Source organism: Flavobacterium sp. NG2, from assembly GCF_034119845.1.
Lineage (GTDB): Bacteria > Bacteroidota > Bacteroidia > Flavobacteriales > Flavobacteriaceae > Flavobacterium.
In genome coordinates this window covers 2289185-2346855 of the sequence record NZ_CP139420.1, presented here as the reverse complement: position 1 = coordinate 2346855, position 57671 = coordinate 2289185, and the positions used below count along the sequence as shown (strand labels likewise).

48 protein-coding genes (2 of these 48 running past the window's edge) are annotated in these 57671 nt (G+C 32.9%); 26 read left to right on the top strand and 22 right to left on the bottom strand.

Features of this window, described 5'->3' with window-relative positions; all coding sequences use genetic code 11:
• Positions 1–322, bottom strand: partial view of a tetratricopeptide repeat protein gene (locus SLW70_RS09640; protein ID WP_320888112.1) — the start only. It extends 2693 nt beyond the left edge of the window; 322 of the gene's 3015 nt are visible here — the first part of the coding sequence; the start codon lies at positions 320–322; its stop codon lies off the left edge, out of view.
• A gap of 276 nt (positions 323–598) precedes the next feature.
• On the opposite strand from SLW70_RS09640, the gene SLW70_RS09635 reads away from it, so the two are divergent.
• Positions 599–1282 (top strand): cell division ATP-binding protein FtsE, encoded by a 684-nt coding sequence (locus SLW70_RS09635; RefSeq protein ID WP_320888111.1) that lies wholly within the window; start codon positions 599–601, stop codon positions 1280–1282.
• Positions 1283–1292: 10 nt separating this feature from the next.
• Here the strand turns inward: SLW70_RS09635 and SLW70_RS09630 are convergent, their stop codons facing one another.
• A complete protein-coding gene (locus SLW70_RS09630) occupies positions 1293–2105 on the bottom strand; it encodes a 2OG-Fe(II) oxygenase (RefSeq protein WP_320888109.1) in 813 nt (270 codons plus the stop codon).
• Between the two features lie 93 nt (positions 2106–2198).
• Here SLW70_RS09630 and SLW70_RS09625 point away from each other — a divergent pair, with 93 nt between their 5' ends.
• Positions 2199–3092 carry a glycosyltransferase family 2 protein gene (locus SLW70_RS09625; protein ID WP_320888108.1) on the top strand — a complete coding sequence of 298 codons (894 nt, stop codon included), beginning with the start codon at positions 2199–2201 and terminating at the stop codon, positions 3090–3092.
• The gene (locus SLW70_RS09620) at positions 3085–3816 is read left to right on the top strand and encodes a class I SAM-dependent methyltransferase (RefSeq protein WP_320888107.1); all 732 of its coding nucleotides are present in this window, start codon (positions 3085–3087) and stop codon (positions 3814–3816) included. The genes SLW70_RS09625 and SLW70_RS09620 overlap by 8 nt, the downstream gene beginning before the upstream one ends.
• A gap of 287 nt (positions 3817–4103) precedes the next feature.
• On the opposite strand, the gene SLW70_RS09615 is transcribed toward SLW70_RS09620, so the two are convergent.
• The 5 genes from SLW70_RS09615 to SLW70_RS09595 all read right to left on the bottom strand — a co-directional run bounded on the left by SLW70_RS09615 (position 4104) and on the right by SLW70_RS09595 (position 8731).
• Positions 4104–5123 carry a P63C domain-containing protein gene (locus SLW70_RS09615; protein ID WP_320888106.1) on the bottom strand — a complete coding sequence of 340 codons (1020 nt, stop codon included), beginning with the start codon at positions 5121–5123 and terminating at the stop codon, positions 4104–4106.
• Positions 5123–6037: an IS1595 family transposase gene (locus SLW70_RS09610; RefSeq protein ID WP_320888105.1), complete on the bottom strand. Its 915-nt coding sequence runs from the start codon at positions 6035–6037 to the stop codon at positions 5123–5125. The genes SLW70_RS09615 and SLW70_RS09610 overlap by 1 nt, the downstream gene beginning before the upstream one ends.
• Before the next feature lie 94 nt (positions 6038–6131).
• Complete coding sequence (locus SLW70_RS09605; RefSeq protein WP_320888103.1) at positions 6132–7226, bottom strand: glycosyltransferase; 1095 nt, start codon at positions 7224–7226, stop codon at positions 6132–6134.
• Positions 7223–7615, bottom strand: a complete 393-nt coding sequence (locus tag SLW70_RS09600; protein ID WP_320888102.1) for an FdtA/QdtA family cupin domain-containing protein — start codon at positions 7613–7615, stop codon at positions 7223–7225. Before SLW70_RS09600 ends, SLW70_RS09605 begins: the two co-directional genes overlap by 4 nt.
• A 9-nt stretch (positions 7616–7624) precedes the next feature.
• A complete protein-coding gene (locus SLW70_RS09595; RefSeq protein WP_320888101.1) occupies positions 7625–8731 on the bottom strand; it encodes a glycosyltransferase in 1107 nt (368 codons plus the stop codon).
• 52 nt (positions 8732–8783) lie between these two features.
• Here SLW70_RS09595 and SLW70_RS09590 point away from each other — a divergent pair, with 52 nt between their 5' ends.
• From SLW70_RS09590 to SLW70_RS09580, 3 genes are all read left to right on the top strand, one after another.
• Positions 8784–9689, top strand: coding sequence for a glycosyltransferase (locus tag SLW70_RS09590; protein ID WP_320888100.1), 906 nt, complete (start codon positions 8784–8786; stop codon positions 9687–9689).
• A gap of 71 nt (positions 9690–9760) precedes the next feature.
• Positions 9761–10471, top strand: a complete 711-nt coding sequence (locus SLW70_RS09585; RefSeq protein ID WP_320888099.1) for a glycosyltransferase family 2 protein — start codon at positions 9761–9763, stop codon at positions 10469–10471.
• The gene (locus SLW70_RS09580; RefSeq protein WP_320888098.1) at positions 10468–12009 is read left to right on the top strand and encodes a hypothetical protein; all 1542 of its coding nucleotides are present in this window, start codon (positions 10468–10470) and stop codon (positions 12007–12009) included. The genes SLW70_RS09585 and SLW70_RS09580 overlap by 4 nt, the downstream gene beginning before the upstream one ends.
• A gap of 63 nt (positions 12010–12072) precedes the next feature.
• On the opposite strand, the gene SLW70_RS09575 is transcribed toward SLW70_RS09580, so the two are convergent.
• The 5 genes from SLW70_RS09575 to SLW70_RS09555 form a co-directional block, all read right to left on the bottom strand.
• Positions 12073–13497 (bottom strand): lipopolysaccharide biosynthesis protein, encoded by a 1425-nt coding sequence (locus tag SLW70_RS09575; RefSeq protein WP_320888097.1) that lies wholly within the window; start codon positions 13495–13497, stop codon positions 12073–12075.
• A 146-nt stretch (positions 13498–13643) separates the two neighbouring features.
• Positions 13644–15011 (bottom strand): bifunctional cytidylyltransferase/SDR family oxidoreductase, encoded by a 1368-nt coding sequence (locus tag SLW70_RS09570; RefSeq protein ID WP_320888096.1) that lies wholly within the window; start codon positions 15009–15011, stop codon positions 13644–13646.
• A gap of 46 nt (positions 15012–15057) precedes the next feature.
• Complete coding sequence (locus tag SLW70_RS09565; protein ID WP_320891779.1) at positions 15058–16371, bottom strand: CDP-glycerol glycerophosphotransferase family protein; 1314 nt, start codon at positions 16369–16371, stop codon at positions 15058–15060.
• Positions 16372–16375: 4 nt separating this feature from the next.
• Positions 16376–17476, bottom strand: coding sequence for a DegT/DnrJ/EryC1/StrS family aminotransferase (locus tag SLW70_RS09560; RefSeq protein ID WP_320891778.1), 1101 nt, complete (start codon positions 17474–17476; stop codon positions 16376–16378).
• Positions 17476–18453: a GNAT family N-acetyltransferase gene (locus SLW70_RS09555; RefSeq protein ID WP_320888095.1), complete on the bottom strand. Its 978-nt coding sequence runs from the start codon at positions 18451–18453 to the stop codon at positions 17476–17478. The genes SLW70_RS09560 and SLW70_RS09555 overlap by 1 nt, the downstream gene beginning before the upstream one ends.
• A 106-nt stretch (positions 18454–18559) precedes the next feature.
• On the opposite strand from SLW70_RS09555, the gene SLW70_RS09550 reads away from it, so the two are divergent.
• The 6 genes from SLW70_RS09550 to nudK all read left to right on the top strand — a co-directional run bounded on the left by SLW70_RS09550 (position 18560) and on the right by nudK (position 26155).
• Positions 18560–20362: a gliding motility-associated C-terminal domain-containing protein gene (locus SLW70_RS09550; RefSeq protein ID WP_320888094.1), complete on the top strand. Its 1803-nt coding sequence runs from the start codon at positions 18560–18562 to the stop codon at positions 20360–20362.
• Between the two features lie 71 nt (positions 20363–20433).
• Complete coding sequence (locus SLW70_RS09545) at positions 20434–21219, top strand: RNA methyltransferase (RefSeq protein ID WP_320888093.1); 786 nt, start codon at positions 20434–20436, stop codon at positions 21217–21219.
• Between the two features lie 119 nt (positions 21220–21338).
• On the top strand, positions 21339–23558 hold the full coding sequence (locus SLW70_RS09540) for a RelA/SpoT family protein (RefSeq protein WP_320888092.1): 2220 nt from the start codon (positions 21339–21341) through the stop codon (positions 23556–23558).
• Positions 23559–23669: 111 nt separating this feature from the next.
• Positions 23670–24167 (top strand): transcriptional repressor, encoded by a 498-nt coding sequence (locus SLW70_RS09535; protein WP_320888090.1) that lies wholly within the window; start codon positions 23670–23672, stop codon positions 24165–24167.
• A gap of 82 nt (positions 24168–24249) precedes the next feature.
• Positions 24250–25521, top strand: coding sequence for an adenylosuccinate synthase (locus tag SLW70_RS09530; RefSeq protein WP_320888089.1), 1272 nt, complete (start codon positions 24250–24252; stop codon positions 25519–25521).
• Positions 25522–25573: 52 nt separating this feature from the next.
• Positions 25574–26155, top strand: coding sequence for a GDP-mannose pyrophosphatase NudK (gene nudK, locus SLW70_RS09525; RefSeq protein WP_320888088.1), 582 nt, complete (start codon positions 25574–25576; stop codon positions 26153–26155).
• A 91-nt stretch (positions 26156–26246) separates the two neighbouring features.
• Here nudK and SLW70_RS09520 read toward each other — a convergent pair whose 3' ends face one another.
• Together SLW70_RS09520 and SLW70_RS09515 are read right to left on the bottom strand one after the other, a co-directional pair.
• Positions 26247–26885: a peroxiredoxin gene (locus SLW70_RS09520; protein ID WP_320888087.1), complete on the bottom strand. Its 639-nt coding sequence runs from the start codon at positions 26883–26885 to the stop codon at positions 26247–26249.
• A gap of 98 nt (positions 26886–26983) precedes the next feature.
• The gene (locus SLW70_RS09515; protein WP_320888086.1) at positions 26984–27898 is read right to left on the bottom strand and encodes an AEC family transporter; all 915 of its coding nucleotides are present in this window, start codon (positions 27896–27898) and stop codon (positions 26984–26986) included.
• A 146-nt stretch (positions 27899–28044) separates the two neighbouring features.
• Here SLW70_RS09515 and SLW70_RS09510 point away from each other — a divergent pair, with 146 nt between their 5' ends.
• Complete coding sequence (locus SLW70_RS09510; protein ID WP_320888084.1) at positions 28045–28998, top strand: sugar phosphate isomerase/epimerase family protein; 954 nt, start codon at positions 28045–28047, stop codon at positions 28996–28998.
• Positions 28999–29277: 279 nt separating this feature from the next.
• Here the strand turns inward: SLW70_RS09510 and SLW70_RS09505 are convergent, their stop codons facing one another.
• Complete coding sequence (locus tag SLW70_RS09505; protein ID WP_320888083.1) at positions 29278–30297, bottom strand: quinone-dependent dihydroorotate dehydrogenase; 1020 nt, start codon at positions 30295–30297, stop codon at positions 29278–29280.
• 518 nt (positions 30298–30815) lie between these two features.
• Here SLW70_RS09505 and pepT point away from each other — a divergent pair.
• Positions 30816–32084: a peptidase T gene (pepT, locus tag SLW70_RS09500; protein WP_320888082.1), complete on the top strand. Its 1269-nt coding sequence runs from the start codon at positions 30816–30818 to the stop codon at positions 32082–32084.
• Between the two features lie 155 nt (positions 32085–32239).
• Here pepT and yajC read toward each other — a convergent pair whose 3' ends face one another.
• Both yajC and nusB read right to left on the bottom strand, forming a co-directional pair.
• Positions 32240–32512, bottom strand: a complete 273-nt coding sequence (gene yajC, locus SLW70_RS09495; protein WP_320888080.1) for a preprotein translocase subunit YajC — start codon at positions 32510–32512, stop codon at positions 32240–32242.
• 28 nt (positions 32513–32540) lie between these two features.
• Entirely contained in the window at positions 32541–33452 is a 912-nt protein-coding gene (nusB, locus tag SLW70_RS09490) for a transcription antitermination factor NusB (protein WP_320891777.1), read from the bottom strand.
• Positions 33453–34037: 585 nt separating this feature from the next.
• Between nusB and SLW70_RS09485 the strand changes: the two genes are divergently transcribed.
• The 4 genes from SLW70_RS09485 to SLW70_RS09470 all read left to right on the top strand — a co-directional run bounded on the left by SLW70_RS09485 (position 34038) and on the right by SLW70_RS09470 (position 37994).
• A complete protein-coding gene (locus tag SLW70_RS09485) occupies positions 34038–35798 on the top strand; it encodes an ABC transporter ATP-binding protein (protein WP_320888079.1) in 1761 nt (586 codons plus the stop codon).
• A gap of 71 nt (positions 35799–35869) precedes the next feature.
• On the top strand, positions 35870–36256 hold the full coding sequence (locus SLW70_RS09480; protein WP_320891776.1) for a PUR family DNA/RNA-binding protein: 387 nt from the start codon (positions 35870–35872) through the stop codon (positions 36254–36256).
• A 306-nt stretch (positions 36257–36562) separates the two neighbouring features.
• Complete coding sequence (locus SLW70_RS09475; RefSeq protein WP_320888077.1) at positions 36563–37480, top strand: mechanosensitive ion channel family protein; 918 nt, start codon at positions 36563–36565, stop codon at positions 37478–37480.
• A 274-nt stretch (positions 37481–37754) separates the two neighbouring features.
• Positions 37755–37994, top strand: a complete 240-nt coding sequence (locus SLW70_RS09470; RefSeq protein ID WP_320888075.1) for a hypothetical protein — start codon at positions 37755–37757, stop codon at positions 37992–37994.
• On the opposite strand, the gene SLW70_RS09465 is transcribed toward SLW70_RS09470, so the two are convergent.
• Positions 37956–38309, bottom strand: coding sequence for a hypothetical protein (locus tag SLW70_RS09465; protein ID WP_320888074.1), 354 nt, complete (start codon positions 38307–38309; stop codon positions 37956–37958). The genes SLW70_RS09470 and SLW70_RS09465 overlap by 39 nt on opposite strands.
• Before the next feature lie 245 nt (positions 38310–38554).
• Between SLW70_RS09465 and SLW70_RS09460 the strand changes: the two genes are divergently transcribed.
• From SLW70_RS09460 to aroE, 5 genes are all read left to right on the top strand, one after another.
• Positions 38555–39358 (top strand): ion channel, encoded by an 804-nt coding sequence (locus SLW70_RS09460; protein ID WP_320888073.1) that lies wholly within the window; start codon positions 38555–38557, stop codon positions 39356–39358.
• A 690-nt stretch (positions 39359–40048) separates the two neighbouring features.
• The gene (locus SLW70_RS09455) at positions 40049–41680 is read left to right on the top strand and encodes an OstA-like protein (RefSeq protein ID WP_320888072.1); all 1632 of its coding nucleotides are present in this window, start codon (positions 40049–40051) and stop codon (positions 41678–41680) included.
• Between the two features lie 113 nt (positions 41681–41793).
• Positions 41794–42993, top strand: a complete 1200-nt coding sequence (locus SLW70_RS09450) for an aspartate aminotransferase family protein (RefSeq protein ID WP_320888071.1) — start codon at positions 41794–41796, stop codon at positions 42991–42993.
• 131 nt (positions 42994–43124) lie between these two features.
• On the top strand, positions 43125–44522 hold the full coding sequence (locus tag SLW70_RS09445) for a tetratricopeptide repeat protein (RefSeq protein WP_320888070.1): 1398 nt from the start codon (positions 43125–43127) through the stop codon (positions 44520–44522).
• The gene (aroE, locus tag SLW70_RS09440) at positions 44522–45274 is read left to right on the top strand and encodes a shikimate dehydrogenase (protein WP_320888069.1); all 753 of its coding nucleotides are present in this window, start codon (positions 44522–44524) and stop codon (positions 45272–45274) included. Before SLW70_RS09445 ends, aroE begins: the two co-directional genes overlap by 1 nt.
• Before the next feature lie 77 nt (positions 45275–45351).
• Here the strand turns inward: aroE and SLW70_RS09435 are convergent, their stop codons facing one another.
• Together SLW70_RS09435 and gyrA are read right to left on the bottom strand one after the other, a co-directional pair.
• The gene (locus SLW70_RS09435; RefSeq protein ID WP_320888068.1) at positions 45352–46626 is read right to left on the bottom strand and encodes a tetratricopeptide repeat protein; all 1275 of its coding nucleotides are present in this window, start codon (positions 46624–46626) and stop codon (positions 45352–45354) included.
• 46 nt (positions 46627–46672) lie between these two features.
• The gene (gene gyrA / locus SLW70_RS09430; RefSeq protein ID WP_320888067.1) at positions 46673–49321 is read right to left on the bottom strand and encodes a DNA gyrase subunit A; all 2649 of its coding nucleotides are present in this window, start codon (positions 49319–49321) and stop codon (positions 46673–46675) included.
• A 256-nt stretch (positions 49322–49577) separates the two neighbouring features.
• On the opposite strand from gyrA, the gene SLW70_RS09425 reads away from it, so the two are divergent.
• The gene (locus tag SLW70_RS09425; RefSeq protein ID WP_320888065.1) at positions 49578–52124 is read left to right on the top strand and encodes an ATP-dependent Clp protease ATP-binding subunit; all 2547 of its coding nucleotides are present in this window, start codon (positions 49578–49580) and stop codon (positions 52122–52124) included.
• A gap of 146 nt (positions 52125–52270) precedes the next feature.
• The gene (gene rimK, locus SLW70_RS09420; protein ID WP_320888064.1) at positions 52271–53644 is read left to right on the top strand and encodes a 30S ribosomal protein S6--L-glutamate ligase; all 1374 of its coding nucleotides are present in this window, start codon (positions 52271–52273) and stop codon (positions 53642–53644) included.
• Between the two features lie 200 nt (positions 53645–53844).
• Here the strand turns inward: rimK and SLW70_RS09415 are convergent, their stop codons facing one another.
• Both SLW70_RS09415 and SLW70_RS09410 read right to left on the bottom strand, forming a co-directional pair.
• Complete coding sequence (locus tag SLW70_RS09415; RefSeq protein WP_320888063.1) at positions 53845–55197, bottom strand: inorganic phosphate transporter; 1353 nt, start codon at positions 55195–55197, stop codon at positions 53845–53847.
• A 36-nt stretch (positions 55198–55233) separates the two neighbouring features.
• Complete coding sequence (locus SLW70_RS09410) at positions 55234–55878, bottom strand: DUF47 domain-containing protein (protein ID WP_320888062.1); 645 nt, start codon at positions 55876–55878, stop codon at positions 55234–55236.
• A gap of 367 nt (positions 55879–56245) precedes the next feature.
• Here SLW70_RS09410 and thrA point away from each other — a divergent pair, with 367 nt between their 5' ends.
• Positions 56246–57671 carry the 5' portion of a bifunctional aspartate kinase/homoserine dehydrogenase I gene (gene thrA / locus SLW70_RS09405; protein ID WP_320888061.1) on the top strand. 1022 nt of this gene lie beyond the right edge of the window, so only the first 1426 of its 2448 coding nucleotides appear in the window; it begins with the start codon at positions 56246–56248; its stop codon lies beyond the right edge, outside the window.

Below are 57671 nucleotides of genomic sequence, written 5' to 3'. Positions count from 1 at the left end.
CAATATTAGCTTGATTACTTTTGGCACTTGTTGGGTATTCTGTTAGAAAACGATCTATCAAATCACCAGCGTTACCACGGTCCAAATGAATAGCAGCACTGGCCTGATAATAAGAACAATCTGATTTAACTTCTTGGTCTTTAGACTCTATGTACACTTGCTCAAAAAGGGTTAATGAGGACGCATATTGACCATCTCTATACAAGGATACCGCCTTGTCAAAATTCTTTAATTCGTGTGTATATACTGCTGATTTTTGGGCAGAAAGATTGCCAACACTAGAAAAAACCAACAAAATGAAGAACCGTGAAAATTTATGCATTTTATTTTTTTTTATATTCAAATGTATCATATTCTAACGTTTATAACGAACTGAAATTAACTTTTATTATAACATTGTTTTCAACAACCAATAATAATGCCAATAAAAACAGAGTGAAGCAATAAATAAAATCACACAAATAAATTAAAGTGAGTAACTTTAACTACCCAAACAAAAATGCTTCAATTTATAGAATGACTTTAATTTCTATTTAATGAAATTTATTTTGAATACAACCGTTATCTTATTACTTTTACCCAATAAATTAAATCTATCATGTCACAACCTATACTTTCTTTAAAAAACGTAACTATTTCTCAAGAAGATAAAACCATTTTATCTAATATAACGCTTGAAGTAAATCGAGGTGAATTTATATACATCATTGGAAAAACAGGTTCAGGAAAGAGTAGTTTAATGAAAACTCTATATGCTGATTTACCCTTGAACGAAGGTGAAGGACATATTGTAGACTTTGATTTAGTAGGCTTAAAAGAAAATGACATTCCGTATTTAAGAAGAAAAATAGGGATTGTTTTCCAAGATTTCAAACTACTTCCTGACCGTAGTATCAAAGACAATATGATATTCGTCTTAAAAGCTACTGGATGGACAGTAAAAGAAGAGATGGACCAAAAAATTGACGAAGTACTCGACAAAGTGGGTATGAAACAGTATATAAACAAAATGCCTCATCAGATTTCAGGAGGAGAGCAACAACGTGTTGCAATTGCAAGAGCATTATTGAACGATCCAGAGCTTATTCTAGCCGATGAACCTACTGGAAACCTAGACCCACAAACTAGTGCTGAAGTACTAGATGTACTGCGAAAAATTAATCAAAACGGTAAAACCATCATCATGGCTACCCACGATTATGCGTTGCTAATGAAATTCCCTGCCAAAACATTAAAATGTGAAGACGCTAAGATTTTTGAGGTTGTTCAAAGGACGGTTTAATTAAACTTTGCTACTTTTTATATACGTGTGGATTTTCTTTAATTCCTTTTTTAAATAATTTACGAATTAACATTCTAGTCCAAGTATCAAGCTGTAAAACTGCATCAATCAGTTTTTGTTCTGGACGACCTCGAAAAGAGGTTACATGAAATGTATCTGTTGATAACAAAGGTACTTTTGAAAAATAATAATTTGACACACAACATCTGAAACCTTCATAAACTACTGGAGACACCGAGTGTAATGACTTGTTATGAGTAGCCATTACTATTAATCTATTGAATCTACTATGAATTGTAACTGGCTGACCTGATAATCCTTCTGGCCATAATTCAAGATTACCACCATAATTTTCTTCCCAATTTGGAGTAACATAAAATAATAAATTCAAAACCCTCCATCTATCCCGATCCTTATCATGAGAATTATCTAAATGCGGATTTAGAAATTGACCTTTTCCCATCATTGAAATTCCACCAGCATAAAGAAACTCATCTGGAATCGCTTCTTTTATTTGACAAATTTCCCCAATTAAAGCTACCACCTTTTCATCCTGAAATGCATATATTATCTCTTCAAGAAGAGGGTGATATTTATTCATTTGAGCAGCAACATATTTATTTTCTCTAATGCTTTTTTTAAGAACCATTTGGTCTGAATTAGGAAAAACTTCATATATCCTACTTACAATTTCCTGAGGCAATAGGTCATCAATAAAAAAGTAACCTATTTTTGAACCTGAATCTGCAAACATTGCCTTAGCTACTTCACTTTTATCAACTATCTTATTGATAATAATTTTAGATATATCTTCTCTATCCACAATACCTTTTTTAACAAAAATAAGCAAAAATAAATTACAATAACTCTAAATTAAATTCTATAAAACTCTAAATTTGGAATTCAAAATCAAACTATGCTATCTATTTTAATACCAACATACAACTACAATGTATACCCACTCGTTTTAGAACTTAAAAAACAAGCTGATAGTTTAGATTTGAAATATGAGATACTTGTTCAAGACGATAATAGCACCGAAACTTACGAAAACAGCACAATCAATTCACTAACTAATTGTAACTTCTCAGTTAACCAAGTAAATTTAGGAAGAGGTAAAAACATCAATCTTTTATGTACTAAATCAAAATATGATTATGTTTTAATAATGGAAGCTGATTCACTACCTGAGAACAAATTATACCTCAAAAACTTCGTTGATTCAATAACAAATTCAACTACCATCATTTTTGGAGGGGTTAAATACCCTGACAATAAACCAACTAAAGAAAAAATGCTTCGTTGGAAATACGGCAAAAAACGCGAAACTAAATCTTTAAAGCACAGACAAAAATTTAATTACGATTTTGTTTTTACATGGAATTTAGTATTAAGGAAAGAAATCCTTTTAAAATATCCTTTTCCAGAATACATAACTGAATATGGATATGAAGATGTTATTTTTATAAAGACTTTACAATCAAATGCTATTTCAATAAATCATATTGAAAATTTCCTAATTCATCATAACGACGAATTTAGTATTGATTTTATAAAAAAAAAACAAAGCTCCGTTACTAACTTGCATTCACTAATAACACATAATAAGATTGAATACAAAGACATTAATTTAAGTGCAGTTTATCTTTTTCTCAAAAAACTTCGTATTATTGGAATTGTAAAACTTATTTACTTAAAAATAAGACCTAAAATCATTGTGAATTTAACATCAGAGAATCCAAATCTATATTTATTAGATTTTTACAAATTAGGATATTATTGCACCATACAAGACTCAAAAAATGTATAACAATTTAAAAAAAATAATTCATTCGGTTTTATCTAAAAAAAACATATTTAAGATAGAACCTTATTTAAGAAGAGGCTGGTCAGTCTTCTATTTAGGATCAAAACACCAATGTACTATTTGTAAAACAAAATTCAAAAATTGGATTAGTTTACCTAATCAAGATAATGTTTGTCCAAGATGCGGAAGCCTTTCTAGAGATAGAAGATTATGGCAACTGATAGAACAAAATTATTTAAAACCCCATAGTAACGTATTAGATTTCTCACCTTCCAGAAGTTTATTTAGAATTTGGAAAAAACAGCATACATATTATACTGCAACAGACTTATCAGGTGATTTCATTTCAGATAATCAATATGATATTACCGCTATCCCTGAAGATGAAAACACATTTGACTTAATTATTTGTTATCATGTTCTAGAACATGTCATTGAAGACAGAAAAGCGATGAATGAGCTTTATCGAATTCTAAAACCTACAGGAACACTACTGGTTCAAACACCATTCAAGGAAGGTGATATCTATGAAGACTATAGCATAACGACAAAAGAAGAAAGATTAAAACATTTTGAACAAGAAGATCACGTTAGAATATATTCGGTTGAAGGTCTAAAAAACAGATTGACAAAATCTGGTTTTAAGGTTGAAATTAAGCCATTTAAAAAAGACACTTTTTATGGTTTAACAGATAACGAAATTATATTTGTTTTGAAAAAAAATTAAGGTAACTATATATTACTTTACAGTATTTAGCTAAAACCAAATGTAATAAAAAAGACAAAGCCTATCTGAAAAGATAGGCAATGTTCTTGAAACAAGAATAAATAATAACTAAGTTTGACTTAATTATTTTTTGGCAGCGCATACGATTAAGTACACGAATGCTAAAGCAATAATTGTTTCCATGATTCCCATCATTAAAAGTTAAACTTAGGATTATCCCAGTCGGCAGGATGCCAAAAAAAACCGTTTGCACTAACAAACGGGTTTTTAAATATAGTTTTTATTTTTTATTTATCTTCTTTAGGATTAAAGTCTAATCCTTTTTTTAAATTTTGGTTAAATTCTGATAATTTGACTTTTGGTTTTTCTACAACTTCTACTGTGTGTCCTTTATCATCAAAATCAAATGGTATTTCCAATTGACCGTTTTGTCTAGCTTTAAGTTTATTGAATTGATCCCACATGTGCTTCATATTATCTGATAACTGAAACAATGTTACAATTTGGTTTATTTGAGCCGTTAAATGCGGACTACCTGTATCTTCGGTTAAGAATTGATGAAAACGAGCTGTTTTGTTTCCTTGGGTACTTTTAGGTACATTTTTTTCTAATTCTGACAATACACCCATAGGTAATTCTTCGTATATAAGTTTCTTTGTCCAAGTACCTATAACTCCGGGTCTTTTCTTTATTCCATTAACTGTAAAGTCCCAACCATTTAATCGGAATAATTCTTTATAAAAAATATCTGGGAATGTTTTTTGCCAAGGCAAAAGCTGTTCACTTATGTATTGCTTTAATATTTTTTGTAATTCATCTTTTTCTCGGTCGTACTGGTAACCAGTAGCTTCATCAACTAAAGCAGTTATACCTATATTTGCAAAGCCTTTAAAAATAACATAAGCGTTTTCTGCTGCTATCTTAGCGTTTTCTCTATTGTTTAAAGCGCCTTTTTTGTCTGCTTGTTGCCAAATATCACAAATATCTATTAAACCTGTGGCAGGAACACCTTCGTAAGTTTCTCCATCTTCATCAACATAAACAACTGGTTTTGATAGCTTTTCAAATGTTTCTTCACTTATAAAAGGTGTTAGGTAATTAGCTGAAATATATTCTGGAAGTACAGCGCCTTTTTGTTCTTTCTTCTTTTGCCAATATGCTCCGCTTCCTTTAATTCCTAAAGCATTCGCTAGGCTTCTATCGACTAAAATTCTTTCTCCGTTATCTAAAACAGCACATGATATTTTAAAGTCTCCAATTTCTATCTGTCCTTTGTATTTTACTTTAGGTAAGTTTGTCTTTGCCATTATCCAATTAGTTCTTTATAAGTTATACGATTTTCCATATTTGACAATAGTAAGTCAAATCTATTTGAAGAAGTACTGGTTCTAGTATTGTATCTAAAAACAAATTCGTCAACATACATTTGCAAGTGCTTTTTAGATGTAAAATGATAGATTCCAAATATACCTCTTTTTAGTAAAGACCAAAAACCTTCAATTGTATTGGTGTGAATTCTACCATTTACATATTGTCCTTGATTATGTCTTACTATTGAATGGTCGTAAATTTTAGAAACACCTTTATAGCCTAACCATTCATCTGTGTACAAAGAAGCGCTTTGTTTTACGTTTGCAACTATTTCACGAGTTAAAGTAGCAGAGCCAACATTTTCAACAACATTTGCGTTTAATTTTCCATTACGTTCAACTGTTCCTACAACTGGTGTTTTGTCTTTGGCGCTTCTACCTTGTGATGCAATAGCTTTTTTATGGTTGTGACGGTTTTTATTTTTACCACCTACATAAGTTTCATCTGCTTCAACTTCGTTGTCAAGTTCGTTGTCGTTTTCAATACCGAAACACTTTCTAATACGTTGTAGCATAAACCAAGCGCTCTTTTGGGTAATATCTAAGTCACGACCTAATTGCAGGGAGGATATGCCTTTCTTGTGCGATGTAACTATCCATATAGCTAAAAACCATTTTTGCAACTCTAGTTTAGTGTTGTCAAAAATGGTATTAGTTTTTACATTGAAATATTTACCCGTGTTCTTACATTGGTATTTATTACCTTTACAAACATAAACCTTTGAAGTAGAATCAAAAGGACTGACTACGCTGTCATTCCATCTTATTTCAGTCAAATGGTCAATACATGACTGTTCTGTAGGGAATGCTTTTACAAGGTCTAAAACTGATTTAATTTCTTTGTTGAACATAATATTTGATTTATTACGCAACAAAGACAAGTAGTTAGTTACAGTAAAACAAATTTATTAACTGTAAAATAGTATATAATTACCAAAATTAATTTCAATCATTTACTACATTTACAAAGAGTTTTTCCCATTCTTGCATTATAACTTCAATGGTATATTTATGAACACTTTTTTTGGCGTCAATACCTATTTTAATCCTTAAATCTTCATCTTCGATAATGTTAAGTACTTTTTCAACATAATCATCAACATTTCCATCTTCTATTAAAAATCCGTTTATCCCATCATCTATTACAGCACCCGGTCCACAGGGACAATCATATGCCACACAAGGTAAACCCACGGCCATACTTTCTATAAGTACCATTCCAAAAGCTTCATATCTTGAAGTCATCAAAAAAACAGATGCTTGTAAATAACTATCATAAATGGCTGTAGTTGGAGGTAAAAAATTTATATTTTGCTCAATTTTGAGCAATTTAGCTTTATTGATATATTCAATATTAGTTGTCCAATGACCATATACGTCAAGAATCCAATCTGGATGTTTTAAAATAATCTTTTTCCAAATAGTAAATAATCGATCCAATCCTTTTACATAGGGATTCATACAAACTGCCATGGCTTTTTTATTAATCAAACTAGCCTGTTCATTTACCAAAAAACTTGCTGGATTAGCAATGACTTTACTGTTTTCTACACCCCATTCTTTACTCCCTTGAATCGTTTCAAAAACAGCAACCTTAAATAAATTTATAGTTTTTTTTCTCCAAGAAACTATTAATTTATTTCGTATTCTTCTGTATAAACTCGTATATCCTTTTTTTTGAAAACGAATAGAAAAATGGGTTTCAAAAATTAGAGGGATTTTAGTTTTTAAAAACCAAGGAACAAATAACCATAATACTGCGTCACATACAACAATTACATCTGGCTTATCAATTACAATTGTCTTGTTTATATAACGAATGTATTTAATTAAAAATAAAATTTTATTATTGGAAGGTGCGATAGTGTACCATTTAGTCTTTTGATTAAAATCATAAAAAACATTAGGGTATGTATTTGTGACTGACAACAAAGAAACCTGGTAATTTAAGTTCTCTACTAAATAATTAGTTTTCAAAGAAATCACTCTTGCAATTCCACCTGAATCCGTTATATCAGGGACAATATATAAGATTTTCATTTTTTTGATTCTAAAAATTCATCAAAATCTCGAATATAATCTTCTTCTTCAAATACCGTAGATGCTAAAACTAGACATACTGCTCCTGATGAAAAATTTTCCAGTTCACGCCACATATTGTTTTTAATCAATAAACCTTTATCAGGTTTATTGAGTGATACTGTCTCTATTGATTTTCCATCTTTAAGTACAACATCAAAACTTCCTGAAATAGCAATTAAAACTTGTTGTAGTTTTTTATGCGAATGCCCTCCTCTTACAGCCGAACTTGGAATGTCATACAAATAATAAACCCTTTGCACATCAAATGGAATGGTATCATTTTCAACAACAGCAATATTTCCGTGTCTATTTATTATTTTAGGAATATCAATTATCTGTATATCCATATTTATATTTCAATTTTTTCGAATATAATTAATTTTCATCAAATCTAACCATTGCATTCCTATATTTAATAAAGAAAAATGCTGAATACTTTCTAATGCATTTTTTTTACAATAGTTATATAATTCCTCATCTTCAAAAAATAAGTTCATTGCCTGAGTTAGTTTATCTATACTTTGATTTTCGACTAAAAGCCCATTTACTTTATCCTTGATTATAATACTTGGCCCACAAAGACAATCAAAAGCTACAACAGGAGTTTGACAAGCTAAAGACTCTACTAGAACATTTGCAAAACCTTCATTTTTACTACTAAGTACTAAAAACTTAGCTTTTTTTAAATATTTAAAAGGATTATCTTGAAAGCCCAACAAATGAATAAACGTTTCTACTTTATTGTCTAAAGCTACTTTAGTTAAAAAATCTTTATCACCATTTCCTAATATTACCAAATGAATATTATTATGAGGTAAATTTGAATTTGCATAACTTAAAATCAATTTATCAAACTGCTTGATATTATCCCTATATTGACCTATTGCGATAATATACTCAAAATCAACTACTAAGTCTTCCTTAGTTTTGTCGTTAATTTCATCTAAATTAACAGGATTAAAAATGGTCTTAACATTGTTTAATTGATATTTATGCTCAACTAATTCTTTTATTTGATCTACTATTGTTACTGTTGCATAAGCTTTACCATAAATTAATCTTGTTAACCAAAAGTTTTCAGGCATATAATAGTTTATTAAAAAACTATGCACCGTAAAAATTGTTTTAGCATTATAAACGAATCTTGCTGTAATCAATTCCTGAATAGGATTCATTTTAGGTCGAAAGTCAATGATAAAATCAAATTTATTCTTTTTTAAATATTGATTTAGAAAAATTAATCTTTTAAGTTTATTTATAACCCCGTTCGTTCGATCTTTAAGCAATCCTAAATTAACAAGTTCGCCTCCAAAGGGATATGTCACACCATCCAAAACTATTATGTTGTGAACTTCAATCCCTACACTATCAAAAAAGAGAGATAAGTTTGCCATTACTTTTTCCCCACCCCCTTCGGTCAAACGATAACCTATCAAAGCAATCTTATATGTTTTTTTAGGCATTATCATTTTCTATTTATTATTTTAGCTTCAAATATAAACATTTATAGAAATAATGCCCAACCATCCGCTAGTAACCGTTATCTGTTTATGCTATAACCACGAAGACTTTGTTATAGAAAGTTTAAATTCAGTTATCAACCAAACATATCCGAATATTGAACTTATAATAGTCGATGATTGTAGTACTGACAATTCCAAACTGAAAATAAAAAAATGGTTAACTAGCTATCCTAAAGCAATCTTTATTGAAAACCAAACAAATATTGAAAACACAAAATCTTTCAACAAGGGATTAAAACAAGCCAAAGGTGAATATATAATTGATTTAGCTGCTGACGATGTACTTTTACCAAACTGTGTCACTGCACAAGTAAATGCTTTTTCAACTAGCATGTACAAAAATGTTGGTGTAGTTTATGGAAACGCAGAGTTAATTTCGGAAAACGGTAAATTTGAGTCTTATTATTTCCCTACTAATTCTGACAGAAAAGTAATTCAAAAAAGAAAAACGGGTGATATTTATGAAAATGTAATTTCTGATTTTTATTGCATGTGTTCCGTTTCAGCAATGATTAAAAAAAGTGTATTTAACCATTTAGGAGGATATGATGAAGCACTTGCTTATGAAGATTTAGATTTTTGGATTAGAGCATCAAGATATTATGATTTTGATTTTATCGATGAGCCAATTATGCAAAAACGAATTCTACCCAACTCACTAGGAACAAATTTTTCAAAATCAAAAAATTCTCGTACAAGGAAATTTGATCAAACCACTTATTTAATTTTAAAAAAAGGAATAAAATTAAATCGTACTAAGGAAGAAGACTTAGGAATACAAAAAAGAGTACATCATGGTATTGTACAATGCTTAAAAAATAAAAATTACTTTTTAATGCTTAAAAATATACAATTAAGACTTATTTTGGCTTGGAGAAAAAATTTCAAAAAATACTAATATTTTACGAAACCCCTCTCATTTTTATTACAAAGAAAAAATATCCTTTTTTTACCCTCAATAATTAAAAAATGCCATTACTCTCCATAATCATCCCTGCATTTAACGAAGAAAAAACAATACACTTGATACTCCATAAGATTAACAACATCAATCTTATGGAGGGCATTGACAAAGAGGTGGTATTAATCAATGACTGTTCAACGGATTGTACTGAAGATGCCGTGAAAAATTTTATGCATAATAATCCAAACCTTACCATTTCTTACACAAATCATGATATAAATCAAGGTAAAGGAGCTGCGATTCATACCGGTATAAAAAAAGCAAATGGCGACTTTATTATCATTCAAGATGCAGATTTAGAATACGATCCAAATGAGTACAACATTTTACTTAAGCCTATTTTAAATGGACATGCTGACGTTGTTTATGGTTCTCGTTTTATTGGTGGAAAACCTCATCGGATTTTGTTTTTTTGGCATACAATTGGCAATAAATTCTTGACCTTTTTATCCAATATGTTTACCAATCTTAATCTAACGGATATGGAAACCTGTTATAAATTGTTCCGACGCGAGATTATCCAAAATATCCAATTAAAGGAAAAAAGATTTGGATTTGAACCAGAGGTAACTGCTAAAATAAGTAAAATAAAAAACATACGTATCTATGAAGTAGGAATTTCATATTATGGACGCACTTATGATGAGGGAAAAAAAATAGGCTGGAAAGATGGTGTTTGGGCGATATATTGCATTATAAAATATGGATTATTATGAAAGTAAAAATCCCAAAATATACTATCTTTTTTTCACTCTTATTTTTAGTTAGTGCATTCAAACTTACCTTAATCAATAAAGGAGCATATACTTTTGATGATGAAATGCGTTATTTAACATCAGGTGAAATACTTAAACAATCAGCCCAATTTAACTTTCAAAAATCAATTGAGCTTATATTTACCGTTCAAGGAAGACCCGGAGATGCTATTGTAAAAATCATCCCTAATATTCTACAATATGTTACATCAGTTATATTTGAATATAGACAATTTGAATCTCGAAATTCATTCCCTTTATTTATTTTTAACAATATAGTTTTTACCTTAATCTTAATAATACATTATCGGTTTTCTTTACTTTTCTTAAAAAATAAGTCTTTAAGTGTTTTTAGTGTTTTTCTTCTAGCAGCTTTGGTTGCTTCATATATTTCCTTGAGGCATGCAGATCCTTATGACCTAAGCCTACTAATTTTGTATTACATTTTCTACAAGGTGTTGAGTAAAAAAGACTTTAACATCCCTTATTTAAAAGACTTCTTTTATTATGGGGTAATCGCTTTCTTTGGATATTGTTGTTATCCTGGCTATATCATGCTTTTTCTTGCCATCCCACTAAGCTATATATTAGTCAATTTAAATTACAGTAACTACATTTTAATCATAAAACAATTAACTAGCTTTACCATCGGAAGTCTTTTTTGCTTACTTTTTTTTGAACTCCTTGCTCAAAGTGTAAACAAATCATATATAGAGGAATCTATAGTATTATCCAAGACTATACTTCAAGGTTCATTTGAAGAATCTTTCACTTTTATATTCAAATATTTAATCGAAGTTGAAGGAGTCACTGGGGTATTCGTAATTATTGGACTTGGACTATTTACCATACAATTAATAATGACCTTTGTGAATTCTAAAAAATTGAATGAAATACAAAAAGTCTTTATAACTTTATTTCTAATATTCATTACTTACTCTACATTAGGATTTTATTTCCATAAAGTAGTTTGGTATGGTCGATTACTAAAACAATTTATTCCTTTTTTAATTCTATTCACCGTCTTTAGCTTACAATCTTTTTTTTCCTTTTATAACACTAAAAACCACTATAAAACAATCATTTGTTACAGTTTTAGTATCCTCTTTTTAATTAATTTTTTCAACACAATTTTAGAATATAAAATGTATTATTATCCTAAAGATTTGATTTGGAAATTATACAACTCAAATGAAAATGTGCAATTTCATTTTATAAACGAATACAAACAAAAAAGTAACAATTTATTCCCCGAAAAATTATTTTCTAAAGGTGATTCGCTAATTTCAAAAAAATACATTTGTACAATTGGATCCATCAGCCCATTTGACAACCTCAACGATTTTCACCCATACAAATCAAATAAAACTGAAAAATTAGTCTTTTCAAAACCTAGCTTTTGCAATTTTAAAGCCTACCAATATGAAGGTTTAGGAATTAAAGGAAGAACCAATTTAGATAAACTTACTATTTACGTTAAAGTATTTGAAAAGGAATAATATGTTTAACCGATTTAGATAAGAGGTATAATAAAAACATCCTAACTTTTTATAAAAATGGTTTTAGCTTTTTAATTTTACAAAACACTTCAATAATAGTCCCCCAATTTCTTTTAATTCTTCTAATTTAAGTATCCAACAAAAAAACAAAAAACTTACCATTCCAAAACTTCCGCCTAAAAGCAATTGCAATACTAAACTATCAATAAAATAAGTTAAAACAAACACGGTAATTGCCATACCTATGGTAGCAACTACAATTGGTATCATATCTTTTAATTGTTGTATTGGACCATAACCATAAAACTTTCCTGGAAGATAGGCGTTTATCATAAACGAAATGGCAGAAGTTACAACATGACCTATTATAATGGCTTTTACACCTAGCGGGATAGTAATAACCATTGCTAAAATGGTTAATGGTAACTTAGACAAATCTACTTTCAAAAATAAATCTGATCGACCAATAGCATTCAATAAATCTAAATTAACAGCGCTCATTGGGAGAAAAATACGTGCAAAAACCATCCATTGTAAAAGTGGTATTAAGAAAACCCACTTCTCAGTAAGCAACAGTACAACAATCGGTTTCGCCAACAAACAAATCAGTGTCATTATCGGGATAATAAAAAAAGCCGACATCCGAATCATTCTGCTATAAATGGAGACTAATTTAACTTTATCATCTTGAACCGAAGTGAGAATTGGAAAAGTGACTTGTTGTAAAATACTCGCAATTGTTCCAGCAGAAATATCCGAAAAACTTTTTGCTTTAGTATAATAACCTAAGGAAGCTGCTGGGTAAAACTTTCCAAGAAATAGATTGTATACATTGTTTATTGTTTGAGCGTATAAACCTGCAATTAACAGCTTTGAACCATAATTAAATAATTTCTGAAATGAATTTCTAGAAAAAATGACAGAAGGTGTCCATTTACTCAAGAACCATAATGACACACAGGAAGCCAATGACCCAACTATAATTTGTATTACTAATGACCATACTCCATAATTGTATTTTGCCGCTATTATTCCGCATACACCTCCCACAATCATCCCTATTAGATTACTCTTAGCAATGACTTTGAAATTTAGAGTAATAGCCAATTTAGTTCGTTGCACTATTGCAAGTGCATTTACAATTAAGTTTAAACTTAATACCCGTATTAAGTCTGTTAATTGTGGTTGCTTAAAGAAATTTGAAATAAAAGGAGCAGAAAAAAAAAGTAATAAATAAAAAAAACTACTTACTGTCAAATTAAATACAAATAAGGTTGAAAAATCAACATCTGTTCTATCCTGACGCTGAATTAATGCAATACCTAAACCACTCTCAATAAAAGTTTGTGACAGTGCAATAAAAATTGCCAACATACCTACTAAACCAAAATCTTCAGGAATCAAAATCCTAGCAAGTACAATACCCACAATGAATTGTCCCAGTTGAACAGCAATTTTATCAATAGCTGACCACACAATCCCTATCATTGCAGTACTTTTTAGTGAGCTTATATGCATTTAAAAAAAATAAAACTTATTATTCGTACAAACCTTTAAAAACAAAACAAACATAGAATAAAAGGCTGATAATACTTAATTTAAACCAATAATATTATCGTGACAGAAAAACGTTTTTAGTTCTCATCATGAAGTCGGACATCGATAACCTGACCTGTATTGTTAGATAACAAGGTTTGAAAACATCTTATAGCAACAGTTTCGGGTTTTAGCAAAGTGTTTTCTGGTTCATTTCCAAAATTCTTAATTCTCATTGGCGTTTGTGTTCGCTCGGGATTAATACAATTTACTTTAATTCCAAACGACTCCCATTCTTGTGAAATAGCTTGAACAAAATTGACAGTAGCTGCTTTTATCGAAGAATAAATACTATAAAAAGCTCTACCTCTGGTATATGAACTAGAAGCAAAAAACAATAAATGTCCTTTTGATTGTTTCAAATAGGGCAAAGAGGCCAAACTAATATTCACCATACCATAATAGTTAGTATTAATGGAATCACAAATTGTCTGATAATCCATATTAACCAATGGCTCTTTATGTAAGACACCAGCAGTATTGACAACAAAATCAATTTTATTTTCTTTTTGAAATACTGTTTGTAATGCCTTTTCAACATCTTTAATACTAGACACATCAACATTATTTTCAGTACGCGAAAAACTATAAACACGTACACCATTTGAAATACCTAATTCAACTACACTTTTACCAATTCCGTAGCCTCCTCCAAAAACAACCATAACTTTTCCCAATAATAATTGATTAGGTAATGCTATCTTTTGAATCTCAACTGAGCGCAATTGAAACAATTTATCAAGTATATATGTATCTTCAAGATATGTTAATTTCATATTCACCTCTTCTCCATCCACTACGTATATGTCTTCTTCTGGCAAATACTTTTTTACAATTCCACAATCATCAGTTGCCTTAAAATTACCATCTAGAAGCGCTAATTCATAGGCTTTGGCAATTACACTTTGTTTAAATCCTTGAGGAGTTTGACCTCTTCGCATTTTGGCTCTCTCTGGAATTTCAGTTATTATATTATCTTTTACTTCAATAATGGTATCTGCAGAATTAATTGCAACATCAATTGCATTATATTCCTTCAAGGAGTTTACAACATCATTAATTATTCTTTGACTAATTAAAGGACGAGCAGCATCATGAAAAATTAAATTAGAATTTTTGAAATTATGATAAGCATTAATTGCTGCTAGACTAGATTGATAACGTTCTTCTCCTCCTGATAAAACACGTTTCACTTTTTGCCAATTATTTTTTATAATCATATCCTCTACCATAAAAATATAATGACTATTAATCACAATAGCAATTTCATCTATTAAATCATTTTTTTCAAATGCATCAACAGCGTGCTCAATGACCATCTTTCCTGCAACTTTAAAAAACTGCTTTGGCAAAGACATTCCCAATCTACTCCCTACTCCCCCTGCTAAAATAACAGCTATGTTCATCTAATCTATTTTAAGTAAATTATAATTTCTTTAAAAATATTTATAATTATTGAAAAAATTGCCTCTCTAAATAATTCAAAATTGTTTCAGATGCTGTTACATTATTCTTTTGTAATAATACATTCTCAACAAAATCAGTTCTAACTTCTTTCATCAAATCATTTTCACCAATCACAGTATTCTCAATAAAATCTATTAATTCCTGTTTATTTCTTGATTGATAATGTACCGCAACCGCTTTTTCACCAAACTCACTCCATTCGTTCATTATTGATTCATTTCTAACCATAAAAAGAGAAGGCTTCCCTGTAATAAGATACTCTGACATAAACGAACCACAATCATGAATCATAGCATCTGATGTCAAAAAAAGATCAGTATATTCAGCGTTTTCAAACTGCCCATTTGTCAAATTCATCCATTTACCATAATAAACATCTGTTTTTTCTTTTCCCCAATTAGGGTCTTTCTCTAATTTGACTCTCAACAAAGGATGAGGCTTAAATGCAATTTGAATTTTATCCTCATATTTAACTGCTAACTCTAAAAACAAATCACAATATTCTAAGAAATTTGACACTTTATTTAACTCATTCATTAAATGATGTGGTGCCCAAATAATTTTTTTCAAATTGGGGTTACTATTTTTCCAAACCTTACTATTTGGTTTCTTATTGATTAGCAGTTGGTCAAATCCAGGGTAGCCCGTTACAATATTATTTTCTCCTTTATTATTCTGTTTTTCAATCGCAATCTTTTTATGAATTGGTGTCTCTGAAAAAATTCTCCATACTAGGTTGTGAAAATCTAAATTATAAAACGACTCATAATTTGTAGTCATCACTGCATAGGGTACATAGCAAGTTAAAACATCTGAAAATTGATCAATGTAATACTTTGAATCAATCAACCCATGATATGGATTGGTATAGAATATAACATCTGGAGAAAATGTATTTTTTATATCTAAATATGCTCCTGTTTCCTCATCATAAGTTTTTATAACATTATACCCTTTTTTTTTAAAGGACTCATAAGACTTATTCATTTCAAATAACATATTCGCCTTACCATAGTTTACAACTGGGCATACAAATATTTGAGGTTCAAATCTAGGATGTTTTAACATCAAATTAAAAAGCAAATCGTATTTCCAAACCGATTCATGTATTAAAAAAAAAGCAACTTTAACATTATCTTTTCCATTAACAATTTCAAGGGTTTTAAGGTGTCTTTTGGGACTTGTTTTAATTAAATACAAGATATAAATACGATTGGTAAACAACAATACATATAACTCCACAAGGGTTTTCCAAATTCTTGTAGGCAGATATTTCTTGATTAATTCTTTCAACCACATCAATCTAAAATGAATTTAAATTTTCTATCACAAATCTCACTTCTTCATCAGTCATTGCTGGACTAATTGGCAAACTCAAAACTTCCTTGTGTATTTTTTCAGTTACTGGTAATGACAATTGACTCCATTGTTTCAATGCTTTTTGTTTATGTGGCGGAATAGGATAATGAATCACCGTTTGTATTCCTTTATCCAACAAAAATTGCTGCAATTCTGCTCGCTCTTTTGTTCGAATAACAAACAAATGAAATACATGATTATTTGAAAAATCCCAAAATGGCAATTTGATCTTAGCATTTTTTATTTTACCCAAATACTGTTTAGCTATTGTCATACGTCGTTCATTCTCTTGCTTTAAAGAAGGCAGCTTAACATTCAAAAAAGCTGCTTGTAACTCATCTAATCTTGAGTTAACCCCTATAACTTCATTTTCATACTTAACTTTTGAGCCATAATTACGTATCGAGTACAAAACATTAGACAAAGCTTCGTCGTTGGTTACTATAGCCCCAGCGTCTCCCAATGCGCCTAAATTTTTTCCTGGATAAAAACTAAAAGCAGCAGCATGGGATAAATCCCCTGCTCTTTTCTGATTAATAAATTCTGCACCATGCGCCTGTGCCGCATCTTCAATCACCAATAAATCATTTGCTTGTGCAATGGCATTAATGCTATCCATTTCGGCCAGTTGTCCGTAGAGATGAACCGCTAAAATAGCTTTGGTTTTTGCTGTAATTTTATCAGCAATCAAATCTGGATTTATATTGTAAGTTGCTAATCTTGGCTCTACCAAAACAGGAACTAAATCAGCCTCTACTATTGACAAAACACTCGCAATAAAAGTATTGGCAGGCACAATTACTTCATCTCCCTTTTTTAATTTCCCTAAAGCAATATAGCCTTTAAAAATTAGAGTAATAGCGTCAAAACCATTTCCTACTCCTATACAATGGTTCGTACCACAATAAGTCGCAAATGATTTCTCAAATTCGTTGACTTCATTCCCTAAAATATACCAACCCTTCTCTAAAACAACTTTCAACTTTTCTTGAAAAGCAGCATCATAGGGACTATTTACTTTTTTTAAATCTAAAAAAGGAATCATCATAGCGCTACATTTTCTAGTAAATAAAATTTCGAAGTTTCTACTTCGTAAAAATCATGGACAATTGTACTGGCTCCAAAGCTTTCTTTCCAATAGGACAAGCCTTCATTCAATTTCCGACCTTGTTTTTCATTTGAGATTCCAAAATCAAAAAAACGTTTAGAATTGAATCTTTCACGAATTAAAAAATTATATAAAAAATCTAAGCTCCCCAAATTCCCTTCTTTTTCTAACTTAGAAATGTATTGACAATGCACTGAACTCTCCGTTTCAAAAACAGTAGTTCCTGCCACAATTTGATTATCACTATAGACATTAAACTGATGAATATTCTTGGGAAACAACCTTTTTAATTGAGATATTTCTTCTACAGAATGTACAGGCTTCGTTTGATGCTTACTCTCTAAATTAGGAATTAATACACTATTCCAAAAAGAAGCAAAATCCATTTCTTCTTTTATCACTAATTTATTCTTTATCGCTTTTTGAATTCCTCTTTTTCTGATTTTTGAAAAAGAATAATTTTGAGTCAAATCAATAACCGACATACTATCTCTTCGTATCAATTGAGCTTCAACCAAAAACAAAGCATAATTCAACTCCTCCGCTGGCTTAAGGTGATAAATAGAAGGAAGTAGTTTTATATTGCATTTAAAAATCGATTTTTCGTTCAAATACAATAATAAAGTTCGAAATACATTAATTACCGAACTTAACATTAAATCCTCTCCATAAACCAATCCCCCATAAGTCAATCCCTGATGCGAATGTACAACAGCACCTACTCTATTCGCAGGCATAACCGCAACTAGTTTTTCTTTATCAAAAACCAATAAGGAAAAATCTTCAAATCGATCTTGATGATACTCCATAAAGTCTCTATGAAACAAAAAAGTAGCGTTTTTGGCTTGACTAATAAAGTCATTCCATAGCTTATAATCTTCTTTTTGATATTGCTTTACTTTGTATTGATTCAATTTTGTTGCATTTATGAGCCGTGAAAATAAGACTTTTTATCGATTCTGTAAATTAAAATAGAAAACCTTTGTAACTTTGGAATAACAATACGTTATATGCCCCAAAATGAAACAACACTTTCAAAATATACTATTGGTTATTTTTTTGTTTTTTTCCAACGCTATTTTGGGGCAAGATATTTCGTTAATTCAACAATTTAATGGCCGATATGATTTTGTGTTTTTTGGTAACACCCTAAATCCTGAAGAAAATTCATTTCAATTTTTTCCATATATCTTCACTTCGTCTTCCGCAACATTAAATCTAAATCCTAATGATGAGATTGAAAAAGCATATCTATATTGGGCAGGTTGCGGTACGGGAGATTTTGATGTTAAATTAAATGGTGAAACCATAAATCCCGACAGAACTTTTAATCATCAAAGATCCTCTTTCAATTTAACATACAATTACTTCAGTGCTTTTAAAGATGTAACATCCCAAATTCAAACAACTGGAAACGGAATTTATACTTTATCCGATTTTGATGTAAGTCCGTTTATCAATCTTCATTTTACAAATCGTACTAATTTTGCAGGCTGGGCCATTATTGTTATTTACAAAAATCCCAATCTCCCCCTCAACCAACTCAATATATACGATGGGCTTCAGGCGGTTCCTGATGAAATCAACATTACCTTAAACAACCTAAATGTTATCGATAATCAAGATGCTAAAATTGGATTTCTAGCCTGGGAAGGAGATGTTGGCATAGCCGTAAATGAACAATTAACAATCAACGGAAATCCTATTAGCAATCCTCCACTAAATCCAGTAGACAACGCTTTTAATGGAACCAATAGCTTTACTAACTCCAACACTTTATACAATATGGATTTAGATAGCTACCCCATTCAGAACAACATCAAAATTGGTGATACCTCTGCACAAATAAGACTTACCTCCGGTCAGGACTTTGTGATGATTAATGCTATCGTAACCAAATTTAACATTCAATTACCCGACGCAACCATTACCATTAATGATGTCAAATCAGAATGTGATTCGAAAATAATAACGGTAGACTATACCGTTTCCAATCTAAATTCTACAAGCAGTCTACCATCAAACACTTCTGTTTCTATTTATATAAATAAAATCCTTTATCAAACCATTTACACCCAATCCAATATCCCAATCAATGGAAATGAGACCTCGCAAATAATTATAACGATTCCTCCTATCACTACAAATACTTTCGATTTAAAATTTATGGTGGATGATATTGGTAATGGAACTGGAATTGTGCCTGAAAATTTTGAAAACAACAATGAATACGAACTAACCATTAGCTTACCTACCTCTCCTTTATTCAACACATTAACAAATAAAGAAGCCTGTAATGAAGGATTAACAAAAGGAACTTTTGATTTTTCGGATTTTGAATCATTAGTAAAGGTAAACTCAACAGATGTTGTTCGCTTTTATGAAACACTTAAAGATGCTGAAAACAATACCAATGCTATTATTAATACTACTCAATATCAAGCTCAATCGACTCCTAAAACAATCTATATTCGCTTAGAAAATGACTTTTGCTACAGTACAACTTCGTTCCTACTTACAACTTACAACTGTCCTCCTACAATTTACAATTTTGTTTCAGCTAATTCCGATGGCGCAAATGACAGTTTTCATATTAAAGGATTAAAAGATGTTTTCGAAAATTATAAGATTGAGATTTACAATCGTTGGGGAACATTAGTTTGGACAGGAAATAAAACTACAAAGGAGTGGGATGGCTTCGCTAACCAAGGAGTACTAATTGATAATAAACGAATTCCGTCTGGTACTTACTATTACATTATTTACTTAAATGACCCTGATTATACACAACCTTTGGTAGGTTATTTATTTTTGACACAATAGTCTTTTATAAAACCCATCACATCAATTACTATTATTATATTTGTCCTTTAATTTTTTGAAAAACTACTATTTTGAAACAAATCACTTCCGTTCAAAATCCTTTTATAAAATCATTGGTTCTATTGCAAGAGAAAGCCAAAAACCGCAAACAAACAGGCACTTTTATCATTGAAGGAAAAAGAGAAATTGAAATTGCAATAAAAGGAGGCTACCAAATCCAAACGGTTTTATTTTATCCTGATATTTGTTCGGAAACCGAAGCTAAAAAAATCACTAAAGTTTCAGATTTCATCGAAATTAATAAAGAGGTTTTTCAAAAATTGGCTTATAGAGATACTACCGAAGGAATTTTGGCTGTAGCCAAAACAAAATCGATGCAATTAGATGATTTAAAATTATCAGACAATCCACTAATCCTAATAGCTGAAGCCCCAGAAAAACCTGGAAACATTGGTGCTTTACTACGCACTGCCGATGCAGCAAAACTCGATGCGGTAATTATCGCCAATCCAAAAAGTGATTTATACAATCCCAATATTGTACGTTCAAGCGTAGGATGTTTATTCACTAACCAAATTGCCACGGGAACCACTGAAGAAATTATTAGTTTCCTAAAAGAAAAAAAAATCAACTTTTATTGTGCTACACTGCAAAACTCGACCTCGTATCATACTCAAGACTATACTACTCCCACCGCTTTAGTGGTAGGAACTGAAGCCACCGGATTGACTCAAGAATGGCGTGAGGCGGCAACTCAAAATATTATTATACCCATGCAAGGCGAAATAGACAGTATGAATGTTTCAGTAGCTGCAGCAATTTTAATTTTTGAAGCCAAAAGACAAAGAGGATTTTAATCTTAGTCTACTATTTTTTCAACGATTAATCCCCTTTAAAAATAACACCAATACGGATTATCTATAGCTTGCATATATGCTAACTTATCCTTATTTTTAAAAATTGAACACTTCAAGTTATGATAGAAATTGATATTGAAAAAGAGAACAAAGCAATAGCGCAAGAATATAAAGAATTACTTCGCATCAGCTACCAAACCTTAACGAATGATGACAAGAAATTGATTCGTAAAGCCTTTGATGTAGCTGTTGATGCTCATAAAGATCAACGCCGAAAATCAGGCGAAGCTTATATTTTTCATCCTATAGCTGTTGCTAAAATTGTTGCATCTGAAATTGGTTTAGGTGCCAATTCAATTGCTGCTGCATTAATGCATGATGTGGTCGAAGACACTCCAATTACAGTCGAAGATATTGAAAAATTATTTACTCCAAAAATTGCGCAACTTGTCGAAGGTTTGACTAAAATTTCTTTGGTTCAAAAAGACACAAAGGTTTCAATGCAAGCGGAAAATTTCCGCAAAATGATTCTTACGCTAAACGATGATGTTCGTGTAATCTTAATTAAACTAGCCGATAGACTCCACAATATGCAAACGATGGACTCTATGGATGATTACAAGCAAGAAAAAATAGCCTCAGAAACCTTATACATTTATGCACCTTTAGCGCATCGTTTGGGACTTTATAATATCAAAACGAAACTAGAAGATTTAGGTTTAAAATATACCGAACCAGTAATTTACAATGAAATTGCAAGTAAAATAAAGGAAACCAAAGAGCAACAAGACGCCTACATCAGAGACATCTCGGAAGTACTAAAAAAAACACTCAACGAGGAAAATATTGACTATATCATAAAAGGTCGTCCCAAATCGATATACTCTATTCATAAAAAAATGAAAAGTCAAAATGTTTCTTTTGACGAGGTATACGATAAGTTTGCTTTACGTATTGTCTATAAATCAAATCCGCATGATGAAAAATTTCTAGCTTGGAAAATCTATTCTATCGTAACAGATCATTACAGACCAAGTCCAAGCCGTTTGCGCGACTGGATTTCCTCCCCTAAATCAACCGGTTACGAAGCCCTGCACATCACCGTAATGGGACCAAAAGGGCGCTGGGTTGAAATACAAGTGCGAAGTGAACGAATGGACGAAATTGCCGAAAAAGGGTATGCAGCGCATTATAAATATAAAAATGGGGATACTGAAGAGCACGGCTTAGATGTATGGCTAAATTTATTACGTGAGGCAATCGAGAATTCAGAATCCAATGCGGTTGATTTTGTCGAAGATTTCAAAATGAATTTATATTCTAAAGAAATATACATCTTTACACCAAAAGGAGACATCAAATCATTACCTAAAGGAGCTACTTCATTAGATTTTGCTTTTGCAATACATTCTGAAATTGGGATAAAAACGAGAGGAACTCGAGTAAATGGTAAATTAGTTCCTTTAAATTACGAATTAAAAAGTGGTGATCAGGTCGAAATAATTACGTCTCCAAACCAAAAACCAACGGTTAACTGGCTTGATTACGTAACGACTTCAAGAGCTAAAAACAAAATACGAAACGTATTAAACGAAAATACCAAAAAAATTGCTGAGCACGGTAAAGAATTACTTACTCGTAAACTAAAACATCTAAAAGTCACTCTTAATGAAACGAGCATAAATGAATTGGTTAATTTTTTCAATCTTAAGACAAGTTTAGATTTATTCTATCGTGTAGGTGTAGGTTCGATTGAAAACCAACAACTAAAAGATTATGCCGCTCAAAAAGGGAATACATTAATCAATTTCTTTAAAAACAAAATCAAGCGCTCGGAAAAAACGACCAATACTGAGATTCATAAACAAATATTGAATAATAATTATGATATGTTGGTTTTTGGTAAAGAGCAAGACAAACTCGACTATAAACTATCTACTTGTTGTAACCCAATACCTGGAGACCAAGTTTTTGGTTTCGTGACCATTAACGACGGAATCAAAGTACACAAAAAGGATTGTCCTAATGCAATAGCCTTACAGTCTAACTACGCTTATAGAATCATGCCCGCTAAATGGATTGACTCCACTCGTCAAGAATTTAAAGCTATGATTAACATCACCGGAATGGATACAAAAGGACTAACCAATGAATTAACCAAAGTTATCTCAAACAATATGAATGTAAATATCCAAAGTATTTCATTGAGTGGAGACGCAGGACTTTTCAAGGGGCAAGTGATTGTTATCGTTCAAAATAACAGTATCTTAAAAAAACTAATAGACAATATTAAAAAAATAGACGGAGTAGACAAAGTTACTCGAGTATATACTAACTAAAAGATAAGCTCGATTGCCATAAAACCACGTTTGATGATTAAATGTCTCATTTTTCACAAAATTAAATTTTATCCTTACAACTATTAAAATAATAATTTATCTTTGCCGAATATGACACTCATTTCCACAGATAACAACAAAAACCAAGAAATTGTAAAAAATGTTTTTACAATGTATCTTGAAAACAAAGGACATAGAAAAACGCCAGAACGTTATGCTATCCTTCAGGAAATATACGAAAGTGAAGAACATTTTGATGTAGAAAACTTGTACATCAAAATGAAAAACAAAAACTATCGTGTGAGTAGAGCGACTCTATACAATACTATTGAATTGTTACTAGACTGTGCTTTAGTCCGCAAACATCAATTTGGACAAAATCAAGCACATTACGAAAAGTCATATTTTGACAAACAGCACGATCACCTTATCATGACGGATACTGGTGAAGTTGTCGAATTTTGCGACCCTAGAATCCAAACGATTAAAAAAACAATCGAAGATATTTTTGATGTAGAAATAACCAATCATTCCCTGTATTTTTACGGCACCAAAAGAAAGCCTAAAACAGACGAACCAAAAGAAGAAGAAGAAGAAGAAAACAATTAAAAATATTTAGTTTATATAAAACGGTTAAACCGAATTGAATTTAACCACCAAAACGAATTAACGATTAAATAAAGAAATTAAAATGACCGTAGATTTATTATTAGGATTACAATGGGGAGATGAAGGAAAAGGAAAAATTGTTGATGTTCTTACCTCAAATTACGATATTATTGCCCGTTTCCAAGGAGGTCCAAATGCAGGACATACTTTAGAGTTTGACGGAATTAAACACGTATTAAGAACCATTCCTTCTGGAATTTTCCATAAATCAGCGGTTAATGTAATTGGAAACGGTGTCGTTATTGACCCAGTTGTTTTCCAAAAAGAAATTGAAGGTTTAGCTAAATTCAATATTGACATTAAAGCTAAATTAATCATTTCAAGAAAAGCACACTTAATTTTACCTACTCACCGCTTGCTTGATGCAGCTTCTGAAGCTTCGAAAGGAAAAGCTAAAATTGGTTCTACTCTTAAAGGTATTGGTCCAACGTATATGGACAAAACAGGTAGAAACGGACTTAGAGTGGGTGACATTGAACTAGAAGATTTTAAAGAAAGATACCGTTCACTTGCTGACAAGCACGAGGCTATGATTAAATTCTACGGTGTTGAATTAGAATACAACTTAGAAGAATTGGAAGCTGAGTTTTTTGAATCTATCGAAGAAATCAAAAAATTAGACTTTATCGACAGTGAAGAATACATGCACCAAGCTCAAAAATCAGGTAAGTCTATCTTATGTGAAGGTGCTCAAGGTTCTTTATTAGATGTTGACTTTGGAACCTATCCATTTGTAACATCTTCTAACACTACTGCTGCTGGAGCTTGTACTGGTTTAGGAATTGCTCCTAACAAAATCAAAGAAGTTTATGGAATTTTCAAAGCATACACTACTCGTGTAGGTAGTGGTCCTTTCCCAACTGAACTTTTTGACGAAGATGGCTCTACTATGGCTAAAGTGGGTAACGAATTTGGTTCGGTTACTGGTAGACAAAGACGTTGTGGTTGGTTGGATTTAGTTGCTTTAAAATATGCTGTACAAGTAAATGGAGTAACCCAATTAATGATGATGAAAGGCGATGTACTTTCTGGTTTTGAAACTTTAAAAGTTTGTACTGAGTACAACTACAAAGGACAAAATATTGCACACTTCCCTTACAACATTGAGCCAGAAAATGTAACTCCTGTATACAAAGAGTTTAAAGGATGGAAACAAGACTTAACTGGAATGACTACTTACGATGAGTTACCAGTTGAACTAAAAGAATATATTGAGTTCATTGAAAAAGAAGTTGAAGTGCCTATTAAAATTGTTTCGGTAGGTCCAGACAGAAAACAAACAATTCTAAAATAATAAATCAACGCTCTGTTTTTCAGAGCGTTTTTTTTGACTTATAATATTTCTCATGAGAAACCCCGAATTTAAAATTAAAAAAACGGAAATCCTTTCTGACGATTGGTATTTACTTAACAAAGTTACTTTTGACTATCAAAAAAAAGATGGTAACTGGATTACTCAAAAAAGAGAAGTTTATGATCGTGGAAATGGCGCTGGAATTTTACTATACAACAAAGCACAAAAAACAGTTGTCTTAACGCGTCAATTTAGACTTCCTACCTATTACAATGGAAATCCTACTGGAATGATGATTGAGGTTTGTGCTGGTTTATTAGATCAAGACCATCCCGAAGAATGCATCATTCGCGAGACCGAGGAAGAAACAGGATATCGAATAAAATCAGTTCAAAAAATAATGGAAGCCTTTATGACTCCAGGAGCCGTAACCGAAACTTTACACCTTTTTATTGGCGAGTATGACGCAAGCATGAAAGTTAGTGAAGGTGGTGGTCTAGAACACGAACAAGAAGAAATCGAAGTGATTGAATGGCCTTTTGATAAAGCTTACGATATGATTGCGACAGGAGAGATTAGAGACGCTAAGACTATTATGTTGTTACAGTATGCTAAGATTAATAATCTAGTTTAAAAAAGGCTCTGTGGTGCTAAGGTTCTAAGGCAACGACCTTATAAAAAACTTAGCACCTCAGAACCTTAATATCTTACAGTCCCAAACAAAATTATTTATTAGGCTGTGGTGTCATTCTTAGATAATACTTAATGCGATTAAATCCTTTTGGAAATTTAGCAGGAATATCTTCGTCTGGTATTGAAGGTGAAATTACAACATCTTGACCGTCTTTCCAGTTAGCTGGCGTGGCAACACTGTAGTTTGCTGTAAGCTGTAAACTATCAATTACACGCAACAACTCGTCGAAATTACGTCCCGTTGAAGCAGGATAAGTCAATATCAATTTCACTTTTTTATCAGAACCTATAATAAAAACTGAACGAACAGTAAATGTATCATTAGCATTGGGATGAATCATATCATATAAATTGGCGACTTCTTTACTTTCGTCAGCAATAATTGGATATTGTAATTTTACATTTTGAGTTTCTTCAATGTCTTTAATCCAATTCATATGTGATTCTAAACCGTCTACACTCAAAGCTATAACTTTTGTATTTCTTTTAGCAAACTCTGGAAAATAATTTGCCACTGTCCCTAATTCGGTAGTACAAACAGGAGTGAAATCAGACGGATGTGAAAATAGTACCCCCCATGAATCGCCCAGCCAATCGTGGAATTTTACGGTACCCATTGTAGTTTCTGCCTGAAAATCAGGAGCTGTATCTCCTAAACGTATTGTTGCCATGATGATTTTAGTTTTTAATTTTCACTAAATTTAGTCAAAAAAAACGAAAAATCTTGCCATCTGTTTCACAAATAACAACTAAATACGAGCGAGTAAAATCAAATAAACTCCCCTATGAAATACCAAAAAATCAAGGTAATAAATGATATTGGAATTCCATAACCAATCATCATACTCGCCAATCGAGGCTTTAAGCCATAACTTGCCGCTAAGATACTCGCTGTAATATTTGATGCCATAGCCGACTCCATTAATACCACGTTAATCATCGCAGATTTTTGGTTCAATATCAATACAAACAACACATAAATCAAAGCGGGTGTCAATATTAATTTATACAAAAGTCCAAGTCTTAAAAACTTCCAATGTTGACTTTTGCTCTCAAAACGCAATTGCAACCCAACAGAGGTTAGCGCTAAAGGCGCCATAATACTACCTAAACCTTTTAAAACCATCTGAACGCCATCATTTAAAACAACATCAAAAACATTAAGCATACAGGCAATTATAAAAAAAACAAAAGGTGGAAATTTAAAAACTCGAACCAACATTTGAATTGGTTTCAAATTATCTTTTGAAAAATAAGTCGCTATAAAAATCCCCAAAGTAGAGAGTACAACCACCGTACCTGGTTGATCAAACAATATAGCCATCTTCAAACCTTGCTCCCCATACAATGCACTTATTATTGGATATCCCAAAAAAGAAGTGTTCCCTAAACCAGCCGTAAGTACTAAACATCCAATCAATTTATTTGACCACCCCCATTTTTTTCCTAAAAAATAAAACAACATAAAGGCAACTATAAAACCGATCCATGCTCCTCCAATAGGATATAAAAGTTCATTGCTCCAAGTCAATTTGGGTATATAATACAATACAATAGCAGGCAAACAAATCGTTACTACTATTTTATTAAATAGTTTATAAGTGTCTAAAACAGGAAACTTCTTTACATTTTGCAATACTATTCCTAGTATCAAAAAAGCAAAAATGATAATAATGTTAATCATAATGGCGTGTATAAACTGGAATTATCTATAAAAAATACAAATATCCGTTTTTCTTAACAACCTACCCTAATAAAGAATTGATTTTATTATTGGCTTTGGCCTAAATATTAACTATTTTTGGTTAACCAATTTTAAAACTTGCCATCATGAGCACAACTAACAGACGTGATTTTATAAAAAAAACTGCCTTAACAACTGCAGCGATTCCTTTCTTGAATTTTCCATTTGATGCTTTCTCGCAAAGTCTGACTCATGAAGAGGGACTTTCGGTAAATATTTTTTCAAAACATTTACAGTTTTTAGATTATTATAAAGCTGGCGAAATTGCTGCCGAATTAGGTTTTGCTGGTTTAGATTTAACTGTACGTCCAAAAGGACATATTGAACCAGAATCAGTTACAACCGACTTGCCAAAAGCGATAAGAGATATCAAAAGAGCTGGTTCTAACTGCTCAATGATTACCACATCAATTGAAAGTGCTAACAATCCGTTAGATACTGCAATTATAGAAGCGGCAGGGAAAGAAAAAATAAAATACTACAGAACCAATTGGTTTAAATATACCGAAAACGGAAACATGCAAAATGACCTCCTCCATTACCAAGAGGAAATCAAAAAACTGAGTGAATTAAACCAAAAACATAATATTATAGGTTGTTATCAGAACCATGCGGGTAGAACCATTGGTGCTTCGTTCTGGGAAATAGATACCATTCTCAAAACAGCAAACAAAGATTTTTTCGGAACCCAATATGACATTCGTCACGCCACTGTAGAAGGAGGTTATTCTTGGCAAAATGGCTTAGAACTCCTGCATTCACAAATTAAAACCATAGTATTGAAAGATACTAAATGGGTCAAAACAAATGGAGTTTGGGACGTACAAGACACCCCAATTGGAGAAGGAATGGTCGATTTTAAAACTTATTTCAAAACTTTAAAAAAACTCCAACTAAAACCAACTGTATCTCTTCACCTAGAATATGATTTAGGTGGCGCCGAAAAAGGAAATAAAAAAATAACTGTGGACCCGAAAGTAGTTTTTGATGCGATGAAAAAAGACTTAAACGCTGTCCAAAAACTTTGGAAAGAAGCTTAACTAAAAAAGGTGTCATTCGTTATGAATGACACCTTTTTTAATCTGTAAATAATAATAATTTAACGCGTTGGGTGTAATTATTAAAAACGTCAGTTCGAGTGTTTTTTGTGGAGAGAAACGGAACAAAAAATGTATCGAGAACCATTTTTTAAAGATGTTTTTATTGTTCTCGATACAAATTTTCTGAAAAAGCTATTCGCATTTTCTGAAAATTTACTCGAACTGACGAAAAAACATCATCAAAAACTAATTACACCCAACGCGTTAATAATTTATAAACTATTTTTTAGCCAAAATCTTTTGATTAATAGCTTTTACTAATGCTGGTCCTTCGTATATAAAACCAGTATACAATTGTACTAAACTTGCACCAGCTTCTAATTTTTCGATAGCATCATCAGCTGAATGAATTCCTCCAACTCCAATGACTGGAAAGGCTTTGTTACTTTTTTGAGATAAAAACCGAATCACTTCAGTAGAACGTTTTGTCAATGGCTTGCCTGACAATCCTCCCATTTCAGTTTTGTTTTCTGATTGTAAACCTTCTCTAGAGATAGTTGTATTGGTTGCAATAACTCCTGCAATCTTAGTTTCGTTTACAATATCAATAATGTCTAACAATTGCTCGTCTGTTAAATCTGGAGCGATTTTTAACAAAATTGGTTTTTGCTTTGGCTTAGCCAAATTTTTGTTTTGAAGCGTTTGCAACAACTGGGTCAAAGGCTCTTTATCTTGTAACGCACGTAAATTAGGCGTGTTTGGCGAACTCACATTCACAACAAAATAATCCACATAATCGTATAATGCATCAAAACAGATTTCGTAATCCAATGTTGCTTCTTCGTTTGGTGTCAATTTATTTTTACCAATGTTTCCACCAATAAGCACACCTGTATTTGATTTTAAGCGCTCTACTGCTTCTTGAACTCCACCGTTGTTAAAACCCATTCGGTTAATGATAGCCGAGTCCGCTTTCAAACGAAACAAACGTTTTTTAGGATTTCCTTCTTGTCCTTTGGGTGTCAAAGTTCCAATTTCGATAAAACCAAAACCAAAATTGGACAACTCCTTGTATAACTTAGCATCCTTGTCAAAACCTGCCGCTAAACCTACTGGATTTTTAAATTTCAACCCAAAAACTTCTGTTTCCAAGCGTTTATCATCTACTAAATAAAGTGATTTATATAAACTACTAAATCCTGGAATTCTAGAAGTAAAACGAACTAATGAAAACGTAAAATAATGTACTTTCTCAGGATCAAAACAAAACAATAGTGGACGCAACAGTAACTTATACATAGATGTGTTTTTTTAAGTGGTGCAAAAATAGTACTATCTAGCCTAATAAGAAATAGTTGGGAACAATTTTTATCCTGGATTCCGCATTAGAACACAGATAAAAGAAATTTAACCGATATACACAGATTCTTTATTTGTTTTATAGCGTAAAATCTATGTGAATCCTTTTAATTCTATCTAACTCTTTGTCTAAATGTGTGTTTATCATATATTTCTATTAAAAAAAATCTGTGTAAATCTGCGTGCAAAAAATAAGCACGCAGATTTGGCAGATTTTTGCAGATAATAATTTTGATGTTAATTAGAAATTTGTGTAATTCAATTTAATACATTTTTGAATTTGTGCTAATTTGTGGTCTTTTTCCAAGTTAGCAACTCTTTGTCAAAGTCCGACCACTTTCTTTAAATCTGTGGCTAAATAGTTTTTTAGTACGCAAGAATAAACAAAACCAAAACGTTTTAAAACCTATATAAGACCAATAAAACCTATCTTTGTTTTTCATAAAAAAATCAAATCTATGCAACCTATTATAGACCGTTTCATTAGCTATGTAACGATAGACACCGAATCCGACGTTCATTCACAAACAACTCCTAGTACTGCAAAGCAATGGGATTTGGCTAACAAATTAGTCAAAGATTTAAAAGCCATTGGCATGCAAGATGTTACTATAGATGATAAAGCCTACATCATGGCTACTTTACCTAGTAATGTGGAACATGAAGTACCAACTATCGGATTTATTTCGCATTTTGACACCTCACCTGATTTTACGGGAGCCAATGTAAAACCACAAATAGTACCTAATTATGACGGTAAAGACATTGTTCTAAATGCAGAAAACAACATCATCCTATCTCCTAGTTATTTCAAAGATTTGCTGCAATACAAAGGACAAACTTTAATTACAACTGATGGAACAACCCTTTTGGGCGCTGATGATAAAGCAGGAATTACCGAGATTGTAACCGCTATGGAATACCTAATTAATCATCCTGAAATCAAACATGGTACTATAAAAGTGGGTTTTACACCTGATGAAGAAATTGGTCGTGGAGCGCATCATTTTGACGTGGCTAAATTTGGAGCCGAATGGGCCTACACCATGGATGGTAGTCAAATAGGAGAATTAGAATATGAAAATTTTAATGCGGCTGGAGCCAAAATACTATTCAAAGGTAAAAGCGTTCATCCTGGCTATGCCAAAGGAAAAATGATTAATTCGATGTTAATTGCTAATGAATTCATCAATGCTTTACCCAAAGATGAAACGCCACAAGAAACAAAAGGATACCAAGGTTTTTTTCACATTCACCACTTGAATGGCGGAATCGAAGAGACAACATTAGATTTAATTATCAGAGACCATAGCAAGAAAAAATTCGAAAAGCGCAAAGCTTTAATCGAAAAAATCACACGAAAAATCAATAAAAAATTCGCCAAACAATTTGGTGAAGACATCGTGATTGCCGAGATAAAAGACCAATATTACAATATGAAGGAAAAAGTCGTTCCTGTAAAACACATTGTGGATATTGCCGCCAAAGCCATGCGAGAAGTAAATGTAAAACCAATAATCAAACCCATTCGTGGTGGAACTGATGGTTGCCAGTTGTCATACATGGGATTACCTTGTCCAAATATTTTCGCCGGAGGACATAACTTTCACGGAAAATACGAATACGTTCCTGTAGAAAGCATGCAAAAAGCAGTAGAAGTAATTGTCAAAATTGCTGAACTGACAAGTCAACCCAATTTTGGATTGGAAAAACCAAAAAAGAAATAAATCACTACACTTATAATTTACCACAAATTACACAAATTGACACAAATTAATTAGTGCTAATTTGTGTCAATTTGTGGTTAGCTTTTAAAAAACATTAAAACACAAAAAAACCGACACATCCCTGTATCGGTTAATTTTGTGACCTTATACAAGGACTATTTTTTAGCTAAAGCAGCTGTCATTTCCATTGAGATGGAAGAACGCTCCATTTTCAATTTTCCTGACATTGTTTCGATAACAACAGTAGTTTCTGCAAGTTCAGCTACTTTACCGTGAAGTCCACTTTTAGTAACGATTTTATCTCCTACTTTCAATGCTCCTTCAAATTCTTTTTCTTGTTTTACCTTTTTTTGTTGTGGTCTAATCATAAAGAAATAGATGACAACAAACATTAATAAAAAAGGAGCAAACTTATTTAACTGTTCCATAATTTTTAATTGTTTTTATTGATTGTTATTACATTAAACCGCGACCGGTTTTAACTAGTGTTTTATTCGATTCTAATTCTTTAACCAAATTATCTAGAATACCGTTGATAAAAATACTACTCTTAGGAGTCGAATATTCTTTGGCCAATTCTAAGTACTCATTCAAAGTTACTTTCACAGGAATCGATGGGAATTTCAAGAACTCACAAATCGCCATTTTTAAGATAATCGTATCAATTTCTGCGATACGTTCACTATCCCAATTTGGTGTTTTATTCTCAAATTGTTTTGCTAATTCCTTTTCATTCAAAAGTGTTTTTCTAAACAAATCCTTAGCAAAATCTTTATCCTCAGCATCTTTATAAACCTTCGGTACTCTAAAATTATCCTCTTCAATTGGCTTCAAAGCCTTCAATTGTTTGATGATTAAGGTATTCACTAACGGAATATCATCAATCCAAGTCAATTGATCATCCTCAAGGTGTTCGTATAATTTCTCATTTGGAACAATCACTTCAGTAAACAAATCAACAATTAATTGCTTGTCTTCTTCAAATGATTGTGCTGGATTTTGCATATAATCAACGTAGAACTTACTTTCTTTTATTGCATTAAGCAACAACAAAATATAATCTTGATTCAAATACCAAGCATCTATTTTACGTGTTTCCATAGCAATACTTAGCGAATTATTCTCAGCCAAGATTTGGAAAACAGCATTATTAATAAACTTATTGTTGGGATTGCGCTCTGCTGGAGTAGCTAAGTGTTTTAAACTTGATTTGTGCAAAAACTCCGTTTCTTTTTTACATATTTCCATCAATGAGGAAATCATGGTAAGATATAAATCCTGAATACTGTCAATACTAAAAAAAAGGAATTTCTCCTGTTTCTCTAGGTTATCAGAACCATTTTGATGCATCGCATAAATGGATTGCATTACTTTGACGCGAATGTGTCTTCTATTTACCACCGTGTAAGAACTTTTATGAATTAGACCGCAAAAGTAGTTATTCCTTTTCTAAAATAAAATATAAATCTCAAAAAAGAACCATTAGGATAATTTAAAAACCTCCTTTACTTAACCTCTATTTTTTTAAACATATAAGTCATATAAGTTTTTTTATTGTAGGGATGAACTTGAAACAGATAGGAATTTAAGAACATATAAGCGAAATCTAATGTAGTTTATTCTGTTTTAGATAACTTCTTAAACCTAAATGATTAATTATGTTTAAAAAAATAAAACTAGAGTTTGAAATCAATCGTTACCCAACGCTTATATGCTCTTAAATTTTCTTAAATGTTTCAAATTCATCTCTACAAAAAACTTAAATGACTTATATGTTTAAAAACCTATGCGAAAAACTCCGTACCCTTTGCGGTTACAATCCACCAAGAATACAACTTTACTTTAACAATTAATTCCCTTTAAACCTGTATCTTTGTTGATTGCAATTGCTTTTTTTGATAACCTAAAATTCAATTCCAAATCCCAAACAACATTATCCAGAAGCGCTTACACATGAAAGAATTAGGCTATTTAAACAAATACTTTTCTAAATACAAATACCGTTTTTTACTAGGCATTATTTTTACCATAATTGCACAAATATTTTCGCTGTTTACTCCCAAATTAATCAGCAAATCCTTTGCTGCCATTGAAAATATCGCTCAAGACAGTAGCATCCCAAAATCGACCATTCAAAACGAATTAATCAATAATATCTTGCTGATTATTGCAACGACCATTATTGCAGGAATACTAACCTTCTTAATGCGTCAAACCTTGATTGTGATGTCACGTCATATCGAATTTGATTTAAAAAACGAAGTATTCAAACAATACGAAAACCTCACTCAAAACTTTTACAAAAAAAACCGAACCGGAGATTTAATGAATCGCATCAGCGAGGACGTTTCCAAAGTTCGGATGTATGTAGGACCAGCCGTGATGTATACCATCAATACCATCATCCGGTTTACCATTGTAATCTTATATATGTATAATGTGTCACCTCGACTAACGTTGTATACCCTTTTACCTCTTCCTATTTTATCTTACGCCATTTTCAAGCTAAGTACAGAAATCAATAAAAAGAGTACTACTTTCCAGCAATACCTCTCCAAAGTATCGAGTTTCACTCAAGAAATATTCTCAGGAGTTCGTGTTATTAAAGCCTATTCACTCGAAAACCAACACCAAAACAACATGGTCGAATTGGCAGATGAAAGCAAAGAAAAAAGCTTAGACCTAGCCAAAGTTCAATCGCTTTTTGGCCCTTTAATGTTGGCACTTATTGGAATTAGCAACTTGGTCGTAATTTATTTTGGTGGATTAATGTACATTCAAGGAAGCATCAAAAGCATTGGTACGATTGCCGAATTTATACTTTATGTGAACATGTTGACCTGGCCAGTAGCCTCTTTAGGTTGGGTTTCCTCTATGGTTCAAGAAGCCGAAGCTTCGCAAAAACGAATCAATGAATTTCTAAAAATCCAACCCGAAATACAAAACAACAATCCTGAACATTCCGTAATTGAAGGCTCTATTGCCTTTCACAATGTGAGTTACACCTATGAAGATACCAATATTCAAGCCCTAAACGACATTTCATTTACAGTCAAAAAAGGGGAAACACTAGCCATATTAGGAAAAACAGGTTCTGGAAAATCAACCATTTTATCGCTAATTTCACGAATTTACGATGTGACAAAGGGCGAAATCAAAATCGATGGTACCGAAATCAGCCAACTTAATCTGTACGATCTCCGCAACAGCATTGGTATTGTCCCGCAAGATGCATTCTTGTTTTCGGATTCTATTAAAAACAATATCAAATTTGGTAAAGAAGACGCAACTGATGAAGAAGTCATTAACGCAGCCAAAAATGCAGTCGTTCACAAAAACATCAAGGGATTCAAAAAACAATACGATACGGTACTGGGAGAACGAGGCATCACACTTTCAGGTGGTCAAAAACAACGTGTTTCTATCGCTAGAGCCATCATCAAGAATCCACCAATTTTACTTTTTGACGACTGTTTATCGGCCGTAGATACCGAAACCGAAGAAGCAATTTTGAACAATCTTTTTGCCATTTGCGAAGATAAAACTACCATAATTGTGAGTCATCGAATTTCATCTGCCAAAAATGCCGATAAAATAATTATTCTCGAAGATGGTAAAATTATCCAACAAGGTTCTCATAACCAGCTAATAAATGAAGAAGGCTATTATGCATCCTTGTATTTAAAACAACTTTCGGAAAAAGAATTGCTTTAATTGTTGTTTAATAACTATTTTTTTATCATTTTTGGTTACGATTTAATAACCAAAAATTGTCAGAAAGGATTATGAGAGAAAATGATATGTTAGAAAAAGAAGAAATTTTTTCTAAAGTTTTACGTGCCGGCAGAAGAACTTATTTCTTTGACGTAAGAGCTACTAAAGCAGATGATTACTATATTACCATTACTGAAAGTAAAAAATTCACTGAAGAAGATGGATCTTTCCATTTCAAAAAACACAAAATATATTTATACAAAGAGGATTTCGCAGCCTTTTCTGAAATTCTAGAAGAAATGACTTCTTATGTCTTGAACCACAAAGGTGAAGAAGTAATCTCTGAAAGACACCAAAGAGATTTCAAAAAAGAGTACGCTACTGAAAAAGCAACAATTGACGAAGACGCAATCCCTCAAACATCAAGTTTCACCGACATTGATTTTGATGACATTTAATACAAATGTTCTATAACAATTTATAAGGTCCAAAAATCATTCGGTTTTTGGACTTTTTATTTTGAATTAAAATTTTAAAAACACTGAGAGACATAGGTTTCGTTTTTCGTAGTAGACGCTTCGCTTAATATAGTTAACAGATAGCTATGTATCTGTAGCACATTGAGAAGCCTATGTTCCGAGCCTGCATTGAGCGCAGCCGAACTGAGTTTAAAAAAAAGAAAAACAATTTTGTATAAAACTTAACAACTCTTTTTCCTTACCCAAAATCAGTTTCTTTAAATTTGCAAAAACAAAAATAGTACTATGAATACCGACTATATACTTAAAGAAGTTGAAAAATACGCTCTAAAATATATTGACCAAATTATACCTTGGTTAATGACCAATGGACTCAAAGTCATCTTTATTGCCATCGGTGCTTTTTTTCTTCATAAAATCTTGATTCGTTTTATAGCAAAAGCTGTACGCATCGCCGTAAGACCCGAAAAGCATCAATCCAAAGAAGCCGAAGAAAAAAGAGAAAATACCCTTATCCAAATCTTCTCTACGACTTCAAAAATCGTAATTATCCTTGTGAGTTCATTGATGATTTTAAGCGAATTTGGAATCGAAATCGCTCCAATTATTGCCGCAGCAGGAATTGTGGGATTAGCATTCGGTTTTGGGGGGCAATACTTGATCAGAGACATCATCTCGGGACTTTTTATCATTCTCGAAAACCAATACCGCATAGGCGACCTTGTAAAATTTGACACCTTAGGTGGTGAAGTCGAACTTATCACACTGCGTAAAACTACTCTAAGAGATATTGACGGAACTGTACACCACATCCCGCATGGGGAAATCAAAACCGTTTCCAATTTATCCAAAGATTATGCCCGCATCAACCTGAACATAGGTGTCGGCTATAGCACAGATATCGAACACCTTATTGATGTCATCAACCGCACAGGAAACGAGCTAGCCGATGACCCACTTTGGAAAAACCTAATTCTTCTAGCACCACAATTCTTGCGTGTCAATGAATTTGCCGACTCGGCTATAATGGTAAAAATTTTAGGAGAAACAGTGCCCTCGCGTCAATTTGAAGTTACAGGAGAACTCCGCAAAAGACTTAAAATCGCTTTCGACAAAGAAGGAATCGAAATCCCCTTCCCGCAGATTGTCATGCATCAAGCACCAACAAAACCAAAAACAACTCAAGAACCTGAAAGTATTTAATTTTCAGGTTTTTTTTTGAGCCTAATCCAGCTATCCGCTTTAGCCCTCCATATGGGCGCTTTTTTTACAAACCCACTACAGGAGCTTCCTCTGGTCGCTCTGTAGCGAGAGTAAAAAATAGCTCCCACATTCTCGGGGCTGCCGCTACTATCTGGGGCAGGACGATTTGTGGTTGTAAGAAAATTATTTTATAAGAAAAATTTTCTTATTTTTGAAATAAATAAAAAATACAACTGCGACAACACAAAAACTAGTTGAAAAATTTTCCAACTTATTGGTAAAAGATTTTACAAAACTAACGGATAAAGAAGCAGAACAACTATTTGAACAAAATGTAACTTCTGAAATACATAGCACGGGAAGCATATCCAGAATATTAACACGAATATTAATGTTAGAACCTTGTACTTGGGATGTTGATTTTAAGTATTGGACAGATGATGATAAAGAATATGCAAAAAAGTTATTAAAATTCTTATTGGAGGCTTACGGATTCCAAGATGTAAAAACCTAGATAAAACTCAGAATTATCATAAGAGTGCTTATGTGTACTGTAAAATGCATCATTTAAAATATCTTCCGTATTTCCTTTATTGAATCCTAAATTGGTAAGTAACTTAACAGCATCCGTAAAAGAGCTTACTTTAAAGAAATCTTGACCTCTGTGTAAAAAATAAGATTCTTTAGAGAAGTTTTTATCTAAGATATTAATTCTAACAACTAGTCCATTATTCTTATTTGTAAATATGAATTTATTTTTTCTCTCTATTTCAGAAAGAAGTTTTTCATATTTGTTGTTTATGTTTTTCTCAATTTCTTTTATTTCCATAGTAAAAATTTTTGTCAAAAAGTAAGAAAATAAACTAACTTTGACAAACGTAACCAAAAAATAAAAACGAAGGCACACACAGCCGTTTGGCAAGATTGCAAAATATCGCAGTAAAATCACGTTTGATTTTACGCTATTAAAAATAATTATTAATCAGACAGTTTGGATTTCCGAAGTTTTGCAACCTCGCCAAGAGTCAGAACGTTAGCAGATACTTTCCCAAAAAAAGACGTAAAAATCAAAAAATGATAAAAAAAATAAACGAATTTTTATTGACATTATTTCTTGGACAAAATCATTCCAGACCAAAAAATAAATTAAGACCTGCTTTGAAAAATCAATGGCTTAATGTAAAAAGAATATGGAATAATGAACACAATAATGATTTTGGGTTAGAAAGAATTATAAGGTTGTTCCTTGCATTGTCATTGTTTATTTTCCCAGGAATATACATAAGAGATTTTTTTGGCAGATTTGGTCTTTTAGGCAGAAAATTAGGTGTTGAATTTTATGTAATAATAAAATTATTTCTGCCAATTATTTTCTTCAAACTAGATTTAACAAACAATTTATTTATTGCTGTCATTTCTGCAATAATGATTATTGAAACAGTAATCTATTTAACAACATTGATTTTCTTATCAAATGAATTCGCAAAACCAATTTCATACAGACGCTCTCTAACGAGTGTATTCATAAATTATATACAAATATGCTTAGATTATGCAGTTATTTATTCTTATTGCAACTCTTCAATTCCTAACTTTTTCAATTATAAACTAACGACTGATATTCAAGAAATTTATTTTAGTTTCGTTACTTCTGCAACAGTTGGTTATGGAGACATTTTTGTTAAAAATTCACTTGGTCAATTTTTAGTAATTACACAAATAATTCTGTTTTTATTTTTTGCAGGTTTATTTATAACCTTTTTTGCTTCCAAAGTCAATGACCCAACATACTATAATGCTAAGCCAACTTATGATGATAAATGGCAAAAACCGACTAACAAAAAATCAGAAACAAAACAAAATAAAAGCATCTGCTAATCGAGTAGACGGCTCTGCCAGAAACTAACGGACTGCGCCTCTCACACCACCGTACGTACGAGTCATCCCTCAAATTTGGACAGGCTAAACTCGTTAGTTCACCAAATGATGGGTTCAATTCGATATAAAAATCTGTAAAGGATTGATAGCCTTTTTGCCTTAGGCGCTTCAAAGTAATGGTTGAACCTAAAATAGGCCCCAAACTGGCTCGATTGCATCGGGTACAAAAGTTAATTGATTGGTAAAAAAACATCCTTAAACACGACTCCGTGTTAGAACAATGCTATTAAGATATAGTTCGTCAGTTCGAGTTGGCTTACAATTTGCGATAGAAAAATGTAAGCCAGTATCGAGAACTCTAGCTTAAACAAGGCTTCTCGATACAATTTTAAATAATACAGCTATCGCATTATTATTAAAAATCACTCGAACTGACGACACAAAAAGTTCAATTTTAAGATATTTTGTGTGAGGGATAGAAGCAAACTACCGAAGTAGTGCGTATAGCCCGACAGCATTGTGGCTAGGGGCTTTATCGACACAAAGAATAGTAAGCCCCTTGCCAGAATGGTGGCACAGCCTACTCAAAAAAAGTGTTAATAAAACTTTATGAGTCCCTTTTGAAAACTTGAAAGCTTATTGGAGTGTGGATTGGTTGGATTTTCCTAAATTTGGCAAAAAATTAATCCATTGAAGCAATTCCTTTTTTATATCAGTTTTTGTTTGATTTTCATTAGTTCCACTGCGATTGTGGCACAAACACCCAAAAAAATCATCATTGAACATTCTGACTTTGCAGATGTCAATGAAACCGAAATACCCGACGCTTTTTTACTTACTGGAAATGTGAGTGTCCTACATGACGGAATTGTTTTGACTTGTAACAAGGCTTATTATTTTCAAAAAGAAAACTATATCAAAGCCTTTGGAAATGTGCAAATTGTTCAGGGAGACACCTTATACCTCAATAGTAAATATGCGGAGTATAACGGAAATATGAAGCAAGCTTTTGCTACGGGAAATGCGGTGATGAGTTCGCCTGATGCCACTTTAGCCACAGACACTATCAACTTTAACCGAAACACCCAAGAGGTTTATTACAACACCAACGGAACGATTACAAACCGTGATAACACCTTGAAATCCAAGTCGGGACGTTATTATGTGCCACAAAAAAAGTTTCAGTTTTTAACAGCGGTGACCATTACAAATCCTACATATGTGATTAAATCGAATCATTTGGATTATTTTAGCAATTCAGGACATTCGTATCTTTTTGGACCATCGACCATTACCAGTAAAGCCAATTATATCTATACCGAAAAAGGGTTTTATGATACCAAGAAAAACCTGGCTCACTTTCTGCGAAAATCCTATATCCGTTATGATGACCGCTTGATAGAAGGCGATAGTTTGTACTATGACCGAAACAAAGAATTTGCATCGGCTAGTCGAAATGTAAAAATTACCGATACCATCAACAAAGGAATTGTCAAAGGGCATTATGCGGAAATGTACAAAAAGAAAGATTCCCTTTTTGTCACCAAAAGAGCCGTAGCGATTAATTTAGTCGATAAGGATTCGGTTTATATTCACGGAAAAAGACTGATGGTTACAGGTCCTGAAGGCAATCGTGTGATTCGTGCCTTTAATAATGTTCGTTTCTTCAAAGTAGATATGAGCGGAAAATGTGATTCGTTGCATTCAAGTTCGAAAGAGGCTTTGACGAAACTGATAGGAAACCCGATTATTTGGAATGGTGAAAACCAAATCACAGGTGATGTAATGCACCTGATAGGCAATAACACCACTAGAAAACTTGACTCCCTTAAAGTACTCAACAATACCTTTATGGTTTCCAAAGACACGCTAGGAACGGGCTTCAACCAAGTCAAAGGACTCAATTTATACGGCAAGTTTATTGAAGGAAAACTCCATGAAGTGGATGTGATTAAAAATGCCGAAGTAATTTACTATATGCGTAACGATGCTCAAGAACTCATTGGTATCAATAAAAATGTCAGCAGTAAAATCAATATGATTTTAGAAAACAATACCGCCGAAACCATTACTTTTTACAAACAAGTGGATGGTGATATTTACCCCGAAGAAGAACTGCCCGAAAATGCGAGAAAACTAAGGGGACTTAACTGGCGCGGCGAAGAACGAATAAAAACCAAAGACGATATTTTCTCTGACGAGGAAAACGAAATGAATGCCAAACTAGTCAAAGAAGGCGAAATTGAAAAAGGACAACTGAATGTTCCAATGAAAATCCGCAAGGAAACATTGGATTACGATAAAAAGAAAAAAAAGAAGTAAAATTAAGTTTGCAGTCACAGTTTTCAGTTTTCAGCTGTAGCAAACGTAGATTAATAAAAAACTCCGAGAACTTTGCGAAACCTTTGCGAATTTTGCGGTTAAAAAAAAACAAATTGAATCCAGATTTTATAAAATACCAAGCGCAAACTTCTCCTTATCCTTTGGGTATGGAAGTTTCGCATGCTATAGGTTCTTATATATACGATACGAATAACAAGAAATATTTGGACTTTGTAGCTGGTGTTTCGGCCTGTACTTTAGGGCATCAACATCCGAGAGTCAATCAAGCGATTAAGGACCAGTTAGACAAATATTCGCATGTGATGGTGTATGGCGAATATTCCCAAAGCCCTGCTGTAGAATATTGCAAGTTGATGGCTTCACTCCTGCCCGCTCCGCTGGATAAAACCTATTTGGTTAATTCAGGCACCGAAGCCATTGAAGGTTCCTTAAAACTAGCTAAAAGAGTCACAGGTCGCAGTCAACTCATCTCTTGTCATAATGCGTATCACGGAAATACAATGGGGTCTATGAGTGTCATGGGGTTTGAGGAGCGCAAACAAGCCTTTAGACCATTACTTCCGGATATTGATTTTATCACCTTCAATAACGAAGCCGATTTATTAAAAATCACGAGCAAAACCGCCGGAGTTTTATTAGAAACCATCCAAGGTGGGGCTGGATTTATTGAACCTTTTAATGATTATTTACAAAAAGTACGTCAACGTTGTAACGAAGTAGGTGCTTTGATGATATTGGACGAAATCCAACCTGGTTTTGGACGAACAGGAAAACTTTTTGGTTTTCAAAACTACGATGTCGTTCCTGATATTATTGCCATGGGAAAAGGAATGGGAGGTGGAATGCCTGTAGGCGCCTTCACCGCCTCATCAGCGATGATGGATTTATTGACAGAAAACCCTAAATTAGGTCATATTACAACCTTTGGAGGACACCCTGTCATTGCGTCAGCCTGCTTGGCTACTTTACAAGAAATCATCGAAACGGATATCATGAAGGAAGCTTTAGAGAAAGAAAAGCTCTTTAGATCACTTTTGGTACATCCTTTGATACAAGAAATAAGAGGAAAAGGGTTAATGCTTGCGGCCATGACAAAAAGCGCAGACATTACAAATGAAGTGATTTTAAGATGTCAAGACAAAGGGCTTATTTTATTTTGGCTGTTATTTGAAGGTTGCGCCATCAGAATCACTCCTCCTTTGACTATTTCCGAAGAAGAGATTCGTGAAGGTTGTGAGATAATGATAGAAGTAATGAACGAACTAACTTTAACAATAGGAAACAGTAAATAATAAAAAAACACAATCGCTAATTAACTCATTTTTAATTGTTAATTAATTTGTTCACAACAATTATCATTTTTCTTCCTCATAAAAGTAATGATGCCTAACTTTAAATAGGCTAAATTCTAAAAAACAACAGTATGCAACTAAGCGACGAAGAAGAAAACTACAACTTATCTTTATCTAAATTTGAGTCGATGTTGAAAACCAATAAGGTGCTCTTTTTTGACTCTGAAGAATTTGAAGAAATTATTCTTCATTACCTAGATACAGGTAAGACAGCATTAGCTAAAAAAGCCCTAAAGTTAGCTTTAGACCAACATCCAAAATCAACTGGTTTGAAATTGGTACAAGTCGAAATGTTGATTTTTGAGGACAAGCTAGATATTGCCGAAAAGTTACTCAATGAGCTTTATGCTATTGAGCCTAACAATGAAGAAATCTATATTCAAAAAGCAAACATCTGCTCTAAAAGAGACCAACATGAAAAAGCTGTGGAGTACCTCAAAATTGCTTTAGAACACACTGATGATTATGCTGATGTCTATAATTTAATTGGGATGGAATACCTCTTCATGGACAATCTTGAACAAGCCAAAGAAAGCTTTATCAATTGCCTAGAAGAAGATTTAGAAGACCAAGCAGCCTTGTATAACGTTGTTTATTGTTTTGAATTTTTAGACCAAAACAAAGAAGCAATTGAATACTTAAATCAATACATTGAAAAAAATCCTTATAGCGAAATAGCCTGGCATCAAAAAGGACGTTTACACTATGGCTTAAAACAATACGAAGAAGCCATTCGTGCTTTTGAATACGCAACCCTAATCGACGAAGATTTTCTAGGTGCTTATATGGAAAAAGCAAAAGCATACGAACGTTTGGGGCAATACGAAAAAGCCATCGATAGCTATAAACGCACGATTGAACTTGACGACGCTACTTCATATGCACTATTAAGAATTGGGAAATGTCATGAAAAATTAGGAAATACAGCATTTGCTTTAAAATTCTATAACGAAACCGTACACGAAGATCCTCTTTTAGACAAAGGATGGATTGCGATTACAGATTTCTATGTGCGCCAAAATAATTTCCAGAAAGCTCTATTTTATGTCAACAAAGCTTTGGCTATTGACAATCAAAATAAATTGTATTGGAAAAGATATGCTACCATCAACAAGCAAATGAACTTTTTTGAAGAAGCAGAATTTGGATTCAGAAAAGCAGTAGAGTTTGGAGATACTGAGCTTGATACTTGGTTATTCTGGGTGGACTTATTACAATTCTTAGGAGAATTTGATGGTGCGATTCTTACCTTATTACAGGCTACAGAATTCTATCCTGAATCCAATGAGATTGAATACCGATTAGCTGGACTCTATTTCATGACTCAAGACAACGCCAAAGCTAAGTTCCACTTAAGTAATGGATTGCGTCTAAACTTTGACAACTACATCATAATAGAAGATTTATTCCCAGTGGTTTGGGCAAAAAAAACAGTACAAAATTATATTGCAAAACATAAAAAACAATAATGGTTGCTATCAATAAAAAACGCTTTGGTTTATTAGGTAAAAATATTAGTTATTCTTTTTCAAGAGGCTATTTTAAAGAAAAATTTGAATCGGGAAACTATGAAGGATGTAGTTATGAGAACTTTGACATCCCCGAAATTGAGTTATTCCCTGAGGTTGTAAAAAACAATCAACCAGAAATAAAAGGAATCAATGTTACCATCCCTTACAAAGAGGTGGTAATTCCTTATTTGGATAAATTATCCAAAAAAGCAGCAAAAATTGGTGCCGTAAACACTATAAAATTTACTAAAAAAGGAAAACTAAAAGGCTACAATACCGATTATTATGGATTCAAAAAATCATTAGAACCCTTATTGCAATCACATCACAAAAAAGCATTGATACTAGGTACTGGTGGTGCCTCCAAAGGAGTAGCTTTTGCTTTATCAGAGTTAGGAATTGACTATGAATTTGTATCACGCGGAAACAAAGAAAAAACAATTGATTATAGCGAATTAAACGAAACAACTTTCAACGAATATCACATTATCATCAATAGCACACCTGTAGGAACAAGCCCAGATATTGAAGCCTGTCCTGCCATTCCTTACGAATTCTTTTCAGACAAACACATTGCTTACGACTTAATTTACAATCCAGCAGAGACGCAATTTCTAAAAAATGCCAAAGCCAAAGGAGCTCAAATTAAAAACGGACTAAGCATGCTAGAATACCAAGCTGAAAAATCTTGGGAGATTTGGAATAAATAAAAAAACGCAAACCTCATAAAACAATAAACCCGCTTAGAAAACTAAGCGGGTTTGTTATTTTAAGCAATTAAAGTCGATTATTTACCTAACTTTTCTTTTAATGCTTTTTTCTCAGCTGACATTTCCAAAGCTCCATAAACACTTAAAAGAGTATTAGCAATGTCTTCATTTTTAGGATCGATACCATGTGCTTTCTCTAAAAACGGAATCACACCTTGGTAAATTCTTTTCTTTTCTTCTTTTAAAACTGCGTATCTTTTATTGTCTTTATCAGAATTTCCTAATTTATTCATTTCTGCATTAATAGGCGTTTCTGCTTCCAATCGTAAAGCTACTAAGTTAATATAAGCATTCATATACTTAGGATTAACATCAATCGCTCTCTTATAATAGCCTTCAGCTTCTTCTTTATTCTTAGCATTTGCACTAATAACACCTAAATTAAATAACAAATCGGCATCATTAGGATTTTTTGCTAATATTTCAGAAATCAGCTTTTTATACATGGCAAAATCTTTCGACTCCAAATATAAGTTAGCTTCAGTGATAGCCAAAGAAGAATCATTAGGATTTAAAACTCTAGCTTCAGCAATTACTTTTTTAGCTTCATCAATATTTTTTTGTTGAATTAAAATCAAAGAAATATTTTTATAGATTTCACCTTGTTTAGAAGGAACCACATCAACTCTAGGCTTAACGTGAGTTTTCAATTTCACCATTCTATCTCTTTCTTCTTTAGATGGAAAAGCTTCTTCTTTATCTGTAACAGCACTTGTAGCTACAAAGGTTTTAGATTTCCCAGTAAAACCTAATCTTCTTAACTCTTGTAAACTTTTTAAAGCCCCATCATAATCCTTAGCATTCAGTTGAAAACTTGAAGCGTAGTACAAATTCAAAGTGTCTTTTTTATCTAACAAATAAGCTTCATTTAACTTAGAAGCTCCTTCTTTAAATTTTTCTTCTTTAGAATCTGCAATAGCACCATTGATTAACCTATCTTTTATCTTTGAGATTGTTTTAAGCACTTCAGTGGTATATTCAAGTTTTCCTGCTTTTCTCTCTATAGCAACCACCTCTTGAGCGGCTTTAGCTGCTAAAGCTAAGTTTTTATCAACATTTTGATTTTTATCAACTGCATCCATGTACACAGTCTCACGTAAAAAATAATATTGCGCTTTTTCAGCGTCAGAAGCTGCTGAAATTAATGATTCCGCCTGGTTCAATTGGCTTTCAACCTCTTGAATATTTCCTTTCTTCAAAGCTTTTTCAGCAGCCTTTAACTGATCTTTTTGCGCAAAAGTAGCTACCGATATCAATAAAGCTGATGCAAGCATTACATTCTTACTCTTCATAATCTTATAAATTTATTTAGTTAGTTTAGTTAAAAACAAGATACAATTAGGCCTCATCATCATCAGAATCATCCTCAATATCTTCTTCGTCATCGATAACCTCTTCATCATCTTCGTCCTCATCATCGTCAGCAACACCATCATCTTCTAAAACTTCTAGAACTGGTTTTACTCTTTCAACAGCTGACTCGATAACATTACCATCTTCATCAACCACAACTTCTTCGGCATCATCTTTCATTACTTTAGTAACTGCAGCGATAGAATCTTTTCCTTTAAGGTTAATCAATTTCACCCCTTGAGTTGCACGTCCCATGACACGTAGGTCTTCAATAGCCATACGAATCGTTAATCCAGACTTATTGATAATCATTAAATCATCAGCATCCGTAACCGCATTAATCGAAATTAGACTACCCGTTTTCTCAGTAATATTAAGTGTTTTCACACCTTTACCTCCACGGTTGGTAATTCTATAAACATCCTCACCATCTTCATCGACTAATTTAGTACGTTTTCCATATCCATTTTCAGTTACAACTAAGATTTGAGTATCATTAACATCGTCTTTATCTACAGTAACCATACCAATTACTTCATCCGTTTCATCTTTTAAAGTAATTCCACGTACTCCAGAAGCAGTTCTACCCATCGGACGCGTTTTAGTTTCTTCAAATCGAACTAATTTACCTGATTTCACAGCCAAAATAATCTGGCTTTCACCATTGGTTAATTTCGCTTCTAATAACTCATCCCCTTCTTTAATAGTAATAGCTGCAACACCATTCACCCTAGGCTTAGAATATTTCTCTAATGAAGTCTTTTTAACTTGTCCTTGTTTAGTTACCATTACAAGGTTATGTCCTTTAATGTACTCCTGATCTTTTAAATCTTGTGTACATATATAGGCTTTTACTTTATCGTCGCTTTCAATATTCACCAAGTTCTGAATCGCTCTACCCTTAGCAGTTTTAGTTCCTTCTGGAATTTCGTATACACGCATCCAGAAACATTTTCCTTTTTGAGTAAAGAACATCATATATTGATGATTCGTCGCAACAAACATATGTTCTAAGAAATCTTGATCTCTTGTACCAGCGCTTTTTTGCCCTACACCACCTCTATTTTGAGTTTTATACTCTGTCAAGTTAGTACGTTTGATGTATCCTGCATGCGAAATAGTAATTACTACATTTTCATCAGCGATTAAGTCTTCGATACTTACATCACCTCCTGAATACTCAATTGTTGAACGACGCTCATCTCCGTATTTATCTCTAATTTCAGTAAGCTCCTCTTTAATCAACTCAATTCTCAAATTAACATCTGCTAATAAAGCTTTTAAGTGATCAATTAACTTCATTAATTCCTCATACTCAGCTCTTAACTTATCTTGTTCCAGACCTGTTAATTGACGCAAACGCATTTCAACAATTGCTCTAGCTTGAATATCTGATAAATTAAATCTTTCAATTAATTTCTCACGAGCTTCCTCTGTATTTTTAGAACCTCTTATCAGCGCAATAACTTCATCAATATTATCCGAAGCAATAATTAAACCTTCTAAGATGTGTGCTCTTTCTTCTGCCTTACGTAATTCAAATTTTGTTCTTCTAATCACTACGTCATGACGGTGCTCCACAAAATGATAAATTAAATCTTTAAGATTCAACATCTGTGGTCGACCGTTAACAATAGCAATATTATTAACACTGAATGAAGACTGTAATTGTGTATATTTATATAATGTATTTAACACCACATTTGGAGTTGCATCACGTTTCAATATATATACGATACGCATACCATTTCTATCCGATTCATCACGAATATTAGCAATGCCCTCAATTTTTTTCTCGTTTACCAAATCAGCAGTACGTTTGATCATATCTGCTTTATTTACTTGGTATGGAATTTCGGTTACAATGATTGATTCTCTACCATCAACTTCTTCAAAACCAACTTTGGCACGCATTACAACACGTCCTCTACCTGTTTTGAACGCCTCACGAACACCTTCATAGCCATAAATCACACCCCCTGTTGGAAAATCAGGTGCTTTAATATGTGTTATCAATTCATCAATCTCGATATCATTGTTGTCCATATAAGCCAATGTACCATTGATAACCTCAGTAAGGTTATGAGGAGGCATATTAGTTGCCATACCTACCGCAATTCCAGTTGCTCCATTTATTAATAAGGTAGGAACACGAGTTGGCATAACCGTTGGCTCTTGAAGTGTATCGTCAAAGTTCAACTTAAAGTCAACTGTTTCTTTATCTATATCTGCCAAAATTTCTTCCGAAATTTTACGCATTCTAGCCTCTGTATAACGCATTGCAGCTGGACTATCACCATCTACAGACCCAAAGTTACCTTGACCGTCAATTAACAAATAACGCATACTCCATTCTTGAGCCATACGAACCATGGCATCATAAACAGAGGTATCCCCATGTGGGTGATACTTTCCTAGAACTTCTCCAACAATTCTGGCAGACTTCTTGTGAGCGGATCTTGAGTTTACCCCTAAATCATGCATTCCAAAAAGCACTCTACGATGTACTGGTTTCAAGCCATCTCTAACATCTGGAAGTGCTCTTGATACAATTACCGACATCGAATAGTCGATGTAAGCAGTTTTCATTTCATCCTCGATGTTAATAGGAATTAACTTTTCTCCTTCAGACATAAGTTATTATATTAAATATTATATTAGTTTCAAAACGTGCCAATATACAGCTTTTTGAAATTTTATAAAGCTTTTCAACACACTAATTTCAACGATTTATTAACAAAAAGCAGCGCGTTTTGTTTAATAAAACAAGCCCTCTTTTAAGGTATTTTATTATTTTTTTCGTCAATTAGCAGTCAGGACTTGATAAAGGAATGATTTTTGTTTTTAAAATACTAATTCACTAAATTTACTGATACCAATATATATTAATATGGATGATAATTTTTCACCAAGAGTAAAAGACGTTATTACCTACAGCAAAGAAGAGGCTTTGCGACTAGGGCATGACTTTATAGGAACCGAACATTTAATGCTTGGTATCCTACGGGATGGTAATGGTAAAGCCATAAAAATACTAAACAACCTTTCTGTGGATTTAGAGCATTTGCGTAGAAAGGTCGAAATCCTAAGCCCAGCAATACCTAACACTGATACCAACATAGAAAAGAAAAACCTTCACTTGACTCGTCAAGCTGAAAGAGCCCTAAAAACCACTTTCTTGGAAGCAAAAGTTTTTCAAAGTACCTCGATTAGTACAGCACATTTATTGCTATGCATTTTAAGAAATGAAAATGATCCAACAACCAAGCTATTGAATAAGCTAAAAATAGATTATGATGTAGCTAAAGAACAATATTTAAATATGACACCAAACGAAGAAGAATTCTTAGAAAATTTACCTAGAGCTACCGATTCATACGATGATTTAGGACAAGATGACAGTCTAAAAGAAGGCAACTTCAACAATCCTTCAAGTAAGTCAAATAAAAAATCCAAAACACCAGTTTTAGACAACTTTGGTAGAGATTTAACTGAAATGGCTGAAGAAGGCAAATTAGACCCTGTTGTAGGACGCGAGAAAGAAATTGAACGTGTGAGCCAAATTTTGAGTAGACGTAAAAAAAACAACCCGCTTCTAATCGGAGAACCTGGTGTGGGTAAATCTGCTATTGCCGAAGGTTTAGCATTACGCATCATTCAAAAGAAAGTATCCCGTATTTTATTCAACAAACGAGTAGTTACCCTAGATTTAGCTAGCCTTGTTGCAGGCACAAAATACCGTGGTCAATTCGAAGAGCGTATGAAAGCGGTTATGAATGAATTAGAGAAAAATGATGATATTATTCTTTTTATTGATGAAATTCATACCATTGTAGGCGCTGGTGGAGCAACTGGTTCACTTGACGCCTCTAATATGTTTAAGCCTGCCTTAGCAAGAGGAGAAATCCAATGTATTGGAGCAACAACTCTTGATGAGTACAGACAATACATCGAAAAAGACGGGGCACTTGAAAGACGTTTTCAAAAAATCATCGTCGAACCAACTTCTGTTACTGAAACTATCACGATATTAAACAACATCAAAAACAAATACGAAGACCATCATAATGTTACTTATACAGCTGAAGCTATTGAAGCTTGCGTTAAATTAACAAACAGATATATGTCTGAACGTTTCCTTCCAGACAAAGCGATTGACGCTTTAGACGAAGCAGGATCAAGAGTACATATTACTAATATTGAAGTTCCGAAACAAATTTTAGATTTAGAACGTCAATTAGAAGACATTAGAGAACTTAAAAACGTTGTTGTTAAAAAGCAAAAATACGAAGAGGCTGCAAAACTTCGCGATGATGAAAAACGTCTTGAAAAAGATTTAGCCATCGCCCAAGAACAATGGGAAGAAGATGCTAAAAACAATCGTATCGAAGTAACAGAAGACAATGTTGCCGATGTTGTATCTATGATGACAGGTATCCCTGTTAATCGTATTGCACAAACAGAAAGCAACAAACTAGCGAAATTACCAGAATTAATAGAAAGCAAAGTAATTGGCCAAAAAGAAGCGGTATTAAAAATTGCACGTTCTATACAAAGAAACAGAGCGGGATTAAAAGACCCAAACAGACCTATTGGTTCGTTTATTTTCCTTGGTCAAACTGGTGTTGGTAAAACACAATTAGCCAAAGTATTAGCCAAAGAATTATTTGACTCTGAAGATGCTTTAGTTCGTATTGACATGAGTGAATACATGGAAAAATTTGCGATTTCAAGATTAGTAGGAGCACCTCCGGGATATGTAGGATACGAAGAAGGTGGGCAACTTACTGAAAAAGTAAGAAGAAAACCTTACGCAGTAGTACTTTTGGACGAGATTGAAAAAGCACATCCAGACGTTTTTAATATGATGCTACAAGTGTTGGATGATGGTTATTTAACAGATAGCTTAGGTCGCAAAATCGACTTTAAAAACACTATTATCATCATGACTTCGAATGTTGGAGCGAGACAATTAAAAGATTTTGGCCAAGGAGTAGGTTTTGGAACAGCAGCCAAAATTGCTCAAGCAGATGACAATTCGAAAAGCATTATTGAAAATGCATTGAAGAAAACATTCGCACCAGAATTCCTAAACCGTATTGATGACGTAATTGTCTTTAATGCCTTAGAAAAAGAAGATATTGATTTGATTATCGAAATCGAATTAAAGAAACTTTATGTTAGAATTGCCGAACTAGGATACGCTTTAAAACTTTCCGAAAAAGCAAAGAGTTTTATTGCTGAAAAAGGATTTGATAAGCAATTTGGAGCTAGACCTTTAAAAAGAGCCATTCAAAAATACGTGGAGGATACTCTTGCAGAAGAAATTATCAGTTCAAAAATCAATTCTGGAGACGAAATATTCATGGACATTGAAGAAGGAGCTCAAGAACTATCAGTGGTAATTCACAAAGCAGGAGAAGCCACTAATCAATAACAAAATCGATTTATTAAATTATCATACAAACCCGTTACGTTTTATTTACATAACGGGTTTGTTTTTTTAAATAGATTTCGGTCTTATTTCAAAAAACTATATCTACTTTTATCCCTTCAAAAATTAGACTCAACAAACCTTAGAATATGTCTCAAAACAAAGTGATACTCGGCAGCGAAGAATGGTGTTCCTTTCCTGAATTAGGAATTCCAACAATAAAAGCACGAGTGGATTCAGGCGCTAAAACCTCAGCTTTACACGCTGTTAATATAGCTCCATTTATAAAAAACGAAACCAATTGGGTAAAATTCGACATCAACCCTATTCAAAATAATCAAAAAACAGTAATCCACTGTGAAGCTCCACTAATCGACAAACGAATTGTAAAAAGTTCAAGTGGGTTCAGAGAGCAACGTTATGTAATTCAAACTAAACTACAAATTGGCGATTCGACTTGGCCAATTGAAATGACCTTAACCAATAGAGATTCCATGGGGTTCCGAATGCTTTTGGGTCGTGAAGCCATGAGCGGAAGAATATTAGTAGATCCCGAACAAAAATACCTCTTAGGACAACCCTCAACCGACAACCTTAAAGATTTATATAAAAATTCGGAAAAAGCTAGCACCGGCTTACGCATTGGTGTATTAGCTAGTAATCCTGAATTGTACAGCAACAAACGCATCATGGAAGCTGGCGAAATGCGTGGACACGAAATGCATTTCTTAAACATCAAAGAATGCTATATGCGCCTAGATGCCAAAACACCTGAAATTCATTATCGAGGCGGACTTATCCTAGACCAATTTGACGCTATTATTCCAAGAATAAGACCTAGTATCACTTTTTACGGATGTGCTCTAACAAGACAATTTGAAGCTTTGAAAGTTTTTTGTTTAAACTCCGCAAGTGCCATCACACAATCTAGAGATAAACTATACTCTTTGCAATTACTGCTACACAGTGGAATTGACATTCCAACAACAGGATTCGCCAATTCCCCTTTGGACACTAATGATTTGATTAAAATGGTTGGAGGACCACCATTAATTGTAAAATTACTAGAGGGCACACAAGGTAAAGGTGTCGTTCTAGCCGAAACTAAAAAAGCTGCAGAAAGTGTTATCAATGCTTTCAAAAGTGTTAACGCTAATATTCTTGTTCAAGAGTTTATCAAGGAAGCTAACGGTAAAGACATTCGATGTTTTGTTATCGATGGAAAAGTCGTAGCCTCTATCCAAAGAGAAGCCATGCCTGGCGAGTTTAGAGCTAACATCCACTTAGGAGGCACAGCATCAGTTATTAAAGCCACAGCTGAAGAAAAACGTATTGCCATCAAAGCTACCAAAGCGATGGACTTAAAAGTAGCTGGAGTAGATATTATCCGCTCTTCAAAAGGACCTTTATTACTAGAAGTAAACTCCTCTCCTGGACTAGAAGGAATTGAAGGAGCAACTAATAAAGACATCGCTGGAGAAATGATTAAAGCTATCGAAAAGAACTTTATAAAGTCCAAATAACCAATAAAACCCTAGGCTTTCTTTTTTAGCCCTGATGGAAGCGACATCCTTGTGGCGGCGGGCCTTTATGCCGCCACAAGATAAAGCGGACAGCAGGAATCCAACTTTCCTAAAAATGCGGAATCATCTGCTCCAAAAACAAAAAACCATCCTCATTTTACATAAATAAGGATGTTTTTTTCATTTTGACTATTTTTCTACTAAATAAAAATACTCAATATATAATAACATAAGGCAGCCAATAACCCTGAAACAGGAATAGTTAATACCCAAGCCCATAACAAACTTACCGTCACACCCCAACGAACGGCCGATACACGTTTAGTCAAACCGACCCCAATAATCGAACCTGTAATAGTATGTGTTGTACTTACTGGCACTTTAAAATGCTCAGTAAAATAAAGTGTCAATGCACCTGCGGTTTCAGCAGCAACCCCTTCAAAAGAAGTTACTTTGGTGATTTTAGACCCCATGGTTTTTACAATTTTCCAACCACCACTTAAGGTACCAACAGCAATAGCGGTATAACACGCTAAAGGAATCCATTCTGGCATTGCACCTTTAATTCCTTTATCATCATTTGGAAGCACCACTTGTAACCATTCTGGAAGGGTAACAATATCAACTCCACTAGTCTTTATATAAACTGCAACTGCTGCTGCAATAATACCCATTACTTTTTGTGAATCGTTACCACCATGACCTAAACTAAAGGCAGCAGATGATAATAGCTGCATTTTTTTCAAAACTGATTCAGCTTTGTGCAAATTCAAACTACTAAATACCAATGCAAATGTTGAAATTGATAGTATGATAAAAGCAACCAAAAACCATTTTATATTGTGTGATTCAAATACAACACTCCAAAAAACAGAAGATTCAAAACGAGGATTTTCGATTTTATCAAATGGCACCATTTGGTTATAAACAAACCAAATTGAAGCTGCCATCAAGGCGATTGTAAACAATTTAGGTAGCATCGTTCTCTTAGACGCATTTAACAACCAAATAGATATTAAATACGACATCAAAGCTCCTAATAAAGGGGCTAGTACGATAAACAAAATGATGATCATAACCCCAGTAGGCATCCCACCGTCTTTACCTGCTTTGTACCAACTTACAATATTATACCAATGTTTTGTATGCTCTACTCCGTCTTCAATAATCGTATAATCTGAAAAACCATGTAATGCAATAGCATGAGCTATGGCAGCCCCCGCAAAACCTCCAATCAAAGTATGTGAAGAACTAGAAGGAATCCCTTGCCACCAAGTAATTAAATTCCATGCAATTGCAGCAAGTACACCCGCTAAAATTACCGTTAAATTTATCTGGCTTGAGTCTGCCGTTTTTGCAACCGTATTTGCGACTCCCAAACCAAAAACCCAGTAGGCTAGAAAATTAAAAAAAGCAGCCCAAATAACCGCTTGAACGGGCGAAAGTACCTTAGTAGCAACTACAGTAGCAATGGCATTCGCTGCATCGTGAAAACCATTGATGTAATCAAAAATTAAAGACAATACTATGATAACTATAAGAAGAGTAAACATAATTTTAATTGAAAGATTGAAAAATTTTCGAAATTATTACGAATGCTTCACGGCAATCGATTCTAGTACACTAGCCACACTCTTACATTTATCAGTAGCTGTTTCTAGAATAGACAACACTTCTTTGTATTTGATGATATTTTTAGCATCTGTTTCGTTTTCAAAAATTTCAAAAACTGCCTTATTGTAAACATTGTCAGATTTGTTTTCCAACTTGCTAATTCTAGCACAAGCTTCGGTAATCTTTCTAATGTTTTTAAAATCCCTTAGTTGTTTAACTGCAGTATCTATTTGCTGACAAGCATCTAAATTGATTTCAGTCAATTTTCTAATTGATTTGGTGATTTTATCTACTTGATACAAACGCATAATACTTGATGCTCCATGCAATCTATCAGCTACGTTATCTATTGAAGTAATCAACGAGTAAATATCTTCTCTATCAAATGGAGTAATAAAGTTTCTACTCAATTCTAAATTAGTCTGACGAGTAATGTCCTCACCTTTTTGTTCCAGAACATCAATTTTTTGAAAAAGAGCTTCTCTTTCTTTTAAAGGCAAATTTACAGCCTCGTGTAAATCAGACGCCAATTCTATCAGGTTACTTGAAGCTTCTTCAAAAAGTGGAAAAAACTTTTTGTCTTTTGGTACTAAATATTGGAAGATACTATTTAATGACATTTTTATCGATTTATAAATTGTGTCGCAAATTTAATTTATTTTTTTAAACAAGAGTCATCATTCACAACAAATCAACTTTGTTATAAAAATCTTCAATTTAATTTTACTTAAAAAAACAAAATAAAGCTTTTTGCTTTTTTATAAAAAAACCGTACTTTTGGGATCTCTTTATGAATAAAAACAGAAAAACATACCTTACTTCTTTAACAACTTCTAACGAAGTTGTATTTTCTGTTACTTTAACAACAACCACTACCCCTTTGGGGTAAATTTTTCACATATAATAGTATATTTGCATTTTCCTTAATCAAGGAAAGTCTTGGATGTATAAAAAATAGTACATTTTTTTTTAAATAAAACAAACGGAATGAAAGTATTAAAATTTGGCGGAACCTCTGTAGCCAATGCAAAAAACATAAAATTAGTTTTAGACATAGTCGCTAACAAAGCCAAACAAGACAAAATAGTTGTTGTGGTTTCAGCTCTTAGCAAAATAACCGACACCTTACATTTGGCTGCCGCAAAAGCTGCTGCCAACGATGAAACTTTTAAAGAAATCATTGCTGATATTGAAAAAATACATTTAGACACTTTGAAAGAGCTAATTCCAGTTAGCGAACAAAGTAGTTTATTAAGTCATATAAAACGTATCATCAATCATCTTGAAACTTTATTAGATGGTTGTTATTTATTAGGAGAACTTTCAGCTAGAACTTTGGATACAATCTTAGGTTTTGGAGAATTACTTTCGTCCTATATCATTGCCGAGGCATTGAAGCAAAATTTAAAAAACAGTAGTTACAAAGACAGTCGTGAATTAATACGAACTAATAACAACTTTGGTAAAGCAACTGTCAATTTTGAAGTAACTAATTTATTGATTACTGAATTTTTTAGCTTTAACACAAACCAAGTGGTTGTAATGCCTGGTTTTATTTCATCATCAACTGATGGAATAAGCACTACTCTTGGTCGTGGTGGTTCTGACTATACTGCAGCTATCGTTGCGGCAGCCTTGAATGCTTCTGACTTAGAAATCTGGACCGATGTCAACGGAATGTTTACTGCTAATCCTAAGATTGTAAAACAAGCACAACCTATTGCGACAATTTCATACCAAGAAGCAATGGAGTTATCTCACTTTGGTGCCAAAGTATTGTACCCACCTACAATCCAACCGGTTTTACAAAAAAACATTCCTATTTACATTAAAAATACTTTTGCTCCTGAAGCCGAAGGTACTTATATTTCTAATAATCCATCCGCTACTGTCAGTCCTGTAAAAGGGATTAGTCATATTGAAAAGATTACTTTGATTACTCTTGAAGGACCAGGAATGATTGGAGTTTCGGGTTCGTCAAAAAGACTATTTGAAGTACTTTCAAACGCTTATATCAATGTTATTTTCATCACTCAAGCTTCTTCTGAACATTCTATCTGTATTGGAATTCAAAATGAAGACGCTGATAATGCCGAAATTGCCATCAATAAAGCTTTTGAAGTAGAAATTTCACAAAATAAAATTGACCCAACCATTGTTGAGAAAAATTTATGCATCATCGCACTTGTAGGTGAAAACATGAAAAACCATCAAGGTTTAAGTGGGAAAATGTTCAGTACTTTAGGGAAAAACAACGTAAATATTCGTGCGATTGCTCAAGGAGCTTCCGAAAGAAACATATCTGTAGTAATTAACGAAAGAGATGTTAAAAAAGCATTGAACACCCTTCACGAACGTTTCTTTGAAGACAATACCAAACAATTAAACCTATTTGTAATGGGAGTTGGTAATG

Excerpts from the sequence above, each read along its gene's own strand:
- SLW70_RS09535 (WP_320888090.1), top strand. The coding sequence starts at position 23,670 with ATGACACTCATTTCCACAGATAACAACAAAAACCAAGAAATTGTAAAA.
- SLW70_RS09600 (WP_320888102.1), bottom strand. The coding sequence starts at position 7,615 with ATGGATATACAGATAATTGATATTCCTAAAATAATAAATAGACACGGA.
- rimK (WP_320888064.1), top strand. The coding sequence starts at position 52,271 with ATGTCTCAAAACAAAGTGATACTCGGCAGCGAAGAATGGTGTTCCTTT.
- SLW70_RS09485 (WP_320888079.1), top strand. The coding sequence starts at position 34,038 with ATGAAAGAATTAGGCTATTTAAACAAATACTTTTCTAAATACAAATAC.
- SLW70_RS09635 (WP_320888111.1), top strand. The coding sequence starts at position 599 with ATGTCACAACCTATACTTTCTTTAAAAAACGTAACTATTTCTCAAGAA.
- SLW70_RS09605 (WP_320888103.1), bottom strand. The coding sequence starts at position 7,226 with ATGAAAATCTTATATATTGTCCCTGATATAACGGATTCAGGTGGAATT.
- SLW70_RS09475 (WP_320888077.1), top strand. The coding sequence starts at position 36,563 with ATGAATACCGACTATATACTTAAAGAAGTTGAAAAATACGCTCTAAAA.
- SLW70_RS09480 (WP_320891776.1), top strand. The coding sequence starts at position 35,870 with ATGAGAGAAAATGATATGTTAGAAAAAGAAGAAATTTTTTCTAAAGTT.
- SLW70_RS09410 (WP_320888062.1), bottom strand. The coding sequence starts at position 55,878 with ATGTCATTAAATAGTATCTTCCAATATTTAGTACCAAAAGACAAAAAG.
- SLW70_RS09565 (WP_320891779.1), bottom strand. The coding sequence starts at position 16,371 with ATGTGGTTGAAAGAATTAATCAAGAAATATCTGCCTACAAGAATTTGG.
- yajC (WP_320888080.1), bottom strand. The coding sequence starts at position 32,512 with ATGGAACAGTTAAATAAGTTTGCTCCTTTTTTATTAATGTTTGTTGTC.
- SLW70_RS09510 (WP_320888084.1), top strand. The coding sequence starts at position 28,045 with ATGAGCACAACTAACAGACGTGATTTTATAAAAAAAACTGCCTTAACA.
- SLW70_RS09520 (WP_320888087.1), bottom strand. The coding sequence starts at position 26,885 with ATGGCAACAATACGTTTAGGAGATACAGCTCCTGATTTTCAGGCAGAA.
- nudK (WP_320888088.1), top strand. The coding sequence starts at position 25,574 with ATGAGAAACCCCGAATTTAAAATTAAAAAAACGGAAATCCTTTCTGAC.
- SLW70_RS09570 (WP_320888096.1), bottom strand. The coding sequence starts at position 15,011 with ATGAACATAGCTGTTATTTTAGCAGGGGGAGTAGGGAGTAGATTGGGA.
- SLW70_RS09625 (WP_320888108.1), top strand. The coding sequence starts at position 2,199 with ATGCTATCTATTTTAATACCAACATACAACTACAATGTATACCCACTC.
- SLW70_RS09610 (WP_320888105.1), bottom strand. The coding sequence starts at position 6,037 with ATGTTCAACAAAGAAATTAAATCAGTTTTAGACCTTGTAAAAGCATTC.
- SLW70_RS09585 (WP_320888099.1), top strand. The coding sequence starts at position 9,761 with ATGCCATTACTCTCCATAATCATCCCTGCATTTAACGAAGAAAAAACA.
- SLW70_RS09540 (WP_320888092.1), top strand. The coding sequence starts at position 21,339 with ATGATAGAAATTGATATTGAAAAAGAGAACAAAGCAATAGCGCAAGAA.
- SLW70_RS09515 (WP_320888086.1), bottom strand. The coding sequence starts at position 27,898 with ATGATTAACATTATTATCATTTTTGCTTTTTTGATACTAGGAATAGTA.
- SLW70_RS09615 (WP_320888106.1), bottom strand. The coding sequence starts at position 5,123 with ATGGCAAAGACAAACTTACCTAAAGTAAAATACAAAGGACAGATAGAA.
- SLW70_RS09445 (WP_320888070.1), top strand. The coding sequence starts at position 43,125 with ATGCAACTAAGCGACGAAGAAGAAAACTACAACTTATCTTTATCTAAA.
- SLW70_RS09415 (WP_320888063.1), bottom strand. The coding sequence starts at position 55,197 with ATGTTTACTCTTCTTATAGTTATCATAGTATTGTCTTTAATTTTTGAT.
- aroE (WP_320888069.1), top strand. The coding sequence starts at position 44,522 with ATGGTTGCTATCAATAAAAAACGCTTTGGTTTATTAGGTAAAAATATT.
- SLW70_RS09560 (WP_320891778.1), bottom strand. The coding sequence starts at position 17,476 with ATGATTCCTTTTTTAGATTTAAAAAAAGTAAATAGTCCCTATGATGCT.
- SLW70_RS09435 (WP_320888068.1), bottom strand. The coding sequence starts at position 46,626 with ATGAAGAGTAAGAATGTAATGCTTGCATCAGCTTTATTGATATCGGTA.
- SLW70_RS09620 (WP_320888107.1), top strand. The coding sequence starts at position 3,085 with ATGTATAACAATTTAAAAAAAATAATTCATTCGGTTTTATCTAAAAAA.
- SLW70_RS09580 (WP_320888098.1), top strand. The coding sequence starts at position 10,468 with ATGAAAGTAAAAATCCCAAAATATACTATCTTTTTTTCACTCTTATTT.
- SLW70_RS09460 (WP_320888073.1), top strand. The coding sequence starts at position 38,555 with ATGATAAAAAAAATAAACGAATTTTTATTGACATTATTTCTTGGACAA.
- SLW70_RS09575 (WP_320888097.1), bottom strand. The coding sequence starts at position 13,497 with ATGATAGGGATTGTGTGGTCAGCTATTGATAAAATTGCTGTTCAACTG.
- SLW70_RS09530 (WP_320888089.1), top strand. The coding sequence starts at position 24,250 with ATGACCGTAGATTTATTATTAGGATTACAATGGGGAGATGAAGGAAAA.
- SLW70_RS09505 (WP_320888083.1), bottom strand. The coding sequence starts at position 30,297 with ATGTATAAGTTACTGTTGCGTCCACTATTGTTTTGTTTTGATCCTGAG.
- gyrA (WP_320888067.1), bottom strand. The coding sequence starts at position 49,321 with ATGTCTGAAGGAGAAAAGTTAATTCCTATTAACATCGAGGATGAAATG.
- SLW70_RS09465 (WP_320888074.1), bottom strand. The coding sequence starts at position 38,309 with ATGGAAATAAAAGAAATTGAGAAAAACATAAACAACAAATATGAAAAA.
- pepT (WP_320888082.1), top strand. The coding sequence starts at position 30,816 with ATGCAACCTATTATAGACCGTTTCATTAGCTATGTAACGATAGACACC.
- nusB (WP_320891777.1), bottom strand. The coding sequence starts at position 33,452 with ATGCAATCCATTTATGCGATGCATCAAAATGGTTCTGATAACCTAGAG.
- SLW70_RS09425 (WP_320888065.1), top strand. The coding sequence starts at position 49,578 with ATGGATGATAATTTTTCACCAAGAGTAAAAGACGTTATTACCTACAGC.
- SLW70_RS09590 (WP_320888100.1), top strand. The coding sequence starts at position 8,784 with ATGCCCAACCATCCGCTAGTAACCGTTATCTGTTTATGCTATAACCAC.
- SLW70_RS09595 (WP_320888101.1), bottom strand. The coding sequence starts at position 8,731 with ATGCCTAAAAAAACATATAAGATTGCTTTGATAGGTTATCGTTTGACC.
- SLW70_RS09550 (WP_320888094.1), top strand. The coding sequence starts at position 18,560 with ATGAAACAACACTTTCAAAATATACTATTGGTTATTTTTTTGTTTTTT.